This window comes from Escherichia sp. E10V5 (assembly GCF_004212315.1).
Lineage (GTDB): Bacteria > Pseudomonadota > Gammaproteobacteria > Enterobacterales > Enterobacteriaceae > Escherichia.
This window is the reverse complement of sequence record NZ_RHJM01000022.1, coordinates 1-57,671: the sequence shown is the minus strand read 5'-3', so window position 1 is coordinate 57,671 and position 57,671 is coordinate 1. Positions and strand designations below refer to the sequence as shown.

Here is a 57,671-nt window from a genome sequence, read left to right as displayed (position 1 = left end):
CGATCAAGACTTAATGAAAAGGGATAGCCAATGTCGGTGTCCACTACGGCTCCATTCATCGCATGACGCAAATAACCACCACTGCCAAATACGCTTCCCCACGGCGCGATCCAGGTCAATTGTCCACTAACCAACGCCGTTTCATTGGGCTGGCTGGTATTACGACTTAAACCTTCGAGTTGCGCATAAAAGCCGAGCAACTCCCCTTTCAACGTATAATTCGGGTCGAGCGGTATGCTTTTCTCGAGAATACTTTGTATCTGATTGGAAACATCTTTCTGTACCGATGCCCCCAGAGAATAGCGACTGGTATCATCATGCCAACTGGCGGCTAAAAAAGAACGTGCGCGATGTTTATCGTATTTTCCCGTCTGGCTGTTATAAACCCCTTCATCACGAATACCGGTTGTTGAATCGGTCCATAAAAATACTCGTGAACGCCACATTCCCCACAATTCAATATTTGGCGTTAAAGCCCAGTAACCTAACGCCCCTTCGGAAACAGTCGGCAATGTCCGTTGCGAACTACCAGCAATTAACGGAATGCGATAAGGTAAGCTACCATAACTATAATCTGTTCCGAAGCGACCTAATTTAAGCAGGCTATTTTCACTCGGTTTTATTTTTACTGCCCCCAGGGCAAAGCCAAAACTTTCATCACCATCAAGATACCACCGGGTACTCATATCAGCACGAGCACCTAATTTATAAACATAATACGCCCCACCTTCGACACCAATAATATTAGAATAATAGCCACTATTAAAATCGAGTAATCCTCCCTGTACCCATGCGTAAATGTCTCTTCCCGTGCCAGCACTGGGCTTGTCGGCCCTGCGCAATTCATTTTTCAGTCTGATGCGTAGTCCTGATTCATCGTCAGCCAGTTGCGCCGCGTAAGCAGTGGTAAGGCCAGAGGCAGCCGTCAGGGAAATAACGGCCATGGCCACTATTTTTCTCATAGTTGCACCTTTGATGTTCTGATTATTTTTATGGGATATTAATTAGTGATATCGCTGATTAATTGCTGCTGCATTTGTTTGCGATTATCAATTTCAACTACGATTTCTTTGAATTTTTTATCCGTGAGCGGATAAAACCAGATTATTATAAATGCCAGTAGCATAAACCCGCAGGGTACTAAGGCAATTGATGTGCGGATCCCCATAATAACTTCCGGTGTTTGCACCTGATTGGCAATATATCCGCTTAATCCCAAAATAAACGCGGGAATTGATCCTCCTATTGCTTGTCCACATTTGCGCGTAAATGAGAATAGCGAATAGGTAAGTCCTTCAATCCGCACACCGGTCAGGTATTCACCGTATTCTACGGTATCGGCTTCCAGCGCCCACATCACGGTCATGGTAACGCCCTGACCAATTGAGGCAATGGCTAACGCAACCAGTGCCACCGGCAGCGACCAGACGGAAACCCAGAAGAACAGCAGATAACCACAGGTTCCCAGCAGCGCGCCAATCAGGAAGGTGTTCTTTTTACCGATTCTGGCGACCATCCCCGGCACCAGCGGTGCCGATGCCACGGTACCGACCAGGTTTTGCACCAGCACCAGTACGGTGAACAAGCCGGTATCATTCAACACATAGCGCACATAGAACAACAACGAGGCGCTAACAGCGAAGGTCGAAATCAGCACACACAGCGCTCCGATGCACAACATAAACAGCGGACGATTCCGTTTCAGCGTTTGCAGACTGATCTTCAATGACGGCTGTGCCACGATGCGTACCACATTCTCGCGCGTCGATTTAAAGCAGATGAAGTAAAGCACCATTCCGGCCATCGCCAGCACAATCGTCCAGAAATGGTATACCGACACCATCTCCTCCGGGCTGGAGTTCTTAATGCTCGGTCCTATCAGAAATGCCAGGCAGACAAAGGTCAATGAAGCGGCAATCCCGCGAGCCGCGCCCAGACGGGCGCGGGATTGTGGTTGTTGGGTCATCGCGGTAGCAAGTGAACCATAAGGAATATTCACCAGGCTGTAGCAAAGCCCGAGGCCCATGTAGGTCAAATATGCATACACCACTTTGCTGCTATGGCTCCAGTCGGTCGGCACCCAGAATACCAGCACGCTGAAGATCATTAACGGCGCTGTGCCGAAGAGTAAAAATGGGCGGAATTTTCCCCAGCGGGTATTCACACTGTCCACTACTCGCCCGGCCAGGACGTCGGCAAAGGCATCGAATACCCGCACCAGTAACAGCATGGTGCCCGCCGCAGCGGCACCGACGCCTGCGACGTCGGTGTAGTAACTCAACAGGAAGAGCGCCCCCATTGCGAAGGCGAAGTTATTGGCGACGTCACCGAGGCTGTAGCCGACGATGGTGCGCCAGGAGAGTTGTTGATTCATTGTTTGCCTCCCTGCTGCGGTTTTTCACCGAAATTCATGCCAGTCCAGCGTTTTTGTAGCAGGAAAGCCGCCGATTTCGGTTTGCGGTCGCGGGTGAAGATCCCTTTCTTGTTGCCGCCAACGCGCATAATGCCCTGCGAGGTCGCAAAATCAGCGAAGTTCCATACCTGTTCACCGACGACGGCGCTGACGCGATCAAAGACGCGGTGATACATATCCAGCCATGCACACTGATACTCTTCACTCCACATGTCGGTGTACATCGAGTGCAGTCCCGCTAACGTATCCACGCCGTATTCGGTGATGATAATCGGCTGATGCAGTTTCTCTTGCCAGGCAAGCAGTTCTTTTTCCAGCACCTTCTCTGCCGTTTCCAAATCGCCGCTTTGGACATACCAACCGTAATAACGATTCAGGCACAGCACATCAAAGAGATCGCTGATGGTATCGGTGTGAGCGTCGCAGAACATTACATTGACGCAGGTGATCGGTCGCATCGGGTCGAGTTTACGCGTTGCTTCCGCCAGTGGTGCGAAATATTCCCGTGCACCTTGCGGACGGGTATCCGGTTCGTTGGCAATACTCCACATCACCACGCTGGGGTGGTTTTTGTCACGCGCAATCAGCTCTTTAATCGCCTGTAAGTGCGCCTGCTGAGTTTCCCCGTTGACGGCCTCTTCGCTGTAGAGTTCTTTTGGCTTGTTACCCGCTTCAAATCCAATGCCTAAAGAGAGGTTAAAGCCGACGGCAGCAGTTTCATCAATCACCACAATGCCATTTTCATCAGCCCAGTCGAGCATCTCTTCAGCGTAAGGGTAATGCGAGGTACGGTAAGAGTTGGCACCAATCCAGTCCATCAATGCGTGATCGTGCACCATCAGCACGTTATCGAATCCTTTACCGCGTAAATCCGCATCTTCATGACGACCAAAACCAGTGAAGTAGAACGGTTTGTGGTTGATCAGGAACTGTTCACCCTTCACTGCCACTGACCGGATGCCGACGCGCAGCGGGTAGATATCACACTCTGTCTGGCTTTTGGTTGTGACGCACAGTTCATAAAGATAGCCTTCACCCGGTTGCCAGAGGTGCGGATTCACCACTTGCAAAGTCCCGCTGGTGCCTTGTCCAGTTGCAACAACCTGTTGATCTGCATCACGCAGTTCAACGCTGACATCACCATTTGCCAACACCTGCCAGTCAATAGACGCGTGGTTACAGTCTTGCGCGACATGCGTCACCACGGTGATATCGCCCACCCAGGTGTTCGGTGTGGTGTAGAGCATTACGCTGCGATGGATCCCGGCGTAGTTAAAGAAATCATGGAAGTAAGACTGCTTTTTCTTGCCGTTTTCGTCGGTAATCACCATTCCCGGCGGGATAGTCTGCCAGTTCAGTTCGTTGTTCACACAAACGGTAATACGTACACTTTTCCCGGCAATAACATACGGCGTGACATCGGCTTCAAACGGCGTATAGCCGCCCTGATGCTCCATCACTTCCTGATTATTTACCCACACTTTGCCGTAATGAGTGACCGCATCGAAACGCAGGACGATACGCTGCCCCGTCCAGCCTTTCGGTATAAAGACTTCGCGCTGATACCAGACGTTGCCCACATAATTACGAATATCTGCATCGGCGAACTGATCGTTAAAACTGCCAGGTACAGCAATTGCCCGGCTTTCTTGTAACGCGCTTTCCCACCAACGCTGAGAGATTCCACAGTTTTCCCGATCCAGGCTGAATGCCCACAGGCCGTCGAGTTTTTTGATTTCACGAGTTGGGGTTTCTACAGGACGTAACATAAGGGACTCCTCATTAAGATAAAAATACTGGTCAACCTTTAATCTGATTAGTTAACCAATTCTGTGTTGAACACAGTTATCTGTGAGAAACCCATGGAAGAGAAATGGAAATAAAAAGAACTGACACCGCGATCAAAAAACCAAAAACTGCAATACCCACAGCGTGATATGGATCGCATTAATCTTTAAGACAGCGTTGACAGAAGACACAAAATAAGCAATCGAACGCTCGTTCGATTGCTTGTAAAACGATAAATTCCCATGACATATGGTTTCGACGAATGTTTTAGTGGGATTTTTCGACCAGGTGAGAACGTTTTTTGTTCAGCTGTGTTGAGGCATTGAACGCGGGCACTCTCTTCACCGGCCCGCGGAAAGTGAGGATCAGGATGCGGTCAAGATACCGCCAATCATCGCGCGCAGCCCCTGGGCAAATAACGCTTCTCGCGCCAGGTCTTCCGCTTCGATATCGGCCAGCACGCCATAGGTCAGATCCAGCAGTAAACGAGAGGTCATTGCCGTGTTAATGTCAGGGCTTATCTCGCCTTTTTGCTGGGCATCCCTCATGCGCTGGGCAATACATTCCGTGATGGTCAGATGTTTATTCTTAAGCATGGTGGCAACCTGTGGATTGCGCATCCCTTCTGCCATAATTTCGACCACCAGCGCTCGTTGTCCAAAGGCTTCATGGGTGAGAGAGACTATCGACTCGACCATATAGTCAACGAAATGGATCCCTTCAATCGGTTCCCTGAAGCGGGCCAACGCCCTCTCCTGGTCCTGGAGAATAATCGCCTGAATCAAGGCTTCTTTCGAAATGAAGTGGTGATAAAGCGTCCCGGGACTGATAGCGCAGGATTTACAGATGGCTTTCATTGAGGCACTGTGAAATCCATTTTCTGAAAAAATCTCTCTGGCAGCATTGAGGATCCGGGTCCGTGTCGGTTGTGCTTCAGTTTGCATGTTATCCATCGTTAAACCAATATAGTTAGCATGAATAACTAGTTTACCGCGTTGTCCGGAGAGCGCCTATCATTGCAGTTGAATTGTGCGAAGGAATACCCGTTTCGTTTACTATTTGCACGATAATTGGTCAACCAGCAGGCGGAATTTGGCTACCAGTTGTCTGGTGGAGGCTTTTCCCTACTCGACAAGCGGTGTCGGTAAACAACACTCACTCGGTTGTTTACCGACCTGTTAGCATATTAATTAAGTTCCTGTACCCCACCGCCGGAGACGGTGAGTATTTGCCCGCTTATCCAGCTGGCAGCTGGTGAACAGAGGAATAGCGCCGCGTTGGCAATATCTTGCGGTTGGCCCAGACGCCTGATTGGCGTGTGCTGCAACATTTTCTGTTCAATTTCTGGTGTAATAACGGATTTCAGGGCATCAGTTAATATTGCCCCAGGCGCTATGCCATTCACCCGAATATTTTTTTCACCCAGGTCAAACGCCATATTCCTGACCAGATGGCTGGCCGCCGCTTTAGATGACGCATAGGAGGTCATGTTTTTATTTTTATTTTCTGCTGCCATAGATGTGATGGTCAAAATAACGCCTCCGCCATTTTTTTCCATTTCAGGCGCAATGAGTTGTGACAGACGGAAAAAAGAAAACACATTCAGTTCATAAGCGCGGCGGAAATCCGCCATTGGCATATCAAACGGTTTAGGACCACCACCACCAGCATTGTTAACCAGAATATCAACTTTGCCCAGCTTACTGATGGCAAAGCCTGCCAGAGCAGATAACTCCTGTTCGGAAGTAATATCACAGCGCCAGGCAAATGCCTGCCCACCCAACTGTTGAATTTCATCTACAACATGATTAGCTGCATCGGTGTTAATATCACTGACCACTACAGATGCGCCAGCTGTCGCGAACGTAATGGCGATTTCTTTACCAATACCTGCACCCGCACCTGTAATGATGGCGCATTTTCCGTCGAGTCTCAGGTTGTCAGAATTAAACACATAAACCTCCTGTGAACTTCAGTAAAAATAAAAGGCACCGCCTGTGTGCCACATTTTTTATCATTAACCTTGAGGAAAGGACACTACCAGGTATAGCAGATAAAGAGAGGATTATTTCGCCGCAATGAGCCGGGCGGGAATAATAAGATTACGTGAATGCGTCTCTTCATGGGTGATTTTTTGCATCATGCGATCCGCAAGTGTCGTACCAAGTTCCCGCGCAGGCGTGCTGGCCCAGGTAACGGGTATATCATCAAGTGCAGTTGGCGTCGCATCGGTAAATGCCGCCAGTGAAACCTGTTGTTCAAAGTAACGATCGACGCCACTTTCACCACTTTGTCGTCCTGCTTTCAGCAAGCCAAACCATGCCCCCATTGCAATGGTTTCGTTGTAACAAACCACGGCGCTGATGGTCGGGTTATGACGCAAAAGCGCCGTAATGGCTTCCGCAGCTTGCTTCTGACTCGAGGCACACTCCAGTACCCAATCACTGTGAAACGGCAGGCTGAATTTTAATAGTGTCGCGCAATAGCCACCCACTCGTTCCGCCCGGGTTAAAGAGGAACTTTGCCCTCCCAGCCAGGCAATACGCTGGTGTCCATTGCGAATGAGATGCTCCGTCAATAACTGCGCTGCCTGCATGTTATCCGGGCGAACAGTATCAACATCATCAAGATAACTGGCTCGGGAAGCGAAAATCACCGGGATACCTTTTTCTTCTGCCATTCGCCGCAGGTCATCACTGCTACCCGCCGCACCGGCAATGACGACGCCATCGACGCCCTGGTTCAGTAGCAGTGAAAAGCGCTGGGTCAGTTGCTCGCCGTCTTTACCGCCGTGGAGCAAAAAAACCATTCGCCCCTGCGCTTCCAGTGCCTCCGTCAGCCCGGCTGTTAATTCAGCGTAAAACGGCGCAGACAAGTCACGCACAATTAAGCCAACCACACCACTCTGCCCGCCGCGTAGTGCCGACGCCTGGCGATTGCGCACAAACCCCAGTTCTTCAATGGCGGCGTTAACACGTTCTCCTGTGGCGGTAGATATTCGCCCTTTGCCACTTAGCACCAGCGAAACAGTACTGACCGACACGCCCGCAGCCAGCGCAACATCATGAATGGTGATTTTTTTGGCGGTAGCCATGCAGATGACCTACTCCCTGATTTTGTGACAGATAAAACGTTTTACCTTTTATTTATCTTATACCCGCTATTATCGTTGCGTAATGTGATTTATGCCTCACTAAAATTTGATAAAACGTTTTATCTTCTCGCGCAATTTACTGAATCCAGATTGTTCTCTACGAGGAGTCGTTTTATGACGGCGAAAGCAGCACCAAAAGTCACACTGTGGGAATTCTTCCAGCAGCTAGGCAAAACCTTTATGTTGCCTGTCGCATTACTGTCGTTCTGCGGCATTATGTTGGGGATTGGCAGTTCCCTTAGTAGTCACGATGTCATCACACTGATCCCGGCATTGGGTAACCCTGTGCTGCAGGCCATCTTTACCTGGATGAGTAAGGTTGGTTCGTTTGCGTTTAGTTTCCTGCCAGTGATGTTCTGTATCGCCATTCCGCTGGGTCTGGCGCGCGAAAACAAAGGCGTCGCGGCGTTCGCTGGTTTTGTTGGTTACGCAGTGATGAACCTGGCAGTGAACTTCTGGTTGACCAATAAAGGCATTCTGCCGACCACCGATGCTGCCGTGCTGAAAGCCAATAACATTCAAAGCATTCTTGGGATCCAGTCGATCGACACCGGGATCCTCGGTGCAGTTATCGCCGGTATTATCGTCTGGATGCTGCATGAGCGTTTCCATAATATCCGCCTCCCGGATGCGTTGGCGTTTTTCGGCGGTACGCGCTTCGTGCCAATCATCTCCTCGCTGGTGATGGGCCTTGTCGGTCTGGTGATTCCATTGGTCTGGCCGATCTTCGCCATGGGCATTAGTGGATTAGGCCATATGATTAACAGCGCGGGTGATTTCGGACCTATGCTGTTTGGTACGGGTGAGCGTCTGCTGTTACCATTTGGTCTGCATCACATTCTGGTGGCATTAATTCGCTTTACCGACGCAGGCGGCACGCAGGAAGTCTGCGGTCAAACCGTCAGCGGCGCACTAACCATCTTCCAGGCGCAATTGAGTTGCCCGACCACTCACGGTTTCTCTGAAAGCGCCACGCGTTTCCTCTCGCAGGGCAAAATGCCTGCATTCCTCGGCGGTCTGCCAGGTGCAGCGTTAGCTATGTATCACTGTGCGCGCCCGGAAAATCGCCATAAAATTAAAGGTCTGCTGATTTCTGGCCTGATCGCCTGTGTCGTTGGCGGCACTACCGAACCGCTGGAATTCCTGTTCCTGTTCGTAGCGCCAGTTCTGTACGTCATCCACGCGCTGTTAACCGGCCTCGGCTTCACCGTCATGTCCGTGCTCGGTGTCACCATCGGTAATACCGACGGCAATATCATCGACTTTGTGGTGTTCGGTATTCTGCATGGACTGTCAACCAAGTGGTACATGGTGCCAGTGGTGGCGGCAATCTGGTTTGTTGTTTACTACGTCATCTTCCGTTTCGCTATCACCCGCTTCAATTTGAAAACCCCTGGCCGCGATAGCGAAATTGCCAGCTCAATCGAAAAAGCCGTTGCCGGTACGCCAGGTAAATCAGGTTACAACGTTCCGGCAATCCTCGAAGCCTTAGGCGGTGCCGATAATATTGTCAGCCTCGATAACTGCATTACTCGTCTGCGTTTGTCAGTGAAAGATATGTCCCTTGTTAATGTGCAGGCACTGAAGGACAATCGGGCAATTGGCGTAGTACAACTTAATCAACATAACCTGCAGGTTGTTATCGGGCCGCAAGTTCAGTCAGTCAAAGATGAAATGGCCGGTCTGATGCGTACTGTTCAGGCATAAGGATAAGATATGTTCGATTTTTCGAAGGTCGTGGATCGTTATGGCACATGGTGCACACAGTGGGATTATGTCGCTGACCGTTTCGGCACTGCTGACCTGTTACCGTTCACGATTTCAGACATGGATTTTGCCACCGCTCCCTGCATTATCGAGGCGCTGAACCAGCGCCTGATGCACGGCGTATTTGGCTACAGTCGCTGGAAAAACGATGAATTTCTCGCGGCTATCGCCCACTGGTTTTCCACACAGCATTACACCGCCATTGATACGCAGTCGGTGGTATATGGCCCTTCCGTTATCTATATGGTGTCGGAGCTGATTCGTCAGTGGTCCGCTGTCGGTGAAGGTGTGGTGATCCATACCCCTGCCTACGACGCATTTTACAAAGCCATTGAAGGTAATCAGCGCACCGTGATGCCCGTTGCTTTAGAGAAGCGGGTTGATGGTTGGTTTTGCGATATGGGTAAACTGGAAGCCGTGTTGGCGAAACCGGAGTGTAAAATTATGCTCCTGTGTAGCCCTCAGAATCCTACAGGTAAAGTCTGGACTTGCGATGAACTGGAAACAATGGCTGACCTGTGCGAACGCTATGGTGTGCGCGTTATCTCCGATGAAATCCATATGGATATGGTATGGGGCGAGCAACCGCATATTCCCTGGAGCAATGTAGCTCGCGGCGACTGGGCGCTACTGACTTCTGGTTCGAAAAGTTTCAATATTCCGGCTCTGACCGGGGCTTACGGGATTATTGAAAATAACGACAGCCGTGAAGCGTATTTATCGGCCCTGAAAAGCCGTGATGGGCTTTCTTCCCCTGCGGTACTGGCGTTAACCGCCCATATCGCCGCCTATCAGCAAGGCGCGCCATGGCTTGATGCCTTACGCGTCTATCTGAAAGATAACCTGACGTATATCGCAGAGACGATGAACGCCGCGTTCCCTGAACTCAACTGGCAGATTCCCCAATCCACTTATCTCGCATGGCTTGATTTACGTCCGTTGAACATTGATGACAACGCGTTGCAAAAAGCCCTGATTGAACAAGAAAAAGTGGCAATCATGCCGGGATATACCTACGGTGAAGAAGGCCGTGGCTTTGTTCGGCTCAATGCCGGATGCCCACGTTCTAAACTGGAAAAAGGTGTCGCTGGATTAATTAACGCCATCCAAGCTGTACGCTAATTGCGATTGCGCAACGCAAATAATCGTTGCGCAATCGTAGATTTTTACCCTGCTTTGTTTTTATAATGGTGCGCACTTTTATATCCAGAAAAAGAGTGCGACCATGATTGATACCACCCTGCCATTAACTGATATCCATCGCCACCTTGATGGCAACATTCGTCCCCAGACCATCCTTGAACTTGGCCGCCAGTATAATATCTCGCTACCTGCACAATCCCTGGAAACGCTAATTCCACACGTTCAGGTCATTGCCAACGAACCCGATCTGGTGAGTTTTCTGACTAAGCTTGACTGGGGCGTTAAAGTTCTCGCCTCGCTCGACGCATGCCGTCGCGTGGCGTTTGAAAATATTGAAGATGCTGCCCGAAACGGCCTGCACTATGTCGAACTGCGTTTTTCGCCAGGTTATATGGCAATGACGCATCAGTTGCCTGTTGCGGGCGTTGTCGAAGCCGTTATTGACGGCGTACGTGACGGTTGCCACACCTTTGGTGTGCAGGCGAAACTTATCGGCATTATGAGCCGGACCTTTGGCGAAGCTGCCTGCCAGCAAGAGCTGGAGGCATTTTTAGCCCACCGTGATCAGATTACCGCACTGGATTTAGCCGGTGATGAACTTGGTTTTCCGGGGAGTTTGTTCCTCTCTCACTTCAACCACGCGCGTGATGCAGGCTGGCATATTACCGTCCATGCAGGCGAAGCTGCCGGGGCAGAAAGTATCTGGCAAGCCATTCGTGAGCTGGGAGCTGAACGCATTGGGCATGGCGTAAAAGCCATTGAAGATCGGGCGCTGATGGATTTCCTCGCCGAGCAACAAATTGGCATAGAATCCTGCCTGACCTCCAATATTCAGACCAGTACCGTGGCATCTCTGGCGGCACATCCGCTGAAAACGTTCCTTGAGCATGGTATCTGCGCCAGTATTAACACCGACGACCCGGGTGTTCAGGGCGTCGATATCATTCACGAATATACCGTTGCCGCGCCCGCTGCAGGTTTATCTCGCGAGCAAATCCGCCAGGCGCAGATTAATGGTCTGGAAATGGCTTTCCTCAGCGCAGAGGAAAAACGCGCACTGCGAGAAACAGTCGCAGCGAAGTAACAAAAATGGATGGTGCTAATTGCACCATCCCCTTTTCAAGCAAGGCACAAAGTCGAGCGATGTTTGGCGGACTCGATGCCCAGCTCAATCAACTCCATTACCTGAATGGCCTGACTTGCTGGCACCGGGTTTTCACCGTCGCCATTCAACGCATCACGAATGGCAGCATAGTAAGCCGGATAATTCCCCGGCACGGTCAACAGCGTTTCTTCAACACGTTCCTCGCCTTCAACACGGGTTAGTACACCGTCACGCATATCGTAGCCCCAGTCTTCCTGCGGCAGACGCTCACCATTTTTCAACCGCTCTTCCTGCGGATCGAGGCCGTATTTAACATAGCTGCCACGGGAGCCATGCACGATATAACGTGCTGACTCAGCTGCCGCCAACATGGTGCCGTGTAAAATGACCCGCCGCTGTGGGTAGGACAAAATGGCGTGGAAATAATCAGTCGACTGCGCCCCTGGGCGCAACTGTGCTAAATCCACCGTCATACTGACGGGTAAGCCAAAAAGCGTAATAGCTTGATCGAGCAAATGCGGTGCCAAATCGTACCAGATACCGCTGCCAGGGCCGCCCTGTTCACGCCAGCGATCGCGCACCTGCGGCCGAAAGCGGTCAAAATGAGACTCAAAGTACGCAACTTCACCCAGCGAGCCTTCCGCGAGCAAACCTTTTAGTGTCAAAAAATCGCTATCCCAGCGACGATTATGAAACACCGACAATACGCGACCCAGACTTTTTGCCAACGCATCCAGTTCTCGAGCTTGTGACAGTGTCACGGTAAAAGGCTTGTCGACGACCACATGTTTACCCGCTTCAAGCGCCGCTTTGGCTAACGGGAAATGGGTATCATTTGGTGTGGGAATGACAATCAAGTCTATGTTGGGATCATTAAAAAGATGCTTTGGTTCAGAGACAACCGTCACTGTTGGCCAGTCGGCTTTTACTTTTGTTTCGTCACTGCTGGAAATTACTGCCAGTTCTAGTCCGGGCGTGCCCGCAATCAGGGGCGCATGGAAGGTTTTGCTCGCATAACCATACCCAATCAACCCAACACGGATGTTGTCGCTCATGTCATTGCCTCTCAGAGAAGTACGATCGCTATTTGACACTATCCTTTACCCTCTCTCAACAGTTTAATAACCAGCCCGCAATAAGGGATGTTATTTAACTTAAGTCAAAGAAATGGCGAATTTTCTAATGATAAAAGCTAAATATCGCAAAAACCTCAGCAAAAATCTTGCTGGGGCAATTATTGCTAAGTAACATTTACCCCCTGAAGTTAATGGATCACTCAACATAGATGTGGGCAGTAATGAATCGTCTTATTGAATTAACAGGTTGGATCGTTCTTGTCGTTTCTGTCATTCTCCTTGGCGTGGCGAGTCACATTGACAACTACCAGCCGCCAGAACAGAGTACACCAGTACAACATAAGTAATACCTGCACTTGCAGAACAGCATGCAGCCCGTCCGGATGCATGTTTTAACTTGTCGGGTATTAAACCAGGAATTTATTATCTTGTGGTGTGTTGTCGGCGATTGGCAGGGATAGTAAAGCGCGTTACTCTTTTCATGACAGTATTTCATCCCTGAATATTTACCATCAGCACATTCTTATTATTGTTATTAAATAAGCGTTCACTTTTGGTGAAGTTTTATCATTACATATAATACCTACCACTTTGGTATTAATTATTTTATAGGCCTTTTATGACTGTTCAGGACTACTTATTAAAATTTCGCAAAATCAGTTCACTCGAAAGCCTGGAAAAACTCTACGATCATCTTAATTACACACTGACGGACGATCAGGACCTTATCAACATGTATCGCGCCGCCGATCACCGCCGCGCAGAGCTGGTGTCTGGCGGGCGTTTGTTTGACCTGGGCCAGGTGCCGAAGTCCGTCTGGCACTATGTCCAATAAAGAAAGTAGCGATTGATAATAAAAACCTTATAATAACGCCCCTAAAATTAGATTTGCCTGTTTGCTGTCGCTATTCTGGAGAACCTATGACCACCACAACGCCACAACGTATTGGAGGCTGGTTGCTTGGCCCTTTGGCCTGGCTGTTAGTCGCTCTATTGAGTACGACGCTGACGCTGTTACTGTATACCGCAGCGTTATCTTCTCCTCAAACATATAAAACGATCGGCGAACAAGCACTGACAACGCAAATCTTATGGGGCGTTTCTTTTATTACCGCCATCGCCATGTGGTATTACACTTTGTGGTTGACCATCGCTTTCTTTAAACGTCGGCGTTGTGTTCCTAAACACTATATTATCTGGCTACTGATCTCCGTATTACTGGCTGTTAAAACCTTCGCTTTTTCGCCAGTTGCAGATGGCGTAGCCGTGCGCCAGTTGTTGTTCACTTTGCTGGCAACCGCATTGATAGTCCCCTATTTCAAACGCTCGTTGCGGGTCAAAGCGACGTTTGTGAATCCGTAATAACCTTACAGTTAACCTGTTGTCGCCTGCTCTGGATTAACGGATAATAGGCGGCTTTTTTATTTCAGGCCGAAAAATGACTGACTACCTGTTACTGTTTGTCGGAACTGTACTGGTCAATAACTTTGTACTGGTTAAGTTTCTGGGCCTCTGTCCGTTTATGGGCGTTTCCAAAAAGCTGGAAACTGCAATGGGGATGGGGCTGGCAACAACATTTGTGATGACGCTGGCGTCAATCTGCGCCTGGCTTATCGACACGTGGATCTTGATTCCACTCAACCTGATTTACCTGCGCACGTTAGCGTTTATTTTAGTGATCGCTGTAGTGGTGCAGTTCACCGAGATGGTGGTGCGTAAAACCAGCCCGGTGCTTTATCGTCTGCTGGGGATTTTTCTGCCGCTTATTACCACCAACTGTGCGGTGCTTGGTGTCGCGTTGCTGAATATTAATCTCGGGCATAATTTCTTGCAGTCGGCGCTGTACGGTTTTTCAGCAGCTGTCGGCTTCTCGTTGGTGATGGTGCTTTTCGCAGCCATCCGCGAGCGCCTGGCTGTGGCTGATGTCCCGGCACCTTTTCGTGGTAATGCCATTGCGCTGATTACCGCAGGTCTTATGTCTCTGGCCTTTATGGGCTTTAGTGGTTTGGTGAAGTTGTAATGAATGCTATCTGGATTGCCGTTGCCGCCATCAGCCTGCTGGGCCTGGCGTTTGGCGCCATTCTGGGTTATGCCTCCCGCCGTTTTGCGGTGGAAGACGATCCGGTCGTTGAGAAAATTGACGAAATTTTACCGCAGAGCCAGTGTGGTCAATGCGGTTATCCTGGCTGTCGCCCGTATGCGGAGGCTATCAGTTGCAACGGTGAAAAAATCAACCGCTGCGCCCCTGGTGGCGAAGCTGTAATGCTGAAAATTGCCGAGTTGCTCAACGTCGAACCACAGCCGCTGGATGGCGAAGCGCAGGAGTTGACGCCTGCGCGTATGGTAGCGGTTATCGATGAAAATAACTGTATTGGCTGCACTAAGTGTATTCAGGCGTGTCCGGTGGACGCCATTGTCGGCGCTACCCGAGCAATGCATACCGTCATGAGCGATCTGTGCACAGGTTGTAATCTGTGTGTAGACCCATGCCCAACGCATTGCATCTCCTTACAACCGGTTGCAGAAACGCCAGACAGCTGGAAATGGGATCTGAACACCATTCCCGTGCGCATCATTCCCGTGGAACACCATGCTTAAGTTATTCTCTGCTTTCAAAAAAAATAAAATCTGGGACTTCGATGGCGGCATTCATCCACCGGAGATGAAAACTCAGTCCAACGGTACTCCCCTACGCCAGGTTCCGCTGGCGCAGCGATTTGTTATTCCACTGAAACAGCATATTGGTGCTGAAGGCGAGCTGTGCGTTAACGTTGGTGATAAGGTACTGCGCGGACAGCCACTCACCCGTGGACGCGGCAAAATGCTACCGGTTCACGCACCAACGTCTGGCACCGTTACGGCTATTGCGCCCCACTCTACGGCTCATCCTTCAGCGTTAGCTGAATTAAGCGTGATTATTGATGCCGATGGGGAAGATTGCTGGATCCCACGTGACGGTTGGACCGATTATCGCTCACGCACTCGGGAAGAATTAATCGAACGCATTCATCAATTTGGCGTCGCCGGACTGGGTGGTGCTGGCTTCCCTACTGGCGTTAAATTGCAGGGCGGCGGCGATAAAATCGAAACGTTGATCATTAATGCCGCAGAATGCGAGCCATACATTACCGCCGATGACCGTTTGATGCAGGATTGCGCCGCCCAGGTCGTAGAAGGTATTCGCATTCTTGGGCATATTCTACAGCCACGCGAAATTCTGATCGGAATTGAAGATAACAAACCGCAGGCAATTTCCATGCTGCGTGCAGTGTTGGCGGATTCTCACGATATTTCTCTGCGAGTTATTCCGACCAAATATCCCTCTGGCGGCGCCAAACAGTTAACCTACATCCTGACCGGAAAGCAGGTTCCACACGGCGGTCGTTCATCAGATATCGGCGTGTTAATGCAAAACGTCGGCACGGCTTACGCAGTGAAACGAGCCGTTATTGATGGCGAGCCGATTACCGAGCGTGTCGTGACGCTGACTGGCGAAGCAATTGCACGCCCCGGCAACGTCTGGGCACGACTGGGTACGCCGGTTCGTCATTTATTGAACGATGCAGGATTCTGCCCTTCTGCCGATCAAATGGTGATTATGGGCGGCCCGCTAATGGGCTTTACCTTGCCGTGGCTGGATGTTCCGGTCGTAAAAATCACCAACTGTTTACTGGCACCGTCTGCCAATGAACTTGGCGAACCACAGGAAGAACAAAGCTGCATCCGTTGTAGCGCCTGTGCTGATGCCTGCCCTGCAGATCTCCTGCCGCAACAATTGTACTGGTTCAGCAAAGGCCAGCAGCACGATAAAGCCACCACACATAATATTGCCGATTGTATTGAATGCGGGGCCTGTGCGTGGGTTTGCCCAAGCAATATCCCTCTTGTGCAATATTTCCGTCAGGAAAAAGCCGAGATTGCCGCCATTCGTCAGGAAGAAAAACGCGCAGCCGAAGCAAAAGCACGCTTTGAAGCTCGTCAGGCACGTCTGGAACGTGAAAAAGCCGCGCGTCTTGAACGACACAAGAACGCGGCGGTTCAACCTGCGGCCAAAGACAAAGATGCGATTGCTGCCGCACTGGCACGCGTAAAAGAAAAACAGGCCCAGGCCACACAGCCTATTGTGATTAAAGCGGGCGAACGCCCGGATAACAGCGCGATTATTGCGGCACGGGAAGCGCGTAAAGCGCAAGCCAGAGCGAAACAGGCTGAATTGCAACAGACTAACGAAGCCGCAACCGTTGCCGATCCGCGGAAAGCGGCAGTGGAAGCCGCAATTGCTCGCGCCAAAGCACGCAAGCAGGAGCAACAGCCTGCTAACGAAGAGCCGCAGGAACAGGTTGACCCGCGTAAAGCTGCCGTCGAAGCGGCTATCGCCCGTGCTAAAGCTCGCAAGCAGGAGCAACAGCCTGCTAACGAAGAACCGCAGGAACAGGTTGATCCGCGTAAAGCTGCCGTTGAAGCCGCTATTGCCCGTGCTAAAGCGCGCAAGCTGGAACAGCAGCCTGCTAACGAAGAGCCGCAGGAACAGGTTGACCCGCGTAAAGCTGCCGTCGAAGCGGCTATCGCCCGTGCTAAAGCGCGCAAGCTGGAGCAACAGCCTGCTAACGAAGAACCGCAGGAACAGGTTGATCCGCGTAAAGCAGCCGTTGAAGCCGCTATTGCCCGTGCCAAAGCGCGCAAGCTGGAACAGCAGCCTGCTAACGAAGAACCGCAGGAACAGGTTGATCCGCGTAAAGCTGCCGTTGAAGCCGCTATCGCCCGCGCCAAAGCGCGCAAGCTGGAACAGCAGCCTGCTAACGAAGAACCGCAGGAACAGGTTGATCCGCGCAAGGCTGCCGTTGAAGCTGCTATCGCCCGCGCTAAAGCGCGCAAGCTGGAACAGCAGCAGGCCAACGGAGAGCAGGAAGAACAGGTTGATCCGCGCAAGGCTGCAGTTGCCGCGGCTATCGCCCGGGTTCAGGCAAAAAAAGCCGCTCAGCAAAAGGTTGTAAACGAGGACTAAATGGTATTCAGAATAGCTAGCTCCCCTTATACCCATAACCAGCGCCAGACATCGCGCATAATGCTGCTGGTGCTGGTCGCAACCGTCCCAGGAATCGCTGCGCAACTGTGGTTTTTTGGCTGGGGTACTCTCGTTCAACTCCTGTTGGCCTCGGTCAGTGCACTCTTAGCCGAAGCCCTCGTACTCAAACTGCGCAAGCAATCTGTAACGGCAACCTTAAAAGATAACTCAGCATTGCTAACGGGCTTATTACTGGCGGTAAGTATTCCGCCTCTTGCGCCGTGGTGGATGGTGGTACTCGGCACGGTGTTTGCCGTAATCATCGCTAAACAGCTGTATGGCGGTCTGGGGCAAAATCCGTTTAACCCGGCAATGATTGGTTATGTGGTATTACTGATCTCCTTCCCGGTACAGATGACCAGCTGGTTGCCGCCGCATGAGATTGCGGTCAATATCCCTGGATTCATTGACGCTGTACAGATTATCTTCAGCGGTCATACCGCCAGTGGTGGTGATATGAACACACTTCGCTTAGGTATCGATGGCATTAGCCAGGCGACACCGCTGGATACGTTCAAAACATCTGTACGCGCCGGTCATTCTGTTGAACAGATTATGCAGTATCCAATCTACAGCGGTGTTCTCGCGGGCACTGGCTGGCAATGGGTAAACCTCGCATGGCTGGTTGGTGGCGTGTGGCTGCTATGGCAGAAAGCGATTCGTTGGCATATTCCCGTCAGTTTCTTAGTGACACTGGCCCTGTGCGCAACGCTGGGTTGGTTGTTCTCTCCGGAAACACTAGCTTCACCGCAGATTCATCTGCTGTCTGGCGCGACCATGCTCGGTGCATTCTTTATTCTGACCGATCCAGTCACCGCGTCTACCACCAATCGTGGTCGTCTGATTTTCGGTGCGCTGGCGGGATTATTAGTCTGGCTGATCCGCAGTTTCGGCGGCTATCCTGACGGCGTTGCCTTTGCTGTCCTGCTGGCGAACATCACGGTTCCTCTGATCGATTACTACACGCGTCCACGCGTATACGGCCATCGCAAAGGATAAACCATGCTGAAGACTATCCGAAAACACGGTATTACGCTGGCGCTGTTCGCCGCTGGTTCAACAGGTTTAACGGCTGCCATCAACCAGATGACCAAAGCCACGATTGCTGAACAGGCTAGCCTGCAACAAAAAGCGTTATTTGATCAGGTGTTACCAGCCGATCGCTATAACAACGAACTGGCCCAAAGTTGCTATATAGTGACTGCGTCTGAGTTAGGAAAAGGCGAGCATCGGATTTACATCGCGAAAAAGGATGATAAACCAGTAGCTGCCGTTCTGGAGGCAACCGCACCAGATGGTTATTCCGGTGCGATTCAGTTGTTGGTTGGGGCCGATTTTAACGGCACGGTACTTGGCACCCGCGTGACAGAACATCACGAAACGCCGGGGCTTGGCGACAAAATCGAACTGCGCCTTTCTGACTGGATCACCCATTTCGCGGGTAAAAATATCAGTGACGCGGATGACGCTCACTGGGCAGTGAAGAAAGATGGTGGTGATTTCGACCAGTTCACCGGAGCGACCATTACGCCTCGCGCGGTGGTGAATGCGGTAAAACGCGCCGGATTGTTTGCCCAAACGTTGCCAGCACAACTTTCTCAACTTCCTGCCTGTGGAGAATAAACCGTGAGCGAAATTAAAGACGTTATTGTTCAGGGGTTATGGAAGAACAACTCCGCACTGGTCCAGTTACTTGGCCTCTGTCCGCTGCTGGCGGTCACTTCCACTGCCACCAACGCACTGGGTTTAGGGCTTGCGACAACGCTGGTGTTGACTCTCACCAACCTGACCATCTCGACGCTGCGTCACTGGACGCCAGCCGAAATCCGAATCCCGATTTACGTGATGATCATCGCCTCGGTGGTCAGCGCCGTACAAATGCTGATTAACGCATACGCCTTTGGCCTGTATCAATCGTTAGGGATTTTTATTCCTCTGATTGTCACTAACTGTATCGTTGTTGGCCGTGCGGAAGCTTTCGCCGCAAAAAAAGGTCCGGCGCTCTCCGCACTTGATGGTTTTTCGATAGGCATGGGCGCAACCTGCGCCATGTTCGTACTGGGTTCACTACGCGAAATCATCGGCAACGGAACATTGTTTGACGGTGCCGATGCGCTGTTAGGTAGCTGGGCCAAAGTACTGCGGGTAGAGATCTTCCATACCGATTCTCCCTTCCTGTTAGCAATGTTACCGCCAGGCGCATTCATTGGTCTGGGGCTGATGCTGGCGGGAAAATATCTGATTGATGAAAGAATGAAAAAGCGCCGTGCTGAAGCAGCTGCTACACGCGAGTTGCCAAACGGTGAAACAGGGAATGTCTGATGAACAAAGCAAAACGACTGGAGATCCTCACTCGCCTGCGTGAGAACAACCCTCATCCTACAACCGAACTTAATTTCAGTTCGCCTTTTGAATTGCTGATTGCTGTACTGCTTTCCGCTCAGGCGACCGATGTCAGCGTCAATAAGGCGACGGCAAAGCTTTACCCGGTGGCCAATACACCTGCCGCAATGCTCGAACTGGGCGTTGATGGGGTTAAAACGTATATCAAAACCATTGGGCTATATAACAGCAAAGCAGAAAATATCATCAAAACCTGCCGTATTTTGCTCGAACAGCATAATGGCGAAGTTCCGGAAGATCGCGCTGCGCTGGAAGCCCTGCCCGGTGTAGGGCGTAAAACAGCAAACGTGGTATTGAATACTGCTTTCGGTTGGCCGACCATTGCTGTAGATACGCACATTTTCCGCGTCTGTAATCGCACCCAATTTGCACCGGGGAAAAATGTCGAACAGGTTGAAGAAAAACTACTCAAAGTGGTTCCGGCAGAATTCAAAGTCGATTGCCACCACTGGTTAATCCTCCACGGGCGTTACACCTGTATTGCCCGCAAGCCTCGCTGTGGCTCCTGCATTATTGAAGATCTTTGTGAATACAAAGAGAAAGTTGACATCTGACGAAAAGGGGTAACATCGTTATCCCATTCATAACTATTTCTCATCCTCTTATAAAACATCTTGTTAACGTCAATGATGCCGCCTCGCGGCATCATTGTCAGGCAATCCGTTTGTGAATAACCAAAAATGCAGGTTAATTGTTTTTTTAATAGCGAAATTTTCTATCTATTCGTGATCAAGATCACATTGATGTCATGATGTAAAAATTTTGCTCTATTTAAGTTAAATTTGACAAGGCATTGATTCAACCAGGGCATAAACCTACAAAACATTACACTGTCTATTTTTCAGATAATGGACTATCTCACTACATAAAACACCTTACAGTAGAACATATCGCCAAATATCAGTATTCCCCCTCTTCTGGTAGTGAAAAAATCTGCCGTTGCGTTTTTTGAAAAATTTAACGCTGGATAACATTTCAATGGGCCGATGATTTCTCCATGCCAGTTATATGTAACAGATTATTACAAAGGACTTGTCTGAAAGTGCAAGATAGTGAACATTACCTGCCGTTTCCCCTCCCACTATAACAATTGCGCGTATGTTTATTAGACATCACGCGAGAAAGCCCCCCCGTTAATATGGGATGTAAAAAAAGAGGTAAAAGTGTCCACTGCAAACCAAAAACCAACAGAAAGCGTTAGTTTGAACGCTTTCAAACAACCGAAGGCGTTCTATCTCATCTTCTCGATCGAGTTATGGGAACGCTTTGGTTATTACGGCCTACAAGGAATTATGGCTGTTTACCTGGTTAAACAACTGGGTATGTCCGAAGCGGATTCAATCACACTTTTCTCTTCCTTTAGCGCCCTGGTTTATGGTCTTGTCGCTATTGGTGGTTGGTTAGGCGATAAAGTACTGGGTACAAAACGCGTCATTATGCTTGGTGCTATTGTGCTGGCTATTGGCTATGCGCTGGTTGCCTGGTCTGGTCACGATGCCGGTATCGTCTATATGGGTATGGCGGCAATTGCGGTCGGTAACGGCCTGTTTAAAGCCAACCCGTCTTCACTGCTGTCAACTTGCTACGAGAAAAACGATCCACGTCTGGACGGTGCATTCACCATGTACTACATGTCCGTCAACATCGGTTCATTCTTCTCTATGATTGCAACGCCGTGGTTAGCAGCCAAGTATGGCTGGAGCGTCGCATTCGCCCTTAGCGTAGTTGGTCTGTTGATCACCATCGTTAACTTCGCCTTTTGCCAACGCTGGGTTAAGCAGTACGGTTCAAAACCTGACTTCGAGCCGATCAACTACCGCAATCTGCTGTTAACCATTATTGGTGTTGTCGCGCTGATTGCTATTGCCACCTGGCTGCTGCACAACCAGGACGTTGCGCGTATGGCGCTGGGCGTTGTTGCCTTCGGTATCGTGGTTATCTTCGGTAAAGAAGCCTTTGCAATGAAAGGTGCTGCACGTCGTAAAATGATCGTTGCTTTCATCCTGATGCTTGAAGCAATCATCTTCTTCGTGCTGTACAGCCAGATGCCGACGTCTCTGAACTTCTTTGCAATCCGTAACGTTGAGCACACCATTCTGGGCCTGGCAGTAGAACCTGAACAGTATCAGGCACTGAACCCGTTCTGGATCATCATTGGTAGCCCGATTCTCGCCGCTATCTATAACAAGATGGGCGATACCCTGCCGATGCCGACTAAGTTTGCTATCGGTATGGTGATGTGTTCTGGCGCGTTCCTGATCCTGCCACTGGGCGCGAAATTCGCCTCTGACGCCGGTATCGTGTCTGTAAGCTGGCTGGTCGCAAGCTATGGCCTGCAGAGTATCGGTGAACTGATGATCTCCGGTCTGGGTCTGGCAATGGTTGCGCAGCTCGTTCCACAGCGTCTGATGGGCTTTATTATGGGTAGCTGGTTCCTGACCACTGCCGGTGCAAACCTGATTGGTGGTTATGTTGCGGGTATGATGGCTGTACCGGATAACGTAACCGATCCGCTGATGTCGCTGGAAGTATATGGCCGCGTATTCTTACAGATTGGTGTTGCTACTGCTGTTATTGCAGTGCTGATGCTGCTGACCGCGCCGAAACTGCATCGTATGACTCAGGACGATGCTGCTGATAAAGCGGCGAAAGCTGCCGTAGCGTAAATTTCAGGGAAACTCTTTTACAAGCCGCTAACTTTTCGTTAGCGGCTTTTTTTTTGTTCAGCAACGCACTACCATACTTTAAACCACAGCCAAAAGGAGTTACCGATGAAACTGTTCTACAAACCGGGCGCCTGCTCTCTTGCTTCCCATATCATCCTGCGTGAGAGCGGAAAGGACTTTACGCTCACCAGTGTGGATTTAATGAAAAAACGTCTGGAAAACGGTGATGATTACTTTGCGATTAATCCTAAAGGGCAGGTTCCTGCTCTGCTGCTGGACGATGGCACTCTGCTCACGGAAGGCGTGGCCATTATGCAGTATCTTGCCGACAGCGTCCCCGACCGCCAGTTACTGGCTCCGGTAAACAGTATTTCTCGCTATAAAACCATCGAATGGCTGAACTATATCGCCACTGAGTTGCATAAAGGCTTTACTCCGCTGTTTCACCCGGCTACACCGGAAGAGTTCAAACCGACTGCACGCGCACAGCTGGAGAAAAAACTGCAGTACGTTAACGATGCGCTGAAAGAGGATCACTGGATTTGCGGGCAACGTTTTACTATTGCTGACGCCTATCTGTTTACTGTACTGCGCTGGGCATATGGGGTGAAATTGAATCTGGAAGGTTTAGAGCATATTGCCGCCTATATGCAGCGTATGGCTGAACGTCCGACGGTAAAAGCCGCGCTAACTGCGGAAGGGTTGCAGTAATGGTTATCGGCCCGCAGGATACTGTGGGCCGACAAGACACTTTTCAGAGCTTCGTCGCACTGAAGTAGTGTTCTGGTTTAGCAATACGATCCTGGGCTGCTACAACTTGCAGCTCATATTCCTGCATTGCTTTGGTGGTTACCATAATTTCGTATACCGCCGCGGTCACATGCTCCAGCGCCTGCTGCAACGTTGCGCCCTGTAGTAGTTTCACCAGCAGTAACCCGCTCGTCACATCACCGACGCCTACTGGCTGACGCGAGCCAAAATCTACCAGAGGACGGTCGATATGCCATGCTTCATCGGCAGTGACCAGCAGCATTTCAAAACGTTCTGTGCTGTAACCGGCACGCGCCAGATGTTTCACCAGTACGATTTCAGGCCCCTGAGCAATAAGTTCGCGCGCAGCTTTAACCGCATCTTCGACGTTATGTACCGGATGCTCGCAGAGGATTTCCAGCTCAACCAGATTTGGCGCGATGATATCGCTGGCAGGAAGACCGTGACGCACGTGGAACTCCGCCACACCTGGCGCAACGATACAGCCTTTTTCGGGGTGTCCCATTACCGGATCGCAAAAATATTTCGCCTGCGGGTTCGCCGCTTTCACCTGACGGACAATACCGAGGATATGCTCGCCCTGCTCCGCCGACCCCAGATAGCCGCTTAATACGGCATCACAAGTGTGCAACTTATCGATGGCAGCAATGCCTTGCACAATTTCGGTTAAATGGCTGGGCAGCATAACACAGCCGGTCCATTTGCCGTATTGGGTGTGATTAGAAAATTGAACGGTGTTGAGTGGCCAGACATTCGCGCCCAGGCGGCGCATTGGAAACTCTGCCGCGCTGTTACCCGCATGACCATAGACAACGTGAGACTGGATAGCGAGAATATTTTTCATCGTGTTCCCTGTATAAAAATCAGGGGGAGTGATTTCTCACCCCCCCTTTCCACTTAATGCATTATTTCCAGCAAATCAGACAGTAATTCTTTTTGCCGCGACGAAGTAAGGTATAACGACCAAACAGACGATCTTCTTCTTTAAAGAAGTATTCTGGATCGGACTGTTTTTCACCATTAATGGTGATGGCATTAGAGGCGATAGTTTTACGCGCCTGACCACGGGAAGGTTGCAGTTCAGAATCAACCAACGCCTGCATCAGATCAGCGCCTTTTTCCATCTCTACCATCGGTACGCCGTCCTGCGCCAGTTGTTCGAAGTCCGCTTCACTCAGCGCACTCAGAGAACCGCTGAACAGGCACTCGGTAATACGTTTCGCAGCTTGCAAACCTTCTTCACCGTGAACCAGACGCGTCACCTGCTCCGCAAGCACATACTGAGCGCGTGGCGCTTTACCGCTGTTTTTGTCTTCTTCTTCGAGGGCATTGATCTCTTCAATGCTCATAAAGGTAAAGAACTTCAGGAAGCGGTAAACGTCAGCATCAGCAGTATTGATCCAGAACTGGTAGAACTTGTACGGACTGGTTTTCTTCGGATCCAGCCATACTGCGCCACCTTCAGTTTTACCGAACTTAGTGCCGTCTGCTTTGGTGATCAGCGGAACGGTCAGGCCAAACACCTGGTTCTGATGCAGACGACGGGTCAGATCGATACCAGAGGTGATGTTACCCCACTGGTCAGAACCGCCGATTTGCAGCACCACACCGTACTGTTTGTTCAGGCAGGCAAAGTCATAGCCCTGCAACAGGTTGTAGGAAAACTCGGTAAACGAAATCCCCTGATCTTCACGGTTGAGACGCTGTTTAACCGCTTCTTTGTTGATCATCTGGTTAACGGAGAAGTGTTTGCCGATATCGCGCAGGAAGGTCAGCACATTCATATTGCCGAACCAGTCATAGTTGTTCGCTGCGATAGCAGAGTTTTCTCCGCAGTCGAAATCGAGGAACGGGGCAACCTGCTTGCGGATTTTGTCCACCCACTCCTGAACAGTTTCTTCAGTGTTCAGCTTACGCTCGGCAGCTTTGAAGCTCGGGTCGCCAATCAGACCCGTGGCGCCGCCTACCAGCGCAACCGGCTTGTGGCCCGCCTGCTGGAAGCGTTTCAGGCATAACAATGGAACAAGATGCCCCAAATGCAAGCTGTCAGCGGTAGGATCGAAGCCGCAATAGAGCGCGATCGGGCCTTGCGCCAGTCGCTCTGCTAACGCTTCTTCGTCCGTCACCTGGGCCACCAGCCCCCGCTCTTGCAATTGTTTAATCAAGTTACTGCTTGCCATCAAAATCTCCATGTATATAACGACTGCACCTTTGCCGGTACACGACTTTTCGCCAGATGCGAAAGAGACATAGAATAAAGTGCCGGAATCAGGAGTACCAGCGATTAAAGCAAGATTTTTGCATCTTTTCAGGGTGCGAGGCGATCGATTTTCCACGCCTCGTTTTCACGCTGGTACAAAAAGCGGTCATGCAGCCGATGCTCACCGCCCTGCCAGAACTCAATCTGTTCAAGGCTGACGCGAAAACCGCCCCAAAAGCTCGGCAACGGCACTTCGCCCTGCTGAAACTTCTGCTTCAATTCCAGGAATTTGCTTTCAAGGATCCCACGCGCAGAAATACGGCTGGACTGCTTCGATACCCACGCGCCAATCTGGCTATCACGCGGGCGGCTATGAAAATATTTCATCACTTCGAGAGTCGAAAGACGTTCCGCTTTACCGATAACCATCACCTGCCGTTCCAGGGTATGCCATGGGAAAAGCAGGCTAACGCGCGGATTATTTTCGATTTGGTGTGCTTTACGGCTGCCGAGGTTGGTGTAAAACACCATCCCTTTTTCATCGTAATGTTTTAGTAAAACAATGCGCTGATAGGGTTGACCATGTTCATCAACGGTGGCGACGACCATCGCAGTAGGATCGGCCAGTTTGGCTTCACAGGCCTGAGAAAGCCAGCGTTCAAAAAGGGTTAAAGGATCGGCGGGAAGATCGCGGCGGCGTAAACCGCCTTTTGTGTATTCGCGGCGCAGATGCGCGATTTGCTGCAATTCGTCGTTATCAGCCATGGTTTTCTTTACAAATTGTCAGTGGGTGACGCTATTGTGCGCCGCCCCTGGAAAAATCTCAACGCTGCGGATTTTGTAACTGACAGTTATTCAAGACGATGCGGTCACGTTTATAGACCGTCGCCTCATCACCTTTTGACCAGAAAACGTAGATACCGTCGGTATAACGTGCGCCAGACGCTGAAATCCCCTGTTTAAGGTGCAGCAGTTGATTATCATAAACAAAACTAACTTCCTGACGCGGATTATTCAGTTTGACCGTCAACGGTTTTTCATCACACTGGTATTCCAGCGTATCAGTTTGCATGCGCTCAACCAGTTGATTAAACGCGCCACAGCCGGTAAGAAATAGCGGCAGACAAAGTAGTAACTGTTTTTTCATAAACATATCCCGAAGACTTTCCTGGTCCGGAGGGCAAAAACGCCCTCCTCAACTTCCAAGTGTAACGGCAGACGCAGTAAGAAAAATTCAGTTAACTCTGATATCGCGTGTTTGCAGGGAAAATAGCGCCCAATACCGTTTCCTCGCTTGCGCCGGTAACGGAAGGTAGATTGCCGGGCAGCCCAGCCAGCGTTCGCCAGGCAAGCCATGCGAAGGCTAACGCTTCCATGTCATCGCCACTAATGCCAACGGCATCGGTGGAGGTCACTTCAGTACCGGGCAGTAATGCAGCCAGCCTCGCCATGAGCAGCGGATTGCGACTTCCGCCACCACATACCATCAATCGATCGCAGCCACCGCTCAACAAGACTTGTTCAGAAATGGTCACGGCGGTGAGTTCCGCCAGTGTTGCCTGGACATCTCGCGCATCCAGGCCAGGGAAATCGCGTAGATGGCGCTCCAGCCAGGCATAGTTAAAGTATTCGCGCCCGGTGCTTTTGGGTGCTGGCTGGGAAAAATAGGGATCGCTAAGCATTTTTTGCAGCAGCGGCAGAATAACCTTACCCGCCCGCGCCCACTCAGCGTCTTTATCGTAAGGTTTACCGACCTGACGCCAGATCCATGCGTCCATTAGCATGTTGCCCGGTCCGGTATCGTAGCCACCTACCGGCATCCCTGGTATGAGTAGTGACAGATTGGCAATACCACCAATATTAAGCACCATTCGCCGCTCAGTTGGATGGGCCAGCAATGCGTGATGAAAAGCAGGTACCAGCGGTGCGCCCTGGCCACCTAAGGCGATATCGCGACGGCGAAAATCCCCGACGACGGTAATTCCAGTCCGCGCAACAATTTGATTGTTATCACCTATCTGTAGCGTATGTGGCGCGACGCCCGTGGGTTCGTGCCAGACGGTCTGGCCATGACAACCGATAGCTACGATATCTTTCGGCTGTAAATTTTCTGCTTTTAATAGTGCATTAACGGCATCCGCAAACAAGCAGCCAAGTCGGGTATCCAGTTGACCAAACTGGGAGAGCGTAAGCTGTTGCCCCTGGCAAATATCCAGCACCGCCTGTTTGAGTGATGGGGGAATCGGCCAGCTCAAACTCGCCAGCTGCGCCACCCGGTGTTCATCGATCGTCGCCAACACAACATCGACACCATCCAGGCTAGTACCTGACATAACACCAATAAAGCGGCCTGATTTCATAGTTCATCCTTTTTTAACCTGATGTTTGCGTTCCACTCAAACACAAACCTTTCGCGAATTCCATGCATAAGAGCCGATTTTTATCGTTGGTAGTAAAAGATTATATTCACATCAATAACTAATATGAATGTTTTGTTTATACTTGGTTAACCCTACTCTAATTATGATTAGATCATGTTTTAGTGGAACATGTAATCATGGTTATACTAATGCGAATAACTTTGACCATTAGGGATGCTTGTGAGGCGTTTCATGGTAATCAGGAGATTTTTCAATGATTAAACGCGTACTGGTTGTATCAATGGTAGGTCTTTCTCTTGTTGGTTGTGTTAACAACGATACCCTATCTGGCGATGTTTATACTGCCTCTGAAGCGAAGCAAGTGCAGAATGTCAGCTACGGCACAATCGTGAACGTACGGCAGGTACAGATTCAGGGCGGTGATGATTCCAACGTCATCGGCGCAATTGGCGGTGCGGTTCTCGGTGGTTTTCTAGGTAATACCGTTGGTGGCGGTACTGGACGCTCTTTGGCTACCGCAGCAGGTGCCGTCGCGGGTGGTGTAGCCGGTCAGGGCGTACAGAGCGCAATGAACAAAACACAGGGTGTGGAGCTGGAAATTCGTAAAGATGATGGCAACACCATCATGGTGGTACAGAAACAGGGCAATACCCATTTTTCTCCGGGACAACGTGTCGTTCTGGCTAGCAACGGCAGCCAGGTGACGGTTTCCCCGCGCTAAACAAGTTGACGTGTGGTCAGCTACCTGGCCACACGCCCCCTTTATTTCACCCTTTGGCCTGTAACTCAGTAATATTATGCTCAAGTTTTGCAATGAGCCTAATCAGTTGTTCCAGTTCCTCTGCTGAAATCCCATCCAAAATTTCCGCCCGGGTCTTGTTAATAACAGCTTCCATTTCGCTAATCAGCGGCTCCGCCTTTTCCGTCAGTTTAATACGTTTGGCCCGCCGATCGCTGGGACAAGTTTGACGCGAAATTAACCCTTTTTCTTCCAGTTGGTCCAACGTACGAACCAGTGATGGCTGCTCAATGCCGATCGCTTTTGCCAGTTGAATTTGCGACTGGTCTGGAGGTAACTGATGTATATTATGCAACGTCACCCAATGGGTTTGCGTTAACTCCAGGGGTTTCAGGCGATGGTCTATCAGAGCACGCCATATGCGCACCAACCGTGCCAGATCAGAACCTAGTGGCGATTCCAATTTCATCTCCTTATAATTAGCTTGCTAAGATATTATACGGCTTTTAGAATAGTGTGCAGCAATTGTATTGCTAAAACAAATGGATTGCTGCATTTGCTTACCGTCAGACATGCTTTTCAGAAATAGCGAGTAATTTTCTCTCACATAAACAATATTTATTAATCTAAAGCAATAAACTCAGCCTCAAAGGAATCTATTTTGTGAAGTTTATGCATAGTGCAACAGGATTGCCCCTACAAGATCTGGTGTTCGGTGCATCCGTCTACTTTCCTCCGTTTTTCAAAGCCTTCGCGCTTGGATTCGTCGTCTGGCTTGTCCTGCACCGCCTGCTTCGCGACTGGATCTACGCGGGCGACATCTGGCATCCCTTGTTAATGGATTTGTCGCTGTTTGCGATCTGCGTATGCTCCGCCCTGGCAATATTGATTGCGTGGTAACTATGTCAATTAAAACCATTAAGTATTTCTCAACAATAATTGTAGCAGTAGTTGCCGTTCTCGCCGGATGGTGGCTCTGGAACTATTACATGCAATCACCATGGACGCGGGATGGCAAAATACGCGCGGAACAGGTCGCTATCACCCCACAAGTGTCCGGACGTATTGTTGCGATGAATATAAAAGACAACCAGTTGGTTAACGCTGGCGATATTCTGTTCACTATCGATAAAACACCCTTCCAGATTGCCGAACTGAATGCCCAGGCCCAACTGGCGAAAGCGCAATCTGATCTTGCCAGAGCCAATAATGAGGCCAACCGCCGCCGTCATCTCTCGCAAAATTTTATCTCTGCCGAAGAACTGGATACGGCAAACCTCAATGTTAAAGCGATGCAGGCCAGTGTCGATGCCGCACAAGCAACGCTGAAACAAGCACAATGGCAATTGGCACAAACGGAAATTCGCGCCCCGGTCAGCGGATGGGTCACCAACCTCACTACCCGCATCGGCGACTACGCTGACACAGGAAAACCGCTGTTTGCCCTCGTGGACAGTCACTCGTTTTACGTCATTGGTTATTTTGAAGAAACCAAATTGCGGCATATCCGCGACGGTGCGCCAGCACACATTACGCTCTATAGCGACAACAAAACGTTACAGGGTCACGTCTCCAGTATCGGTCGGGCAATTTATGATCAGAGTGTGGAAAACGATTCCAGCCTGATTCCAGACGTTAAACCTAACGTTCCCTGGGTTCGCCTCGCCCAGCGCGTCCCGGTTCGCTTTGCCCTTGATAATGTTCCCAGCGATGTCACGCTGGTATCCGGCACGACCTGTAGTATCGCAGTAGGTCAGTAATGAACGCCTGGTCATGGTCTCTGCGCAATCTGCCCTGGTTTAAGGCCACGCTGGCACAATGGCGCTATGCGTTGCGCAATACCCTTGCCATGTGTCTGGCGCTGACTGTTGCTTATTATTTAAATCTGGACGAGCCCTATTGGGCGATGACGTCAGCCGCGGTAGTGAGCTTTCCGACAGTTGGCGGTGTCATCAGCAAAAGCCTGGGGCGCATCGCTGGCAGTTTGCTGGGGGCTATCGCGGCGCTAATCCTTGCCGGGCATACTCTTAACGAACCGTGGTTCTTCCTGTTGAGCATGTCGGCATGGCTTGGTTTTTGTACCTGGGCCTGCGCGCATTTCACGAATAACGTGGCCTATGCGTTTCAACTGGCGGGTTACACAGCTGCGATTATCGCCTTCCCGATGGTCAATATCACTGAAGCAAGCCAGTTGTGGGACATCGCCCAGGCGCGCGTTTGCGAAGTGATCGTCGGTATTCTCTGCGGTGGGATGATGATGATGATTCTGCCGAGCACTTCCGATGCCACTGCCCTTTTAACCGCATTGAAAAACATGCACGCCCGTTTACTGGAACATGCCAGTTTACTCTGGCAGCCTGAAACAACCGATGCCATTCGTACCGCACATGAAGGGGTGATTGGGCAAATACTGACCATGAATTTGCTGCGTATCCAGGCTTTCTGGAGCCACTATCGCTTCCGCCAGCAAAACGCGCGCCTCAATGCGTTACTCCACCAGCAGTTACGCATGACCAGCGTCATTTCGAGCTTGCGGCGTATGTTGCTCAACTGGCCATCACCCCCTGGTGCTATACGGGAAATTCTTGAACAGTTGCTAACGGCCCTCGCCAGCGGGCAAACGGATTTTTACACCGTCGCACGCATTATTGCCCCGTTACGCCCGACGAACTCAGCTGACTACCGACACGTCGCCTTCTGGCAGCGACTACGTTATTTTTGCCGCCTTTATCTGCAAAGTAGTCAGGAATTACATCGTCTGCAAAGCGGCGTAGATGATCAAACCAGACTCCCTCGCGCGTCCGGGCTGGCACGTCATACCGATAATGCAGAAGCCATGTGGAGCGGGCTGCGGACATTTTGTACGTTGATGTTGATTGGTGCGTGGAGTATTGCCTCGCAATGGGATGCCGGAGCCAATGCCTTAACCCTGGCTGCGATTAGCTGCGTCCTTTATTCCGTCGTTGCAGCGCCGTTTAAGTCATTGACGCTACTGATGCGCACACTGGTATTGCTGTCGTTCTTTAGCTTTGTGGTTAAATTTGGCCTGATGGTCCAAATTAGCGAGCTGTGGCAATTTTTGCTGTTTCTTTTCCCCCTGCTGGCAACGATGCAGCTACTCAAAATACAATTGCCAAAACAAGCTGCATTATGGGGGCAACTGATTGTTTTTATGGGCTCGTTTATCGCCGTCACCAACCCGCCGGTGTATGATTTTGCCGATTTTCTCAATGATAATCTGGCGAAAATCGTTGGCGTGGCGTTGGCGTGGTTAGCGTTTGCCATTCTGCGACCTGGGTCGGATGCCCGCAAAAGCCGTCGCCATATTCGCGCCCTGCGCCGGGATTTTGTCGATCAACTCAGCCGTCGTCCGATACACAGCGAGAACGAATTTGAATCTCTCACTTATCATCACGTCAGTCAGTTGAGCAACAGCCAGGATGCGCTGGCGCGCCGCTGGTTATTACGTTGGGGGGTGGTGCTACTGAACTGTTCGCATGTTGTCTGGCAATTACGCGAGTGGGAGTCACGTTCTGATCCGTTATCACAAGTGCGGGATAACTGTATTTCGCTGTTGCGGGGAGTGATGAGTGAGCGTGGCGTTCAGCAAAAATCGCTGGCAGCCACGCTTGAAGAATTACAGCGGATTTGTGACAGCCTTGCCCGGCATCATCAGCCTGCCGCCCGTGAGCTGGCAGCGATTGTCTGGCGACTATACTGCTCGCTTTCGCAACTTGAGCAAGCACCGCCGCAAGGTACACTGGCCTCTTAACTACTTAATAACACCACAGGCATAGCGTTCACCGCCACCGCCCAGCGGTTTAGGTTGATCGGACATATTATCGCCGCCAACGTGGATCATCAGCGCCTTGTCTTTGATTTCATCGAGTGATTTCAGACGAGGCGCAATAACGGCATCGGTCGCCTTGCCGTCATTATTGACCACCAGCGCAGGCAGATCGCCTAAATGTCCCGCACCTTCCGGCCCTTCATGCTTGTTGGTTTTTTGTGGATCAAGATGCCCGCCTGCGGATTCTGCCGCAGCGGCTTTGCCATCTTTCGTTGCTGGTTGACAGCTTCCGTTGGCATGAATATGAAAGCCATGCTCACCGGGGGGTAATGCTTTCAGATCGGGTGAAAACTCCAGACCTTTATCGGTTTCAGTAATAGTTACGCTACCTATTGACTGCCCAACCCCTTGCGACGTAACGAGGTTCATCTCGACTTTTTCACTGGCGGCTTGTGCGCCGGTCGCAACAACCAGCGCCAGGATAGCCAGACTAAAACGCTTCATAGGACCTCCGTTTATTGTGCATACCCGTTAAGTGTAAACCAGTGACACATATTTGAACGGCGGCTAATCCTAAAAGTGCTTACGGTACGTCGTAACCTAATGCAGCTTTACGGATACGGAACCACTGCTGACGCGTCATTTTCAGGGCTTCTGCCTCTACAGCAGCCCGTACGCGCTCAATTTTACCAGAGCCAATGATCGGCAACGGTTGCGACGGCAGACGTAATATCCAGGCATAAACAACCTGCTCAATCGTGGCGGCGTTTAATTCCTGGGCTATCACAGCAAGTTCATCCCGCAGCGGCTGGAAATAATCATCATTGAACAGACGTCCACCACCAAGGCACGACCACGCCATTGGACGAATACGCAGTTGTTGTAGCTGATCGAGCGTACCATCCAGCAGCAACGGCTGATGCACCGGGGATATTTCCACCTGATTGGTCGCAAGAGTAAACGGCAGGCGTGATTGCAACAGGGCAAATTGCGCAGGCGTGAAGTTGGATACGCCAAAATGGCGCACTTTGCCGCTCTGATGCAGATGTTTAAACGCATCCGCCACTTCATCGGCATCCATCAACGGGTCGGGACGGTGGATTAACAGCAAATCCAGATGATCGGTCGCGAGATTAATCAGCGACTGTTCGGCGCTTTTAATAATATGGTCGCGGTCAGTGATGTAATGACCAATGACATTTTCTTCACGAGCAGTCGTCGCGATGCCACATTTACTGACGATTTCCATCCGTTCACGCAGATGCGGCGCCAGCTTCAGCGCCTCGCCAAACGCCGCTTCGCACTGATAGCCGCCATATATATCAGCATGGTCCACGGTGGTAATGCCGAGATCCAGATGCTCCTCAATAAAGCTAACCAACTGACGGGCAGACATATTCCAGTCCATTAGTCGCCAGTAGCCCATCACAAAACGGGAAAACTCCGGGCCTTGCGGCGCAATAGTAATACGCTGAACCATAATCGCTTCCTCTTATCAGATATGAGAGGAGTATACGCAAGATTATGCTCAAAAGAGTGATGGTTGCTCCGGTTCATCTGATGACGTTGGTTTATTCGCGCGTAATTTGCGCATCAGCCGCTGCCGACAAAGGCGCAGCACCTCTTGTTTTTCGCCATCGCTCATATTATTCCAGTTAAAACGCTCGTCCCGGCTTCGAAAACAGCCGCGACAAAATCCGCGTTCGTCAGACTGGCAAATTCCCCGGCACGGGCTCTGGACGGGAAAGAACTCTAATTGCTCCGCCACGCTAGTCTCCTGTCATTTCACTTCTGTTCATTGAAGACGTTAATGATTCACATCGCAACCTTTGTCCCGAAACGGATCTCAGATAAAAAGCGATTGCATTAGACCGACTGGTCTATTAGATTAACTCGCCATGAGCAAACATACTGAACACAATACCCGCGAACATATTCTGGCAACCGGTGAGGCACTCTGCTTACAGCGCGGTTTTGTTGGGATGGGACTTAGCGAACTGTTAAAAACGGCGGAAGTTCCGAAAGGTTCCTTCTACCACTATTTTCGGTCCAAAGAAGCCTTTGGCGTTGCGATGCTTGAACGCTATTTTGCGAATCATCTTCAGCGTCTGGAACAACATTTTAGTGCTGCTGAGGGCAGTTGCCGCGACCATTTACTGGCTTATTACCAGCAAACTATTAACCAGTTTTCTTTGCAGGGTAAAATCAGTGATTGTTTGACTGTAAAGTTATCGGCTGAAGTGTGTGATTTATCGGAAGATATGCGTATCGCAATGGACAAAGGCACACGCCAGGTTGTCACACTGCTGGCGGACACACTGGAGAGCGGTCGCCGTCAGGGCTGTATGTCGTTTGAAGGTGACGCACAAACACTGGCGGAAGTTTTGCATTCTCTTTGGTTGGGTGCAAGGCTCCAGGCCAAGATTTCCCGAAGTTCATCACCGCTGGAAAGCGCGATGGCTCACGCAAAAATTATGATCACAACGCCCGGACAATAGGGCGTTATTTTTTACTCAAATGCTAGACGACCGGTCTACTCAGGAGTCACCATGTCGTATGACAAGCTGTATACCCCGCTTAAAGTGGGCGCAATCACGGTAGCAAACCGTATCTTTATGGCCCCACTGACGCGTTTGCGCAATATAGAACCGGGTGACATCCCTACTCCGTTGATGGCGGAATACTATCGCCAGCGCGCCAGTGCGGGTTTGATCATCAGTGAAGCAACGCAAATTTCCGCCCAGGCAAAAGGCTATGCGGGTGCGCCGGGGCTCTACAGTGCCGAACAAATTGCCGCATGGCAAAAAATCACCTCGGGTGTTCATGCACAAGGCGGTCATATGGCCGTGCAATTCTGGCATACCGGGCGTGTATCACACAGCAGTTTGCAGCCTGGTGGTCAGGCTCCGGTAGCTCCATCAGCCATTAGTGCAGGGACCCGGACATCACTGCGTGATGAAAATGGTCGAGCGATTCGTGTCGAAACCTCCATGCCTCGTGCGCTGACACTGGAAGAAATCCCTGGCATCGTTAACGATTTTCGTCAGGCCATCGCCAATGCCCGCGAAGCAGGTTTTGATCTGGTCGAACTGCATGGCGCACATGGTTATCTGCTACATCAGTTCCTCTCCCCCTCCTCTAACCATCGTACCGATCAGTATGGCGGCAGCGTGGAAAATCGCGCGCGATTGGTGCTGGAAGTGGTCGATGCCGGGATCAAAGAATGGGGAGCCGATCGCATTGGTATCCGTCTCTCACCGATCGGTACTTTTGCCAATCTCGACAATGGTCCAGATGAAGAAGCCGATGCGCTGTATCTGATTGAACAACTGGGTAAACGTGGTATTGCTTATCTGCATTTGTCCGAACCGGACTGGGCTGGCGGTGAACCGTATACCGATGCCTTCCGCGAAAAAGTGCGTTCCCGTTTCCACGGTCCGATTGTCGGTGCCGGGGCTTATTCAGCAGAAAAAGCAGAGATGCTCATCGAAAAAGGGTTAATTGACGCTGTGGCATTTGGTCGTAACTGGATTGCGAACCCGGATCTGGTCGCCCGCTTGCAGCGCAAAGCCGAGCTTAACCCACAACGTGCTGAAAGTTTCTATGGTGGCGGTGCGGAAGGCTATACCGATTACCCGACGCTGTAATCCAACATTGCGAGCGGCGTAAAGCCGCCGCTATACTAAAACAACATTTTGAATCTGTTAGCCATTTTGAGGATATAAAGATGCGTCTTCTTCATACCATGCTGCGCGTTGGCGATCTGCAACGCTCCATCGATTTTTATACCAAAGTGCTGGGCATGAAACTGCTGCGCACCAGCGAAAACCCGGAATACAAATACTCACTGGCGTTTGTTGGCTACGGCCCGGAAACCGAAGAAGCGGTAATTGAACTGACCTACAACTGGGGCGTGGATAAATACGAACTCGGCACTGCTTATGGTCATATCGCGCTTAGCGTTGATAACGCCGCTGAAGCGTGCGAAAAAATCCGTCAAAACGGGGGTAACGTGACCCGTGAAGCGGGTCCGGTAAAAGGCGGTACTACGGTTATCGCGTTTGTGGAAGATCCGGACGGTTACAAAATTGAATTAATCGAAGAGAAAGACGCCGGTCGCGGTCTGGGCAACTAATCTCCTGCCGGGCGCGAACTCATCGCGCCCGCATCTTTACTGCATCGACAAGTAATATTTGTCATAATGCGCGCTGCAATTTATCCGTATTAAGAGAATCAGATGTCCGATAACGCTCAACTTACCGGTCTGTGCGACCGTTTTCGTGGTTTTTATCCTGTTGTGATCGATGTTGAAACAGCCGGATTTAACGCCAAAACCGATGCGCTGCTTGAGATTGCCGCCATCACCCTGAAAATGGATGAACAAGGCTGGCTGATGCCGGACACCACATTACATTTCCACGTCGAACCATTTGTCGGCGCAAATTTGCAGCCAGAGGCCCTCGCCTTCAACGGCATTGACCCGAACGATCCCGATCGCGGCGCGGTCAGCGAATACGAGGCGCTGCACGAAATTTTTAAAGTTGTACGTAAAGGCATTAAAGCGAGCGGCTGTAACCGGGCCATTATGGTGGCGCACAACGCCAATTTTGATCACAGCTTTATGATGGCCGCCGCAGAACGCGCCTCACTGAAACGTAACCCATTCCACCCTTTCGCCACTTTTGACACCGCGGCACTGGCCGGGCTGGCACTCGGACAAACCGTATTATCAAAAGCCTGCCAGACCGCGGGTATGGACTTCGACAGCACCCAGGCGCACTCCGCGCTGTACGACACCGAACGCACTGCTGTGCTGTTTTGTGAAATCGTCAATCGCTGGAAACGTCTGGGAGGCTGGCCGCTGCCTGCCGCCGAAGAGGTGTAATCGAGTCGATGCCTGATGACATGCAATGATTCAGGCATCTATAGTGAGGCTATTCCACGCATCATGCATGATATTCACGGGGAATAGCGTTAATGGCAGATAATCCAAACTCTTCATCGCCCCTGCCGGACGTGTTTTCACCGGCGACCCGCGACTGGTTTCTTCGCGCCTTTAAACAGCCGACCGCTGTCCAGTCGCAAACCTGGCATGTGGCGGCACGAGGTGAACATGCGCTGGTGATTGCACCGACTGGCTCAGGGAAAACGCTGGCAGCATTTCTCTACGCACTGGATCAGCTCATCCGCGAAGGTGGCGAGCATGCCAGCGAGGCGCATAAACGCAAAACCTCACGCATCCTCTACATTTCACCAATTAAAGCCTTAGGCACCGACGTTCAGCGCAATTTGCAGATCCCGTTACAAGGCATTGCAGAGGAACGGCGGCGGCGCGGCGAAACGGAAGTCAATCTTCGCGTGGGGATCCGGACTGGCGATACGCCCGCGCAGGAACGCAGCAAACTGACCCGCAATCCGCCGGATATTCTGATAACCACCCCCGAATCACTCTATCTGATGCTGACCTCCCGCGCGCGCGAAACGCTACGCGGCGTCGAGACGGTAATTATTGATGAAGTCCACGCGGTAGCGGGCAGCAAACGCGGTGCGCATCTGGCGTTAAGCCTGGAACGGCTCGATGCGCTGCTACACACCTCAGCACAGAGAATTGGACTTTCCGCGACTGTACGCTCAGCCAGCGATGTGGCCGCATTTCTTGGTGGCGATCGTCCGGTTACTGTAGTCAACCCGCCCGCAATGCGCCATCCGCAGATACGGATTGTCGTACCGGTCGCCAATATGGATGGTATCTCGTCGGTCGCCAGCAGCACCGGGGAAGACAGCCATGCGGGCAGAGAAGGCTCAATCTGGCCGTATATTGAAAGCGGCATTCTTGATGAAGTGTTGCGCCATCGCTCAACCATCGTCTTCACCAATTCTCGCGGCCTGGCGGAAAAACTGACGGCACGGCTGAATGAGCTTTACGCCGCACGATTACAGCGCTCCCCGGCCATCGCCATAGACGCCGCTCATTTCGAGTCTACCTCCGGCGCAACCTCTAACCGCGTACAAAGTAGCGACGTTTTCATTGCCCGCTCGCACCACGGTTCCGTCTCTAAAGAACAACGGGCGATAACCGAACAAGCACTGAAATCAGGCGAATTGCGCTGTGTGGTCGCGACTTCCAGTCTCGAACTGGGGATTGACATGGGCGCGGTAGATCTGGTGATTCAGGTGGCGACGCCGCTTTCTGTCGCCAGCGGACTACAGCGCATTGGTCGCGCCGGACATCAGGTTGGCGGTGTATCTAAAGGGCTGTTTTTCCCCCGTACCCGGCGTGATTTAGTCGATTCCGCCGTCATTGTCGAGTGTATGTTTGCAGGCAGGCTGGAAAACCTGACGCCACCGCATAATCCACTCGACGTCCTTGCGCAGCAAACCGTTGCCGCCGCGGCGATGGATGCATTACAGGTAGACGAATGGTACTCCCGCGTACGCCGTGCTGCACCGTGGAAAGATCTGCCAAGACGAGTTTTTGACGCCACGCTGGATATGCTTTCAGGGCGCTATCCTTCTGGTGATTTTTCCGCTTTCCGCCCAAAGCTGGTCTGGAACAGGGAGACGGGGATATTGACCGCCCGACCTGGCGCTCAGCTGTTGGCTGTTACCAGCGGTGGCACCATTCCGGATCGTGGCATGTACAGTGTGTTATTACCCGAAGGTGAAGAACAGACAGGCTCGCGGCGGGTGGGCGAACTGGATGAAGAGATGGTGTATGAATCGCGAGTGAATGACATCATCACTCTCGGCGCTACCTCATGGCGGATCCAACAAATCACCCGCGATCAGGTCATTGTGACACCTGCACCAGGTCGCTCTGCCCGACTTCCCTTCTGGCGTGGCGAAGGTAATGGACGCCCCGCTGAATTGGGGGAAATGATCGGCGATTTTCTCCATTTGCTGGCGGATGGCGCGTTCTTTTCCGGAAATATCCCGCCGTGGCTGGCAGAAGAAAATACACTCGCCAATATTCAGGGGCTGATTGACGAACAGCGTAACGCTACGGGCGTTGTCCCTGGAAGCCGCCACCTGGTTCTCGAACGCTGCCGTGATGAAATTGGCGACTGGCGCATTATTTTACACTCTCCCTATGGAAGACGAGTGCATGAACCGTGGGCGCTGGCGATTGCCGGACGACTGCATGCGCTATGGGGCGCTGATGCCTCGGTAGTCGCCAGCGATGACGGTATTGTCGCCCGCATTCCAGATACCGACGGCAAATTGCCTGACGCCGCGATATTTTTGTTTGAACCGGAAAAGTTGCTGCAAATTGTCCGCGAGGCGGTGGGCAACTCAGCACTTTTCGCCGCCCGTTTTCGCGAATGCGCCGCGCGGGCATTATTAATGCCTGGCCGAACACCGGGGCATCGCACCCCACTCTGGCAACAACGGCTGCGCGCCAGTCAGTTGCTGGAAATCGCCCAGGGTTATCCGGATTTTCCAGTCATTCTCGAAACTCTGCGTGAATGCCTGCAGGATGTGTATGACCTTCCCGCGCTGGAACGTTTGATGCGTCGCCTGAACGGTGGCGAAATTCAAATATCCGATGTAACGACCGCTACGCCCTCGCCTTTCGCCGCCAGTTTATTGTTCGGTTATGTGGCGGAATTTATGTATCAGAGCGACGCCCCGCTGGCAGAACGGCGAGCTTCAGTGCTGTCTCTGGACAGCGAATTGTTGCGCAATCTACTCGGTCAGGTTGATCCTGGTGAGTTACTCGACCCGCAGGTCATTCGTCAGGTGGAAGAAGAGTTACAGCGACTGGCCCCTGGCAGAAAAGCGAAAGGTGAAGAAGGTCTTTTCGACCTGTTGCGCGAACTGGGGCCAATGACCGTTGAGGATCTGGCGCAACGGCATACAGGCCGCCGTGAAGAGATTGAGACATATGTAGAAAATCTTCTGGCGGAAAAAAGAATCTTCCCGGTGATCATGGCAGCTCAGGAGCATCTGGCCTGTATGGACGATGCGGCCAAATTACGCGATGCTCTCGGAGTGCAACTGCCGGACTCGCTGCCTGATATTTACTTGCACCGTGTCAATTACCCGCTTCGCGATCTCTTTCTGCGCTATCTCCGGGCTCATGCTCTGGTCACGGCTGAACACCTGGCTCATGAGTTTAGCCTCGGTATTGCCATTGTCGAAGAGCAACTTCATCAATTGCGCGAACAGGGGCTGGTGATGAATTTGCAACAAGACATCTGGGTGAGCGATGAAGTTTTTCGTCGTTTGCGTTTACGTTCCCTGCAGGCTGCCAGAGAAGCTACGCGTCCGGTACCCGCCATTGCCTATGCACGATTGCTGCTGGAACATCAGGGCGTGCTCCCCGCCACCGATGGTAGCCCGGCGCTCTTTGCCTCAACATCGCCAGGCGTTTATGAAGGCGTGGATGGCGTCATGCGAGTTATCGAACAGCTTGCTGGTGTCGGTTTACCCGCCTCACTGTGGGAAAGCCAGATCCTGCCCGCCCGCGTACGCGATTACTCGCCAGAAATGCTCGATGAACTGCTGGCAACCGGTACGGTTATCTGGTCGGGGCAAAAAAAGCTCGGTGAGGATGACGGTCTGGTGGCACTGCATTTACGGGAATTTGCCGCCGAATCGTTCATTCCCGCAGAACAGGATCAGGCGAAACGTTCAGCGCTTCAGCTGGCAATTATCGCGGTTCTGACTGACGGGGGCGCCTGGTTTGCGCAACAAATCAGCCAACGAACAGGCGAGATAATCGGCGAGCCCGTAGAGCCTTCAGCCCTGCAAGAGGCGCTTTGGGAACTGGCCTGGCAAGGCGTCATCACCTGTGATATTTGGGCACCGTTGCGCGCCCTCACCCGAAGCAGTCCGACCACTCGCCGCAGTAGCCGGGCTCGTCGTGGACGTCCGGTTTATGCACCGTCAGCTATGCCGTCGGTATCTTACAACACACCAAAGCTGGCTGGACGCTGGTCGTTATTGCAGGTAGAGCCACTAAACGATACCGAAAGGATGCTGGCGCTGGCGGAAAATATGCTCGACCGCTACGGAATCATCAGCCGTCAGGCGGTGATTGCTGAAAATATTCCTGGCGGATTTCCGTCGATGCAAACGCTTTGCCGCAGTATGGAAGATTCCGGGCGAATTATGCGGGGTCGATTTGTTGAAGGTTTGGGTGGTGCACAATTTGCTGATCGCCAGACCATTGACCGTCTGCGCGACCTGGCGCCCCATGCCACGCAGACGCGACAATATATGCCCGTGGCCCTTAGTGCCAACGATCCGGCCAATTTGTGGGGGAATCTACTATCCTGGCCTGCACATCCGGCGACGCTGGTTCCGACTCGTCGGGCAGGCGCGCTGGTGGTCATTTCTGGCGGCAAATTATTGATTTATCTGGTGCAAGGTGGCAAAAAAATGCTGGTCTGGCAGGAAAAAGATGAATTATTACCACCGGAGGTTTTCCTGGCGCTAACCACCGCGTTGCGGCGAGAACCACGGCTACGGTTTACGTTGACAGAAGTGAATGACCAACCGGTCCGGCAAACGCCGATGTTTACGCTGCTGCGTGAGGCGGGATTTTCAAGTTCGCCACAAGGGCTGGATTGGGGATAAAAAGCACTGACGGATGCCTGTTAGCATCCGTCAGTATTGCGAAACGGATTATTCAGCATCCGGCTCTTCAGACTTGTATTTAGCAGCAGTTTCTTTGATCAGCTGCTGCAGTTCGCCACGCTGATACATTTCAATCACGATATCACAACCGCCTACCAGCTCGCCGTCAACCCACAGTTGCGGGAAAGTCGGCCAGTTCGCATATTTCGGCAGTTCCGCACGAATGTCCGGGTTCTGCAGGATATCAACGTAGGCAAAACGTTCGCCACAAGCGGCAAGCGCCTGGACTGCCTGGGCAGAGAAACCGCAGCTCGGCAGTTTCGGTGAACCTTTCATGTACAGCAGGATCGGGTTTTCAGCAATCTGGCGTTGGATTTTTTCGATAGTGGTGCTCATTGTCTTGCTTCCTCAAACTTCTTTACGGCAGTAATCTGACATTGTAGCGGGTCAGTGCGGCATCGGAAAATAACATTTTCATCATGCTTTTGCTATTTTATCCCTTTGCTCTATTTGTTGCATTTCAAATATTCGTTTCTACTCTGCCACGCTGCAAGCTGGCGTATTTGTGACCATTTTTAGCTTTCACTGCTGCTTTTTTTTGCGCTCGCCGACGAAACGTATTTTTTAACAATAAAAGCTATTAACTTTCCCTTCTTCTATGCATTAGAATCATCAAGTTTTGTAAATCAGACGCAGGCATGATAGACCTGCCTTAACAGAGGGACGCTCAGTGGCGCGGATAAACCGTATTTCGATCACGCTCTGTGCTTTACTTTTTACCACCCTGCCTTTAATGCCTATGGCCTATGCTTCCAAGCAAGCCAGGGAGAGTTCTGCTACCACTCATATCACCAAAAAAGCAGATAAAAAGAAAAGCACGGCAACCACCAAAAAGACCAATAATAAAGCCAGTCAGAAAACCGCCAAAAAAGTCGCCAGTAAAAGTACGACCAAAAGCAAAACCGCTTCTTCCGTTAAAAAATCCTCCATTACCGCTTCTAAAAACGCTAAAACTCGCAGCAAAAATGTTGTCACTAAAACGGCGTCTGCCAGCTTTACGGAAAAGTGCACCAAACGTAAGGGCAATAAGTCACATTGCGTGAAAGTCAAAAATGCCGCCCCTGGCACTATTGCCGATGCGCACAAAGCCAAAGTTCAGAAAGCCACTAAAGTGGCGATGAATAAACTGATGCAGCAAATTGGCAAGCCATATCGTTGGGGCGGGAGTTCACCGCGTACCGGTTTTGATTGCAGTGGACTGGTTTATTACGCTTATAAAGACCTGGTTAAGATCCGTATTCCGCGCACGGCCAACGAAATGTATCACCTGCGCGATGCGGCACCTATCGATCGCAGTGAACTGAAAAACGGCGACCTGGTCTTCTTCCGCACGCAAGGGCGTGGGACTGCCGATCACGTAGGCGTGTACGTTGGCAATGGTAAATTTATTCAGTCACCACGCAGTGGCCAGGAAATTCAAATCACGTCGTTAAGTGAAGATTACTGGCAACGTCACTATGTTGGCGCTCGTCGGGTAATGACCCCAAAAACACTTCGCTAAAACTTTACCCTGTTGTTACGGCAACAGGGTAAGTTCATCTTTTGTATCACCTTTTAATTTGCTACCCTATCCGTACTCACAATAAGGCTATTGTGCGTATACCAATGAATAATAAAGGAGAGTAGCAATGTCATTCGAATTACCTGCACTACCATATGCTAAAGACGCTCTGGTTCCGCACATTTCTGCGGAAACCATTGAGTATCACTACGGCAAACATCATCAGACTTATGTCACTAACCTGAACAACCTGATTAAAGGCACCGAGTTTGAAGGTAAATCACTGGAAGAGATTATTCGCAGCTCTGAAGGTGGCGTATTCAACAACGCAGCTCAGGTCTGGAACCACACTTTCTACTGGAACTGCCTGGCACCAAACGCCGGTGGCGAACCGACTGGCAAAGTCGCTGAAGCTATCGCCGCATCTTTCGGTAGCTTTGCCGATTTCAAAGCACAGTTTACTGACGCTGCGATCAAAAACTTTGGTTCTGGCTGGACCTGGCTGGTGAAAAACAGCGATGGCAAACTGGCTATCGTTTCTACCTCTAATGCTGGTACTCCGCTGACCACCGATGCGACCCCGCTGCTGACCGTTGATGTCTGGGAACACGCTTATTACATCGACTATCGCAATGCGCGTCCTGGCTATCTGGAGCACTTCTGGGCGCTGGTGAACTGGGAATTCGTAGCGAAAAATCTCGCTGCATAATAACTGATGGCAAATGCAACATTGCCTGATGCGCTACGCTTATCGGGTCTATCCGGATGAGGCGTTAACACCGCATCCGGCAAGATAAATCGCACTTTGCCTGCAAACTGTAACGCAGAAGGTATCCCCTTCTGCGTTTCGTTTATTAACTGTTGGCAACGCAAACTGCTTCAGGTCGTTTTCTGGCTGACATAAACACCAGCAACAATGCCAGTCCTGCGACAATTGCCCCCATCACCGGCACAAAACTGAACCCCAGACCACCCGAAATCACTGCGCCACCTGCCGCGGCACCCAGAGCATTGCCCAGGTTAAAGGCACCGATATTCACTGAGGAAGACAGCCCTGGCGCTTCGCTGGCAACTCGCATCACACGCATCTGTAACGGCGGTACCACCGCAAAGGTTGCTGCGCCCCACACCACCATGCTGATAGCCGCACCAAACTCATTACGCGCCAGGAACGGGATCGCCAGCATAATCACCATCAGCAGCAACAAAAAGCCTTTCAGCGTGCCGTTGACCGAACGATCTGCTAGTTTACCGCCTAAATAGTTACCGATAGAAAACCCAACGCCAATCAGCACCAGCATGGCTGTTACGAACACCGGCGTTGCGTGGGTGATACTTTGTAGTACTGGTGAAATATAGGTGTAGAGGGTAAACATTGCGCCAGCCCCTAGTACCGTCGTCAGCAAGGCTGATAACACCTGCGGACGCATCAATACCGCCAGCTCTTTTTTCACTTCCGGTCGCGCACCTGCGCCGCCTTTCGGTAACGAGAAGAACAGGCTAACCATTGAAATCACGCCCAGCCCCGCCGTTGCCAGAAACGACATCCGCCAGCCAATAGTTTCGCCAAGCCAGGTCGCCGCAGGAACACCGCCAATATTTGCCAGAGTTAAGCCCATAAACATAGTGGCGACGGCGCTGGCCTGTTTGTGTTTAGGCACAACGCTTGCGGCCACGACTGAACCCAAACCAAAGAATGCCCCGTGATTCAGACTGGTCAAAATGCGTGAAAGCATCAGCGTCATATAATCCGGCGCGATGGCGGAAAGCACGTTGCCAAGAGTGAAAATGGCCATCAGGAAAATAAGCGCACTGCGCCTGGCGCGATGAGACAGCAGTAATGTCATCAGCGGCGCGCCAACCATCACGCCAACCGCATAGGCGCTGATTAACATGCCCGCAGCAGGAATCGAGACATCCACACCACGCGCAATGACGGGTAACAGGCCCATTGGCGAGAACTCCGTTGTCCCGATACCAAACGCGCCAACTGCCAGCGCCAACAACGGATAGTTAATTTTCATGCCTAATCTCCACCTCTTCGCGTCATTACACGATATTCATCAAAGTGGCGAAAGCATGACAGCAATCACAAAAAATTGAAAATAACAAAAAGAGAAAACACTTTTGCCATTTTGCTAACAAAAGGAAAGAGAGAGCGAGGGAGGATGCGCTCCCTCGAAGGGAAATCAGTGCAGCGCGGCAGTCAAACCTACGGCCACGATCAAACCGAGGACAATAATGGTTGTTACCAGTGAAAATTTAAGATCAGTACTCATCAAGTTTTCTCCTTTTTTATTACCCTACAAAAAGTGATATTACGCATTTTTACACACTGTGAAGAAAAAATCTCCCGCCATTTATAATGATAAGTGTTTTTACCACTTCCCCTTTTCATCAAGATCGGCCAAAATTCCACGCTTACACTATTTGCGTACTGGCCATTGACCCCTTCCTGACGCTCTGTGTCGTTTTTCCGGCGTACCGCAACACTTTTGTTGCGCGTAAGGTGTGTAAAGGCAAACGTTTACCTTGCGATTTTGCAGGAGCTGAAGTTAGGGTCTGGAGTGAAATGGAATGGCAACAATAAAAGATGTAGCGAAGCGAGCAAACGTTTCCACTACAACTGTGTCACACGTTATAAACAAAACTCGTTTCGTCGCTGAAGAAACGCGCAACGCCGTGTGGGCAGCGATTAAAGAATTACACTACTCCCCTAGCGCGGTAGCGCGTAGCCTGAAGGTTAACCATACCAAGTCTATCGGCTTGCTGGCGACCAGCAGCGAAGCAGCCTATTTCGCGGAGATCATCGAAGCGGTTGAAAAAAATTGCTTCCAGAAAGGTTACACGCTGATCCTCGGCAACGCGTGGAACAATCTGGAGAAACAGAGAGCCTATCTGTCGATGATGGCGCAAAAACGCGTCGATGGCCTGCTGGTCATGTGTTCTGAGTATCCAGAACCGTTGCTAGCGATGCTGGAAGAGTATCGCCATATCCCGATGGTGGTAATGGACTGGGGCGAAGCAAAAGCCGACTTTACCGATGCGGTCATCGATAACGCGTTTGAAGGCGGCTACATGGCCGGACGCTATCTGATTGAACGCGGTCATCGCGAAATCGGCGTTATCCCTGGTCCTCTGGAACGTAATACCGGCGCGGGTCGTCTGGCAGGGTTTATGAAGGCGATGGAAGAAGCGATGATCAAGGTGCCGGAAAACTGGATTGTGCAGGGTGACTTTGAACCTGAATCGGGTTATCGCGCCATGCAACAAATCCTGTCGCAGCCACACCGCCCTACTGCGGTCTTCTGTGGCGGCGATATCATGGCAATGGGTGCACTTTGCGCTGCTGATGAAATGGGTCTGCGCGTACCGCAGGATGTTTCGCTGATCGGTTATGATAATGTGCGCAACGCCCGCTACTTTACCCCGGCGCTGACCACTATCCATCAGCCAAAAGATTCGCTGGGCGAAACGGCGTTCAACATGCTGTTGGACCGTATCGTCAACAAACGCGAAGAACCGCAGTCTATCGAAGTTCATCCGCGGCTTATTGAACGCCGCTCCGTGGCTGACGGTCCGTTCCGCGACTATCGTCGTTAATCATCCGTTGCGGGAGTCTCTTCCGGCTCCCGCAGCCACTCCTTATTCAGCGTCTCACTATCACCGAGATACTCCAGCAACCATGTTAACGCTGGCGACATATCATTCTGCTGCCAGGTCAGACAACATGCCGAATCAGGGAATGGATTTTCCAGTTCTAACGCCACCCATTTTCCCTCATTAAGCCATGGTTTGGCGAAATGCGTCGGCACCATGCCAATGCATAAACCGGCCGAGATACAGGTTGCCGATGATTCCCAGTCAGGTACGACAAGCCTTTTTTGGTTATCCAGCAGCCAGGTAATTCGTTTGGGTAACGTCCGCGACGTGTCTTCGCGCACCAGCGACGGCCAGTTGCGCAACGTGTCATCGCTGAGCGGCCCATTCATCGACGCAAGCGGATGGTGGCGGGCAACAACACAACTCCAGCTCAACATCCCCATATCACGGAAGGCGTAACGGCCCCCAACCGGAATCGCTCGTGTCGCGCCAATCGCCAGTTCCACGCGCCCATCGGAAAGCGCATCCCAGACGCCGTTGAACACTTCCTGAAAAACCAGAAGTTCGACGTCATCAAAATGGCGATAGAAATCAACAATCATCTGCCGCGTGCGTTCTGGCCTGACAATATTATCTACCGCGATAGCTAATTGACCGCGCCAGCCGTTCGCTATCTGCTGACATTGTTGGCGAGTGATCTGCATTTTTTTGACAACAGAGCGCCCTTCTTTGAGAAACCACGCCCCGGCAGCGGTCAGTTCCACGTCACGATGACGCCGTTCAAAAAGCGGCACCGCCAGCCACTCTTCCAGCTGACGCACGGTATAGCTGACCGCAGAAGGAACGCGATGCAACTCCTGGGCTGCAGCGCTGAAGCTGCCATTTCGCGCCACTGCATCAACCACTTCGAGAGAATACTCAGACCACATAGTTTGCCTGCAAAATTTTTGAAACCAGTCATCAAATATTACCGTTTCACAACAGGAATTTCACTCCCTACACTTTGCGACGGTGTTTAATTGAGGAATTTAGAGAATATACATGCAACCTGGGAAAAGATTTTTAGTCTGGCTGGCGGGTTTGAGCGTACTCGGTTTTCTGGCAACCGATATGTATCTGCCCGCTTTCGCCGCCATTCAGGCCGACCTGCAAACGCCTGCGTCTGCTGTCAGTGCCAGCCTTAGTCTGTTCCTTGCCGGTTTTGCCGCTGCCCAGCTCCTGTGGGGGCCGCTCTCCGATCGTTATGGTCGTAAACCTGTGTTATTGATCGGCCTGACAATTTTTGCGCTGGGTAGTCTGGGGATGTTATGGGTGGAAAACGCTGCCACACTGCTGGTATTGCGTTTTGTGCAAGCTGTTGGTGTCTGTGCCGCGGCCGTTATCTGGCAGGCATTGGTGACGGATTACTATCCTTCACAAAAAGTTAACCGTATTTTTGCGACCATTATGCCTTTAGTGGGGCTTTCTCCGGCGCTTGCTCCGCTGTTAGGTAGCTGGCTGCTGGTCCATTTTTCCTGGCAGGCGATTTTCGCCACTCTGTTTGCCATTGCCGTAGTGCTGATTCTGCCCATTTTCTGGCTTAAACCCACCACGAAAGCACGCAATGATAGTCAGGATGGACTGACCTTTACCGATCTGCTGCGTTCAAAAACCTATCGCGGGAATGTGCTGATTTATGCGGCCTGTTCAGCCAGTTTCTTTGCCTGGCTAACCGGTTCACCGTTTATCCTCAGCGAAATGGGCTACAGTCCGGCAGTAATCGGATTAAGTTATGTTCCGCAAACCATCGCGTTTCTTATTGGTGGTTACGGCTGTCGCGCCGCATTGCAGAAATGGCAGGGTAAGCAGTTGTTACCGTGGCTACTGGCGCTGTTTGCCGTCAGCGTGGTAGCAACCTGGGCTGCGGGCTTCATTAGCCATGTGTCGCTGGCCGAAATTCTGATCCCATTCTGTGTGATGGCCATTGCCAACGGGGCAATCTACCCGATTGTGGTCGCCCAGGCGCTACGCCCCTTCCCGCATGCGACTGGCCGCGCTGCTGCATTGCAGAATACCCTGCAATTGGGTCTTTGCTTCCTCGCAAGCCTGGGTGTTTCCTGGCTCATCAGCGTCAGCACGCCACTGTTCACCACCACCAGCGTGATGTTATCAACCGTGGTGCTGGTTGCTATCGGCTATAAGATGCAACATCAACCTGAATCTCACTGCCAGAATCATGGCGAGACGGAAGTCGCACATAGTGAATCACATTGATCTATAGCGATATCGTTATACTTAGGCTGCTAACAAAATTTTGTTGTATGATTGAGATTAGCAGCCTATACTGAGTTCCAGTTGTTAATATTACGATAAATATTATGTTTTTACGGGGACAGGAGCGTTCCCGGGTCACTATGGATGGTCATTTCGGCAAGGGTTCCTCCTTTCCTCTGTTCTACGTCGGATTATAGACTCGCGGTTTTCCTGCGAGATTTCTCACAAAGCCCAAAAAGCGTCTACGCTGTTTTAAGGTTCTGATCACCGACCAGTGATGGAGAAACTATGAGTTCATCGTGTATAGAAGAAGTCAGCGTACCGGATGACAACTGGTACCGTATCGCCAACGAATTACTTAGCCGTGCAGGCATCGCCATTAATGGCTCTGCCCCGGCAGATATTCGAGTTAAAAACCCCGATTTTTTTAAACGCGTTCTACAGGAAGGATCGTTGGGGTTAGGCGAAAGTTATATGGATGGCTGGTGGGAATGTGACCGACTGGATATGTTTTTTAGCAAAGTCTTACGCGCTGGGCTTGAAAACCAACTCCCCCATCATTTCAAAGACACACTGCGCATTGCTGGCGCACGGCTCTTCAATCTGCAAAGTAAAAAGCGTGCCTGGATAGTAGGTAAAGAGCATTACGACCTTGGTAATGACCTGTTCAGCCGTATGCTGGATCCCTTCATGCAGTATTCCTGCGCTTACTGGAAAGATGCCTATAATCTGGAATCTGCCCAACAAGCGAAGCTCAAAATGATTTGTGAAAAGTTGCAGTTAAAACCGGGCATGCGGGTTCTGGATATCGGCTGCGGTTGGGGCGGGCTGGCGCATTACATGGCGTCTAATTATGACGTAAGTGTGGTTGGTGTCACGATTTCTGCCGAACAACAGAAAATGGCCCAGGAACGCTGCGCAGGTCTGGATGTCACCATTTTGCTACAGGATTACCGTGACCTGAACGACCAGTTTGACCGTATTGTTTCGGTTGGTATGTTCGAGCACGTCGGACCGAAAAATTACGATACCTATTTTGAGGTGGTGGATCGTAATCTGAAGCCAGAAGGGATTTTCCTGCTACATACTATCGGCTCGAAAAAAACCGATCTGAATGTTGACCCGTGGATTAACAAATATATTTTCCCGAATGGTTGCCTGCCTTCTGTACGCCAGATTGCGCAATCCAGTGAACCACACTTTGTGATGGAAGACTGGCATAACTTTGGCGCTGACTATGACACTACGTTGATGGCCTGGTATGAACGATTCCTCGCCGCCTGGCCGGAAATTGCCGATAACTACAGTGAACGCTTTAAACGGATGTTTACGTATTATCTGAATGCTTGCGCTGGTGCCTTCCGCGCCCGTGATATCCAGCTCTGGCAAGTGGTGTTCTCACGTGGGGTCGAAAGCGGCCTTCGCGTGGCGCGTTAAGTATTATTTCATCGCCCCCATTTTGGGGGCGATGTCATTTCAAACGCAGCTTTATTTCTTTTCCCGTGCCGCCAACACACGTTCAACAGTATCTACCACGGCCTGAGTTTGCGGATCGATTTCGATATTGACGCGTGCACCGAGTTTTTTCTTACCGAGAGTGGTACGTTCCAGCGTTTCCGGAATTAAATGCACACAAAAGCGGGTCGCTGTCACTTCACCAACCGTCAGACTGATGCCATCAATACCAATAAACCCTTTATACAGGATATATTTCATTAACTGCTCATCCTGTACTTTGAACCAGATCTGGTGGTTATTTTCTGATGTTATTATTTTCGATACTTCTGCGGTGGTCATAATATGACCTGACATTAAATGTCCGCCGATTTCATCGCTGAATTTAGCAGCTCGTTCTACGTTTACCCAATCCCCAACGTTTAAATCGCCAAGGTTTGTTATTCGTAACGTTTCTTTCATCAGATCAAAACTGATACGGTTGCCGTTAATTTCCGTTACAGTCAGGCAGCAACCGTTATGCGCGACAGAAGCGCCTGTCTCCAGACCATCCAACATGTAATCAGGTAATTCCACTACATGGGTTCGAAAATTTGCTTTCTCGTCAATCGACACCAACTTCGCGGTGCCCTGCACTATCCCCGTAAACATACTTACAACTCCTGAAATCAGTTAGGACATTCTGTTCAGCACAATAGCAGGTGGGAAACGTCCTTACCAGTAAAGGGGGTTGAGTGGTTATTTTTTCACTGGAGAATTAATAAATCCTCGCTACAATAGACTGAATTTCCCCTGCTTCTTCTTTTTGCTGCCCATTCAGGCGGTTTTTTAGTCTCTCATATAACAACAATATAAAAGGTGTTCACGTGCAGAAATACATTAGTGAAGCGCGTCTGTTATTAGCATTAGCAATCCCGGTGATTCTCGCGCAAATCGCCCAAACAGCGATGGGTTTTGTCGATACCGTCATGGCGGGCGGCTATAGCGCCACCGACATGGCGGCAGTCGCCATTGGTACTTCTATCTGGCTCCCGGCGATTCTTTTCGGTCACGGACTGCTGCTGGCAATGACGCCAGTCATCGCGCAATTGAATGGTTCCGGTCGCCGTGAACGTATTGCGCATCAGGTGCGACAAGGTTTCTGGCTGGCCGGTTTCGTCTCCGTGCTTATTATGCTGGTGCTGTGGAATGCGGGTTATATCATCCGCTCCATGCAAAATATCGATCCGGCCCTCGCCGATAAAGCAGTGGGTTATCTGCGTGCACTATTGTGGGGGGCTCCGGGCTATCTGTTCTTCCAGGTCGCTCGTAACCAGTGTGAAGGTTTGGCAAAAACCAAGCCGGGCATGGTAATGGGATTTATTGGCCTGCTGGTGAACATTCCGGTTAACTATATCTTCATTTACGGTCACTTCGGTATGCCTGAACTCGGTGGCGTCGGCTGTGGTGTGGCGACTGCGGCGGTGTACTGGGTAATGTTCCTTGCTATGGTTTCCTATATTAAGCATGCCCGTTCTATGCGCGATATCCGCAACGAAAAAGGCACCGCTAAACCAGATCCGGCGGTAATGAAAAGACTTGTGCAACTGGGTTTACCTATCGCGCTGGCCCTGTTCTTTGAAGTAACACTGTTTGCGGTGGTTGCGCTGTTGGTATCTCCGCTCGGTATTGTCGATGTGGCAGGCCACCAGATTGCCCTGAACTTTAGTTCGCTGATGTTCGTTCTTCCGATGTCGCTGGCAGCGGCTGTGACTATCCGTGTGGGTTATCGTCTGGGTCAGGGTTCCACGCTGGATGCGCAAACTGCTGCACGAACCGGGCTTATGGTTGGCGTCTGTATGGCAACGATGACGGCAATTTTTACAATCTCGCTGCGGGAGCAGATCGCTCTTCTGTATAACGATAATCCAGAAGTTGTGACACTGGCTGCACACCTGATGTTGCTGGCGGCGGTGTATCAGATTTCTGACTCGATACAGGTAATCGGTAGCGGGATTTTGCGTGGTTATAAAGATACGCGATCTATTTTTTACATTACCTTTATCGCGTATTGGGTGTTGGGCTTACCAAGTGGCTATATTCTGGCATTGACCAATCTGGTAGTTGAGCCGATGGGGCCGGCAGGTTTCTGGATAGGCTTTATTATCGGTCTGACTTCTGCTGCCATTATGATGATGCTACGTATGCGTTTCTTGCAACGTCTACCATCGGCTATCATTTTGCAACGTGCATCTCGATAAAAAAATGAGGCGCAATCCGCAAAGATTGCGCCTTAATTTTAGGCTGGCTGGAGCGTTGCGCCAATGCCATCTTCGTCCGGCTGCAATTTTAGTGCGCTGCAAATAGGCTGCCGACTGGCATCCGTTATCTCAACGTGAATATCACCGCTGACTTCCCCTTTCACACTGATGAATTCTGGAGAAATTTCTTTCGCACTGGTTTGCAGGCAAATCGTTCCTTCTCCTCGCAGACGTTTCACCTTCAACTGCACAGACGTTGCGGTTGACGTTATCAGCCACACTTTTCCACCATCGAGATTCAGGTTGCCAACATAGAAAGTGACATTGTCACCTTTAACCGTGCTGCCATCGAGGATCAACATGCCTTCCTGCTGGACCGTAATCGTTGATTGTTTCAGATCAGCGCCATAGCCAACAATCATAGAAGCGCCGTCCTGTAATGCAACGCTCCCCGTAAGTTCAACCGGAGCACAGTCTTCTTCTACGACGAATTTTTCATCCGCACTGGTGGGAGACATCACAATCACTGTCCCACTTTGTATCACTGCGTTTTCCAGCGTACCGGCATGCACTTCAGCCCGCCCACCGGTTTTAACTGTCAGGTTTTTAGTCTTACCAGAACTGTAGAGTTGCAGACCATCTGTCCCCAGGCGATAAACGGCACCATTCTCAACGATAGTATGAATGTCTTCGCCACCGAGATTATTCATGGTGCCACCCGCAATCAGCGTATCACTGGCTTTACCTGCCAGCATAAAAACGCCACCGTGGTTTATCTCACCATTGATGGCTTCTCCACCAGGGTAAACCAACAGTTCACCACCTTGATCTACAACAACTGCTGATGCTGTTCCGTTGACCAACAAACCACCATCCTGATCCAGAATGATTTTTTCCGCGCGATGGCCCTCCAGTACCCGCAGATTACCGCCATTCTCCAGCAATAAACCGCAGGCATAGCCCTGATCAACGCTAAATTCACCCTCGGGATGGCGGCCATTAACAGTCGCGAGCGTTGAGAGGCTAATCGCTCCACCATCTGACTGAACAATGTCAGTGGCTATTGCGCCGTCACCGACTGATAACGTGCCATTGTTGCTGTACTGTGTACATTTGGCGATTCCACCAGTTTCAACTTTCAGCCAGCCAGCGTCTGTGACCACGGTATTTTCTGCTCTTCCGCCTGCCTCAACAATCAACTCGCCATCAGTAAGTTGAGTCGCGCCGATAACGTCTCCAGCATGAACAATTTGCACTTTCCCGTCGCTAATCAAGTTTTTTGCATCAGATCCCATGACTTATTCCTATGCTGCATCTGTGTGCCTTTATCGCTACCTAAGTGTAAAGGCTACGAAGGATTTATCCACGATAGAATTGATATGGTGGCAAAGTCTCTGTTTTACATTGTGAGTCGAGGGATAATCGGCTGTATCAAATCTAAATATGATCTCTGGCCAAAAATCGCCCTTGCAAATCAACAAAATATCGCCAATTTGCTTAAAAGCTCTGCAAACGATAGAAATAGCGCAGAAAATTACGATTTGCCTCTTGCCACCTTCACGCTCTGCCGCTAATATTCGTCCCCGTTGTCACCTACAACGTTGCGTTCATAGCTCAGTTGGTTAGAGCACCACCTTGACATGGTGGGGGTCGTTGGTTCGAGTCCAATTGAACGCACCATCCTGCGTCCGTAGCTCAGTTGGTTAGAGCACCACCTTGACATGGTGGGGGTCGGTGGTTCGAGTCCACTCGGACGCACCAGATTTTCTTAATCTGGTCTTCTCTTCCCTTTTGTTTCTCCTGCTTCTTCTCTGTATCCAATACGTTAAAAGATTTACACTATCCTCGTATGCGTTATCAGAAGGAGAATAGCTATGGCAACTTTATTACAACTTCATTTTGCTTTTAATGGCCCCTTTGGCGACGAAATGGCTGAGCAACTTAAACCGCTTGCCGAGTCGATTAATCAGGAACCCGGTTTTCTGTGGAAGGTGTGGACAGAAAGTGAAAAGAACCATGAAGCCGGTGGGATCTACCTTTTTACCGATGAAAAAAGCGCCCTGGCTTATCTGGACAAACATACTGCCCGCCTGAAAAATCTTGGTGTCGCAGAAGTTATTGCCAAAGTTTTCGATGTCAATGAGTCACTGAGTCAAATCAATCAGGCAAAACTGGCCTGACACAGATTAATGAAGGGCGATACGCGCCCTTTTCGTCCCCGTCTGAAATTTCTCCTTTTCTAAATATTTCCACCACACTTACCTGATAACACCAAATTCAAAAAAATGCATACAGGTAAGTAACAATGAAAAAAATTGCCATTGTGGGTACCGGACCAACAGGGATCTACACTTTCCTCTCGCTTTTGCAGCAACAAACGCCACTCTCCATTTCTCTCTTCGAGCAAGCCGACGAGGCGGGTGTCGGTATGCCGTACAATGATGAAGAAAACTCGAAAATGATGCTGGCAAATATTGCCAGCATTGAAATACCGCCGATTTATTGTACTTATCTGGAATGGTTGCAAGAGCAAGATGCCAGCCATTTGCAACGTTATGGCGTTAAAAAGGAAAGCTTGCACGATCGCCAGTTTTTGCCGAGGATTTTGTTAGGAGAATATTTCCGTGATCGCTTTTTACGGTTGGTAGAACAAGCTCGGCAGCAGCAATTTGAAATCAACGTTTATAAATCTTGCCAGGTGACTGATCTGCAAGTCACAGACTCTGGCGTGCTTATCTTCACAGTTCGGGATTTGCCAGTTGAGACGTTTGATTTAGCCGTAATAGCCACCGGTCACGTCTGGCCTGACGAAGAACAGGCAAGCCGAACATATTTCCCCAGCCCGTGGTCAGGGTTAATGGAAGCGAAAATTGAAGCCTGTCGCGTGGGCATTATGGGAACATCCTTGAGCGGGCTGGATGCCGCAATGGCGGTTGCTATCCAGCATGGTTCCTTTATTGAAAAAGATAATCAACGCATTCTGTTTCAGCGCGATAGCGACAGTGAAAAACTCAGTATTACATTGATGTCACGCACAGGTATTTTGCCAGAAGCCGATTTCTATTGCCCAATTCCCTACGAACCTCTACGCATTGTCACTGAACATTCCCTGAACGCGGAAATTGAAAAAGGTACACAGGGTCTTCTGGACCGGGTATTTAAACTTATATTGAAAGAGATTACTGCGGCTGATCCTGACTGGAGCCAACATATTGCGATAGAGGACCTGAATGTCGATACCTTCGCGCTGGCCTGGTTTGCTGACCGTAAACAGCATGACCCATTTGCCTGGGCAGAAAAAAACTTAGCAGAAGTCGAGCGAAATAAACGTGAAAAACATACCGTTCCCTGGCGTTATGTCATTCTTCGCCTGCATGAAGCCGTACAGGAAATTGTTCCGCATCTGAATGAGCACGACCATAAACGGTTCAGTAAAGGCCTTGCCAGAGTATTTATCGACAATTATGCAGCTATTCCTTCTGAATCTATAAAGCGCTTACTGGCTTTGCGCGAGGCGGGAATTATCCATATTCTCGCTCTCGGTGAGGAATACGATATGGAAATCGACAAAACGCACACAATGCTGAAAACAGCGGACAACAGCTACTCGTTTGACGTTTTTATTGATGCTCGTGGGCAGCGCCCGCTCAAAGTGAAAGACATTCCTTTCCCTGGACTACGTGCACAGCTACAGAAAACAGGCGATGAAATCCCTGATATCGGTGAAGATTATACGCTACAGCAACCGGAAGAAGTTCGTGGTCGCGTGGCGTTCGGCGCGTTGCCCTGGCTAATGCACGATCGGCCTTTCGTTCAGGGGCTTACGGCTTGTGCTGAAATTGGCGAGGCTATGGCGCAGGCCGTCGTTAAGCCAGCATCCCGCGCACGCCGACGTCTGTCGTTTGATTAAGGTAAAAGAGTCAGCATTCCACAAATTGATGCTGCTCATTCAGACGATAGCGAACTCCAGCGCGAATATTACTTTCACCTTCAACGGCTACGGCAAAGCGCACTCTTTCGCCGTCATGATACGCCAGCGCGGCGCTGCCTCCTGGCCCGAGAATAATTGAATCCACCACGCCCGCACTCACTACCGTTGAATTTTCACCGCTGGCGATGATATGAACGTTATCGCCGCTGTTGGCAATCCTGGCGTTTGCGCCAAAGCTGGCGATTTGCACCAGATCGCCATTACTGGCGACATGACACCGTTCACCCAATGTACAAACACGTACTCGCATTCCGGTATTCGCAATACGACTGCTGTCTCCGGCGCTGCTTATCCGCGAGGAATTACCGGTTACAGCAACACGAGCACGTTCACCTGAGCTACCGATATGGCTGTTAAAGCCGACACTGCCAATCCGCACGCTATAACCCATGCTGGCAATTTGCGCAGCATACCCCACGGTAGCGATTCTGGCGTTATCCTCACAACAGCCGACGCGTGCGTGATCGTCGGCCCGGGCGAACTGACTGCAAAAGGGTATCTCTACGGGCAATGCCGTTCACTTAA

At 50.8% G+C, this 57,671-nt stretch carries 54 protein-coding genes, 2 tRNA genes and 1 pseudogene (1 of these 57 running past the window's edge); 34 read left to right on the top strand and 23 right to left on the bottom strand.

Translation table 11 applies throughout. The features are described 5' to 3' along the window. From uidC to malI, 6 genes are all read right to left on the bottom strand, one after another. Positions 1–962 carry the 5' portion of a glucuronide uptake porin UidC gene (uidC, locus tag D9738_RS15965; RefSeq protein WP_130260598.1) on the bottom strand. Its footprint begins 304 nt before the window's first position, so only the first 962 of its 1,266 coding nucleotides appear in the window; its start codon is at positions 960–962; its stop codon lies off the left edge, out of view. Positions 963–1,000: 38 nt separating this feature from the next. Next, positions 1,001–2,374: a glucuronide transporter gene (gene uidB / locus D9738_RS15960; RefSeq protein ID WP_130260597.1), complete on the bottom strand. Its 1,374-nt coding sequence runs from the start codon at positions 2,372–2,374 to the stop codon at positions 1,001–1,003. Beyond that, a complete protein-coding gene (gene uidA, locus D9738_RS15955; RefSeq protein ID WP_130260596.1) occupies positions 2,371–4,182 on the bottom strand; it encodes a beta-glucuronidase in 1,812 nt (603 codons plus the stop codon). The genes uidB and uidA overlap by 4 nt, the downstream gene beginning before the upstream one ends. Before the next feature lie 384 nt (positions 4,183–4,566). Further along, positions 4,567–5,154, bottom strand: coding sequence for a DNA-binding transcriptional regulator UidR (gene uidR / locus D9738_RS15950; RefSeq protein ID WP_130209345.1), 588 nt, complete (start codon positions 5,152–5,154; stop codon positions 4,567–4,569). A 233-nt stretch (positions 5,155–5,387) separates the two neighbouring features. Further along, the gene (gene hdhA, locus D9738_RS15945; protein ID WP_130260595.1) at positions 5,388–6,155 is read right to left on the bottom strand and encodes a 7-alpha-hydroxysteroid dehydrogenase; all 768 of its coding nucleotides are present in this window, start codon (positions 6,153–6,155) and stop codon (positions 5,388–5,390) included. Positions 6,156–6,266: 111 nt separating this feature from the next. After that, the gene (malI, locus tag D9738_RS15940) at positions 6,267–7,295 is read right to left on the bottom strand and encodes a mal regulon transcriptional regulator MalI (RefSeq protein ID WP_130219033.1); all 1,029 of its coding nucleotides are present in this window, start codon (positions 7,293–7,295) and stop codon (positions 6,267–6,269) included. A 174-nt stretch (positions 7,296–7,469) separates the two neighbouring features. Here malI and malX point away from each other — a divergent pair, with 174 nt between their 5' ends. The 3 genes from malX (at position 7,470) to add (ending at position 11,349) form a co-directional block, all read left to right on the top strand. Further along, the gene (malX, locus tag D9738_RS15935) at positions 7,470–9,062 is read left to right on the top strand and encodes a PTS maltose transporter subunit IICB (RefSeq protein ID WP_130258952.1); all 1,593 of its coding nucleotides are present in this window, start codon (positions 7,470–7,472) and stop codon (positions 9,060–9,062) included. Positions 9,063–9,071: 9 nt separating this feature from the next. Then, positions 9,072–10,244, top strand: coding sequence for a bifunctional maltose regulon transcriptional repressor/cystathionine beta-lyase MalY (malY, locus tag D9738_RS15930; protein WP_130260594.1), 1,173 nt, complete (start codon positions 9,072–9,074; stop codon positions 10,242–10,244). A 103-nt stretch (positions 10,245–10,347) separates the two neighbouring features. Further along, a complete protein-coding gene (add, locus tag D9738_RS15925) occupies positions 10,348–11,349 on the top strand; it encodes an adenosine deaminase (protein ID WP_130260593.1) in 1,002 nt (333 codons plus the stop codon). Between the two features lie 35 nt (positions 11,350–11,384). On the opposite strand, the gene D9738_RS15920 is transcribed toward add, so the two are convergent. Then, positions 11,385–12,425, bottom strand: a complete 1,041-nt coding sequence (locus D9738_RS15920) for an oxidoreductase (RefSeq protein ID WP_064530016.1) — start codon at positions 12,423–12,425, stop codon at positions 11,385–11,387. 242 nt (positions 12,426–12,667) lie between these two features. On the opposite strand from D9738_RS15920, the gene blr reads away from it, so the two are divergent. The 12 genes from blr (at position 12,668) to gstA (ending at position 23,291) form a co-directional block, all read left to right on the top strand. Continuing rightward, the gene (gene blr / locus D9738_RS15915; protein ID WP_032147885.1) at positions 12,668–12,793 is read left to right on the top strand and encodes a division septum protein Blr; all 126 of its coding nucleotides are present in this window, start codon (positions 12,668–12,670) and stop codon (positions 12,791–12,793) included. 272 nt (positions 12,794–13,065) lie between these two features. Next, complete coding sequence (gene ydgT / locus D9738_RS15910; RefSeq protein ID WP_064530017.1) at positions 13,066–13,281, top strand: transcription modulator YdgT; 216 nt, start codon at positions 13,066–13,068, stop codon at positions 13,279–13,281. An 86-nt stretch (positions 13,282–13,367) separates the two neighbouring features. After that, positions 13,368–13,808, top strand: coding sequence for a DUF2569 domain-containing protein (locus D9738_RS15905; RefSeq protein ID WP_130209359.1), 441 nt, complete (start codon positions 13,368–13,370; stop codon positions 13,806–13,808). 76 nt (positions 13,809–13,884) lie between these two features. Further along, a complete protein-coding gene (rsxA, locus tag D9738_RS15900) occupies positions 13,885–14,466 on the top strand; it encodes an electron transport complex subunit RsxA (RefSeq protein ID WP_000133193.1) in 582 nt (193 codons plus the stop codon). Further along, positions 14,466–15,044: an electron transport complex subunit RsxB gene (gene rsxB / locus D9738_RS15895; protein WP_130209361.1), complete on the top strand. Its 579-nt coding sequence runs from the start codon at positions 14,466–14,468 to the stop codon at positions 15,042–15,044. The genes rsxA and rsxB overlap by 1 nt, the downstream gene beginning before the upstream one ends. Then, positions 15,037–17,451 (top strand): electron transport complex subunit RsxC, encoded by a 2,415-nt coding sequence (gene rsxC / locus D9738_RS15890; protein ID WP_130260592.1) that lies wholly within the window; start codon positions 15,037–15,039, stop codon positions 17,449–17,451. The genes rsxB and rsxC overlap by 8 nt, the downstream gene beginning before the upstream one ends. After that, the gene (rsxD, locus tag D9738_RS15885; RefSeq protein ID WP_130260591.1) at positions 17,452–18,510 is read left to right on the top strand and encodes an electron transport complex subunit RsxD; all 1,059 of its coding nucleotides are present in this window, start codon (positions 17,452–17,454) and stop codon (positions 18,508–18,510) included. 3 nt (positions 18,511–18,513) lie between these two features. Continuing rightward, on the top strand, positions 18,514–19,134 hold the full coding sequence (gene rsxG / locus D9738_RS15880) for an electron transport complex subunit RsxG (RefSeq protein ID WP_130260590.1): 621 nt from the start codon (positions 18,514–18,516) through the stop codon (positions 19,132–19,134). Between the two features lie 3 nt (positions 19,135–19,137). Further along, positions 19,138–19,833, top strand: a complete 696-nt coding sequence (gene rsxE / locus D9738_RS15875; RefSeq protein WP_064530022.1) for an electron transport complex subunit RsxE — start codon at positions 19,138–19,140, stop codon at positions 19,831–19,833. After that, positions 19,833–20,468 carry an endonuclease III gene (gene nth / locus D9738_RS15870; protein WP_001030332.1) on the top strand — a complete coding sequence of 212 codons (636 nt, stop codon included), beginning with the start codon at positions 19,833–19,835 and terminating at the stop codon, positions 20,466–20,468. The genes rsxE and nth overlap by 1 nt, the downstream gene beginning before the upstream one ends. A 609-nt stretch (positions 20,469–21,077) precedes the next feature. Further along, positions 21,078–22,580 (top strand): dipeptide/tripeptide permease DtpA, encoded by a 1,503-nt coding sequence (gene dtpA / locus D9738_RS15865; RefSeq protein WP_064530078.1) that lies wholly within the window; start codon positions 21,078–21,080, stop codon positions 22,578–22,580. Between the two features lie 105 nt (positions 22,581–22,685). Beyond that, positions 22,686–23,291, top strand: coding sequence for a glutathione transferase GstA (gene gstA, locus D9738_RS15860; RefSeq protein ID WP_130208170.1), 606 nt, complete (start codon positions 22,686–22,688; stop codon positions 23,289–23,291). A 43-nt stretch (positions 23,292–23,334) separates the two neighbouring features. Here the strand turns inward: gstA and pdxY are convergent, their stop codons facing one another. The 5 genes from pdxY to anmK form a co-directional block, all read right to left on the bottom strand. Then, positions 23,335–24,195 (bottom strand): pyridoxal kinase PdxY, encoded by an 861-nt coding sequence (pdxY, locus tag D9738_RS15855; RefSeq protein ID WP_130260589.1) that lies wholly within the window; start codon positions 24,193–24,195, stop codon positions 23,335–23,337. A 61-nt stretch (positions 24,196–24,256) separates the two neighbouring features. Further along, on the bottom strand, positions 24,257–25,531 hold the full coding sequence (tyrS, locus tag D9738_RS15850; RefSeq protein WP_053264059.1) for a tyrosine--tRNA ligase: 1,275 nt from the start codon (positions 25,529–25,531) through the stop codon (positions 24,257–24,259). A 128-nt stretch (positions 25,532–25,659) separates the two neighbouring features. Beyond that, entirely contained in the window at positions 25,660–26,316 is a 657-nt protein-coding gene (gene pdxH, locus D9738_RS15845; protein WP_064530026.1) for a pyridoxamine 5'-phosphate oxidase, read from the bottom strand. A 58-nt stretch (positions 26,317–26,374) separates the two neighbouring features. Continuing rightward, the gene (mliC, locus tag D9738_RS15840) at positions 26,375–26,704 is read right to left on the bottom strand and encodes a C-type lysozyme inhibitor (RefSeq protein WP_130260588.1); all 330 of its coding nucleotides are present in this window, start codon (positions 26,702–26,704) and stop codon (positions 26,375–26,377) included. Between the two features lie 85 nt (positions 26,705–26,789). Beyond that, complete coding sequence (gene anmK, locus D9738_RS15835) at positions 26,790–27,911, bottom strand: anhydro-N-acetylmuramic acid kinase (RefSeq protein ID WP_130260587.1); 1,122 nt, start codon at positions 27,909–27,911, stop codon at positions 26,790–26,792. A 274-nt stretch (positions 27,912–28,185) separates the two neighbouring features. On the opposite strand from anmK, the gene slyB reads away from it, so the two are divergent. Beyond that, positions 28,186–28,653 (top strand): outer membrane lipoprotein SlyB, encoded by a 468-nt coding sequence (slyB, locus tag D9738_RS15830; RefSeq protein ID WP_064530029.1) that lies wholly within the window; start codon positions 28,186–28,188, stop codon positions 28,651–28,653. A gap of 46 nt (positions 28,654–28,699) precedes the next feature. Here slyB and slyA read toward each other — a convergent pair whose 3' ends face one another. Further along, entirely contained in the window at positions 28,700–29,134 is a 435-nt protein-coding gene (gene slyA / locus D9738_RS15825; protein ID WP_064530079.1) for a transcriptional regulator SlyA, read from the bottom strand. Between the two features lie 200 nt (positions 29,135–29,334). Between slyA and D9738_RS15820 the strand changes: the two genes are divergently transcribed. The 3 genes from D9738_RS15820 to D9738_RS15810 are packed head-to-tail and all read left to right on the top strand — an operon-like array spanning position 29,335 to position 32,443. Continuing rightward, positions 29,335–29,571, top strand: a complete 237-nt coding sequence (locus D9738_RS15820) for a DUF1656 domain-containing protein (RefSeq protein ID WP_130208178.1) — start codon at positions 29,335–29,337, stop codon at positions 29,569–29,571. A 2-nt stretch (positions 29,572–29,573) separates the two neighbouring features. Next, positions 29,574–30,431, top strand: a complete 858-nt coding sequence (locus D9738_RS15815; RefSeq protein ID WP_130260586.1) for an HlyD family secretion protein — start codon at positions 29,574–29,576, stop codon at positions 30,429–30,431. Further along, positions 30,431–32,443: an FUSC family protein gene (locus D9738_RS15810; RefSeq protein ID WP_130260585.1), complete on the top strand. Its 2,013-nt coding sequence runs from the start codon at positions 30,431–30,433 to the stop codon at positions 32,441–32,443. Before D9738_RS15815 ends, D9738_RS15810 begins: the two co-directional genes overlap by 1 nt. Here D9738_RS15810 and sodC read toward each other — a convergent pair whose 3' ends face one another. The 3 genes from sodC to D9738_RS15795 all read right to left on the bottom strand — a co-directional run bounded on the left by sodC (position 32,444) and on the right by D9738_RS15795 (position 34,229). Then, positions 32,444–32,965 carry a superoxide dismutase [Cu-Zn] SodC gene (gene sodC / locus D9738_RS15805; protein WP_130260584.1) on the bottom strand — a complete coding sequence of 174 codons (522 nt, stop codon included), beginning with the start codon at positions 32,963–32,965 and terminating at the stop codon, positions 32,444–32,446. It abuts the gene before it with no gap. Positions 32,966–33,044: 79 nt separating this feature from the next. Next, positions 33,045–33,941: an aldo/keto reductase family oxidoreductase gene (locus tag D9738_RS15800; RefSeq protein ID WP_130208186.1), complete on the bottom strand. Its 897-nt coding sequence runs from the start codon at positions 33,939–33,941 to the stop codon at positions 33,045–33,047. Between the two features lie 48 nt (positions 33,942–33,989). Continuing rightward, a complete protein-coding gene (locus D9738_RS15795; RefSeq protein WP_024258169.1) occupies positions 33,990–34,229 on the bottom strand; it encodes a DUF1289 domain-containing protein in 240 nt (79 codons plus the stop codon). Positions 34,230–34,359: 130 nt separating this feature from the next. On the opposite strand from D9738_RS15795, the gene D9738_RS15790 reads away from it, so the two are divergent. The 5 genes from D9738_RS15790 to D9738_RS15770 all read left to right on the top strand — a co-directional run bounded on the left by D9738_RS15790 (position 34,360) and on the right by D9738_RS15770 (position 42,043). Next, positions 34,360–34,959: a TetR/AcrR family transcriptional regulator gene (locus tag D9738_RS15790; protein WP_130208188.1), complete on the top strand. Its 600-nt coding sequence runs from the start codon at positions 34,360–34,362 to the stop codon at positions 34,957–34,959. A gap of 51 nt (positions 34,960–35,010) precedes the next feature. Further along, entirely contained in the window at positions 35,011–36,108 is a 1,098-nt protein-coding gene (locus D9738_RS15785; RefSeq protein ID WP_130260583.1) for an alkene reductase, read from the top strand. 80 nt (positions 36,109–36,188) lie between these two features. Then, complete coding sequence (gene gloA, locus D9738_RS15780) at positions 36,189–36,596, top strand: lactoylglutathione lyase (protein ID WP_001237796.1); 408 nt, start codon at positions 36,189–36,191, stop codon at positions 36,594–36,596. Positions 36,597–36,698: 102 nt separating this feature from the next. Then, the gene (gene rnt / locus D9738_RS15775; RefSeq protein WP_001282281.1) at positions 36,699–37,346 is read left to right on the top strand and encodes a ribonuclease T; all 648 of its coding nucleotides are present in this window, start codon (positions 36,699–36,701) and stop codon (positions 37,344–37,346) included. Between the two features lie 92 nt (positions 37,347–37,438). Beyond that, on the top strand, positions 37,439–42,043 hold the full coding sequence (locus D9738_RS15770; protein ID WP_130260582.1) for an ATP-dependent helicase: 4,605 nt from the start codon (positions 37,439–37,441) through the stop codon (positions 42,041–42,043). 48 nt (positions 42,044–42,091) lie between these two features. Here D9738_RS15770 and grxD read toward each other — a convergent pair whose 3' ends face one another. Beyond that, positions 42,092–42,439 (bottom strand): monothiol glutaredoxin 4, encoded by a 348-nt coding sequence (gene grxD / locus D9738_RS15765; RefSeq protein ID WP_000108172.1) that lies wholly within the window; start codon positions 42,437–42,439, stop codon positions 42,092–42,094. A 334-nt stretch (positions 42,440–42,773) separates the two neighbouring features. Between grxD and mepH the strand changes: the two genes are divergently transcribed. Both mepH and sodB read left to right on the top strand, forming a co-directional pair. Further along, on the top strand, positions 42,774–43,604 hold the full coding sequence (gene mepH, locus D9738_RS15760; protein WP_130208194.1) for a peptidoglycan DD-endopeptidase MepH: 831 nt from the start codon (positions 42,774–42,776) through the stop codon (positions 43,602–43,604). Positions 43,605–43,731: 127 nt separating this feature from the next. Continuing rightward, positions 43,732–44,313: a superoxide dismutase [Fe] gene (sodB, locus tag D9738_RS15755; RefSeq protein WP_130208196.1), complete on the top strand. Its 582-nt coding sequence runs from the start codon at positions 43,732–43,734 to the stop codon at positions 44,311–44,313. Positions 44,314–44,458: 145 nt separating this feature from the next. On the opposite strand, the gene D9738_RS15750 is transcribed toward sodB, so the two are convergent. Beyond that, positions 44,459–45,628, bottom strand: coding sequence for an MFS transporter (locus D9738_RS15750; RefSeq protein ID WP_130260581.1), 1,170 nt, complete (start codon positions 45,626–45,628; stop codon positions 44,459–44,461). A gap of 165 nt (positions 45,629–45,793) precedes the next feature. Further along, positions 45,794–45,883: a cytochrome bd-I accessory subunit CydH gene (cydH, locus tag D9738_RS15745; protein WP_000102278.1), complete on the bottom strand. Its 90-nt coding sequence runs from the start codon at positions 45,881–45,883 to the stop codon at positions 45,794–45,796. 298 nt (positions 45,884–46,181) lie between these two features. Between cydH and purR the strand changes: the two genes are divergently transcribed. Continuing rightward, positions 46,182–47,207, top strand: coding sequence for an HTH-type transcriptional repressor PurR (gene purR / locus D9738_RS15740; protein WP_000190978.1), 1,026 nt, complete (start codon positions 46,182–46,184; stop codon positions 47,205–47,207). Here purR and punR read toward each other — a convergent pair. Beyond that, positions 47,204–48,136: a DNA-binding transcriptional activator PunR gene (gene punR / locus D9738_RS15735; RefSeq protein ID WP_130218967.1), complete on the bottom strand. Its 933-nt coding sequence runs from the start codon at positions 48,134–48,136 to the stop codon at positions 47,204–47,206. The two genes, purR and punR, sit on opposite strands and share 4 nt — an antisense overlap. Before the next feature lie 112 nt (positions 48,137–48,248). On the opposite strand from punR, the gene punC reads away from it, so the two are divergent. After that, positions 48,249–49,460, top strand: coding sequence for a purine nucleoside transporter PunC (gene punC, locus D9738_RS15730; protein WP_130208202.1), 1,212 nt, complete (start codon positions 48,249–48,251; stop codon positions 49,458–49,460). 288 nt (positions 49,461–49,748) lie between these two features. After that, positions 49,749–50,897 carry a cyclopropane fatty acyl phospholipid synthase gene (cfa, locus tag D9738_RS15725; protein WP_130208204.1) on the top strand — a complete coding sequence of 383 codons (1,149 nt, stop codon included), beginning with the start codon at positions 49,749–49,751 and terminating at the stop codon, positions 50,895–50,897. 51 nt (positions 50,898–50,948) lie between these two features. Here the strand turns inward: cfa and D9738_RS15720 are convergent, their stop codons facing one another. Further along, positions 50,949–51,566: a riboflavin synthase gene (locus D9738_RS15720; RefSeq protein WP_064530047.1), complete on the bottom strand. Its 618-nt coding sequence runs from the start codon at positions 51,564–51,566 to the stop codon at positions 50,949–50,951. Positions 51,567–51,781: 215 nt separating this feature from the next. Between D9738_RS15720 and mdtK the strand changes: the two genes are divergently transcribed. Next, positions 51,782–53,155: a multidrug efflux MATE transporter MdtK gene (gene mdtK / locus D9738_RS15715; protein WP_130208206.1), complete on the top strand. Its 1,374-nt coding sequence runs from the start codon at positions 51,782–51,784 to the stop codon at positions 53,153–53,155. 38 nt (positions 53,156–53,193) lie between these two features. Here mdtK and D9738_RS15710 read toward each other — a convergent pair whose 3' ends face one another. Continuing rightward, complete coding sequence (locus tag D9738_RS15710; RefSeq protein ID WP_130260580.1) at positions 53,194–54,450, bottom strand: AIDA repeat-containing protein; 1,257 nt, start codon at positions 54,448–54,450, stop codon at positions 53,194–53,196. A gap of 308 nt (positions 54,451–54,758) precedes the next feature. On the opposite strand from D9738_RS15710, the gene D9738_RS15705 reads away from it, so the two are divergent. From D9738_RS15705 to D9738_RS15690, 4 genes are all read left to right on the top strand, one after another. Continuing rightward, a tRNA-Val gene (locus tag D9738_RS15705) sits at positions 54,759–54,835 on the top strand. A 4-nt stretch (positions 54,836–54,839) separates the two neighbouring features. Beyond that, positions 54,840–54,916: transfer RNA gene (locus D9738_RS15700), tRNA-Val, on the top strand. 113 nt (positions 54,917–55,029) lie between these two features. Continuing rightward, positions 55,030–55,335 carry a monooxygenase gene (locus D9738_RS15695; protein WP_130208210.1) on the top strand — a complete coding sequence of 102 codons (306 nt, stop codon included), beginning with the start codon at positions 55,030–55,032 and terminating at the stop codon, positions 55,333–55,335. Positions 55,336–55,460: 125 nt separating this feature from the next. Beyond that, complete coding sequence (locus tag D9738_RS15690) at positions 55,461–57,065, top strand: FAD-NAD(P)-binding protein (protein WP_130260579.1); 1,605 nt, start codon at positions 55,461–55,463, stop codon at positions 57,063–57,065. Between the two features lie 10 nt (positions 57,066–57,075). On the opposite strand, the pseudogene ydhT reads toward D9738_RS15690, so the two are convergent. Continuing rightward, positions 57,076–57,642, bottom strand: a pseudogene (gene ydhT / locus D9738_RS15685) (protein YdhT); the annotation flags it as partial. Positions 57,643–57,671 lie beyond the last annotated feature (29 nt).

Bases quoted from the DNA above. Each gene is read 5' to 3' on its own strand.
- nth (WP_001030332.1), top strand. From the start codon at position 19,833: ATGAACAAAGCAAAACGACTGGAGATCCTCACTCGCCTGCGTGAGAAC.
- D9738_RS15920 (WP_064530016.1), bottom strand. From the start codon at position 12,425: ATGAGCGACAACATCCGTGTTGGGTTGATTGGGTATGGTTATGCGAGC.
- D9738_RS15710 (WP_130260580.1), bottom strand. From the start codon at position 54,450: ATGGGATCTGATGCAAAAAACTTGATTAGCGACGGGAAAGTGCAAATT.
- cfa (WP_130208204.1), top strand. From the start codon at position 49,749: ATGAGTTCATCGTGTATAGAAGAAGTCAGCGTACCGGATGACAACTGG.
- D9738_RS15750 (WP_130260581.1), bottom strand. From the start codon at position 45,628: ATGAAAATTAACTATCCGTTGTTGGCGCTGGCAGTTGGCGCGTTTGGT.
- rnt (WP_001282281.1), top strand. From the start codon at position 36,699: ATGTCCGATAACGCTCAACTTACCGGTCTGTGCGACCGTTTTCGTGGT.
- malX (WP_130258952.1), top strand. From the start codon at position 7,470: ATGACGGCGAAAGCAGCACCAAAAGTCACACTGTGGGAATTCTTCCAG.
- D9738_RS15810 (WP_130260585.1), top strand. From the start codon at position 30,431: ATGAACGCCTGGTCATGGTCTCTGCGCAATCTGCCCTGGTTTAAGGCC.
- D9738_RS15790 (WP_130208188.1), top strand. From the start codon at position 34,360: ATGAGCAAACATACTGAACACAATACCCGCGAACATATTCTGGCAACC.
- rsxG (WP_130260590.1), top strand. From the start codon at position 18,514: ATGCTGAAGACTATCCGAAAACACGGTATTACGCTGGCGCTGTTCGCC.
- D9738_RS15905 (WP_130209359.1), top strand. From the start codon at position 13,368: ATGACCACCACAACGCCACAACGTATTGGAGGCTGGTTGCTTGGCCCT.
- anmK (WP_130260587.1), bottom strand. From the start codon at position 27,911: ATGAAATCAGGCCGCTTTATTGGTGTTATGTCAGGTACTAGCCTGGAT.
- D9738_RS15695 (WP_130208210.1), top strand. From the start codon at position 55,030: ATGGCAACTTTATTACAACTTCATTTTGCTTTTAATGGCCCCTTTGGC.
- rsxA (WP_000133193.1), top strand. From the start codon at position 13,885: ATGACTGACTACCTGTTACTGTTTGTCGGAACTGTACTGGTCAATAAC.
- add (WP_130260593.1), top strand. From the start codon at position 10,348: ATGATTGATACCACCCTGCCATTAACTGATATCCATCGCCACCTTGAT.
- slyB (WP_064530029.1), top strand. From the start codon at position 28,186: ATGATTAAACGCGTACTGGTTGTATCAATGGTAGGTCTTTCTCTTGTT.
- tyrS (WP_053264059.1), bottom strand. From the start codon at position 25,531: ATGGCAAGCAGTAACTTGATTAAACAATTGCAAGAGCGGGGGCTGGTG.
- purR (WP_000190978.1), top strand. From the start codon at position 46,182: ATGGCAACAATAAAAGATGTAGCGAAGCGAGCAAACGTTTCCACTACA.
- pdxY (WP_130260589.1), bottom strand. From the start codon at position 24,195: ATGAAAAATATTCTCGCTATCCAGTCTCACGTTGTCTATGGTCATGCG.
- punC (WP_130208202.1), top strand. From the start codon at position 48,249: ATGCAACCTGGGAAAAGATTTTTAGTCTGGCTGGCGGGTTTGAGCGTA.
- mliC (WP_130260588.1), bottom strand. From the start codon at position 26,704: ATGTTTATGAAAAAACAGTTACTACTTTGTCTGCCGCTATTTCTTACC.
- D9738_RS15690 (WP_130260579.1), top strand. From the start codon at position 55,461: ATGAAAAAAATTGCCATTGTGGGTACCGGACCAACAGGGATCTACACT.
- gloA (WP_001237796.1), top strand. From the start codon at position 36,189: ATGCGTCTTCTTCATACCATGCTGCGCGTTGGCGATCTGCAACGCTCC.
- D9738_RS15720 (WP_064530047.1), bottom strand. From the start codon at position 51,566: ATGTTTACGGGGATAGTGCAGGGCACCGCGAAGTTGGTGTCGATTGAC.
- D9738_RS15815 (WP_130260586.1), top strand. From the start codon at position 29,574: ATGTCAATTAAAACCATTAAGTATTTCTCAACAATAATTGTAGCAGTA.
- punR (WP_130218967.1), bottom strand. From the start codon at position 48,136: ATGTGGTCTGAGTATTCTCTCGAAGTGGTTGATGCAGTGGCGCGAAAT.
- uidA (WP_130260596.1), bottom strand. From the start codon at position 4,182: ATGTTACGTCCTGTAGAAACCCCAACTCGTGAAATCAAAAAACTCGAC.
- uidR (WP_130209345.1), bottom strand. From the start codon at position 5,154: ATGGATAACATGCAAACTGAAGCACAACCGACACGGACCCGGATCCTC.
- rsxB (WP_130209361.1), top strand. From the start codon at position 14,466: ATGAATGCTATCTGGATTGCCGTTGCCGCCATCAGCCTGCTGGGCCTG.
- rsxC (WP_130260592.1), top strand. From the start codon at position 15,037: ATGCTTAAGTTATTCTCTGCTTTCAAAAAAAATAAAATCTGGGACTTC.
- blr (WP_032147885.1), top strand. From the start codon at position 12,668: ATGAATCGTCTTATTGAATTAACAGGTTGGATCGTTCTTGTCGTTTCT.
- uidB (WP_130260597.1), bottom strand. From the start codon at position 2,374: ATGAATCAACAACTCTCCTGGCGCACCATCGTCGGCTACAGCCTCGGT.
- ydgT (WP_064530017.1), top strand. From the start codon at position 13,066: ATGACTGTTCAGGACTACTTATTAAAATTTCGCAAAATCAGTTCACTC.
- rsxD (WP_130260591.1), top strand. From the start codon at position 17,452: ATGGTATTCAGAATAGCTAGCTCCCCTTATACCCATAACCAGCGCCAG.
- sodC (WP_130260584.1), bottom strand. From the start codon at position 32,965: ATGAAGCGTTTTAGTCTGGCTATCCTGGCGCTGGTTGTTGCGACCGGC.
- sodB (WP_130208196.1), top strand. From the start codon at position 43,732: ATGTCATTCGAATTACCTGCACTACCATATGCTAAAGACGCTCTGGTT.
- D9738_RS15770 (WP_130260582.1), top strand. From the start codon at position 37,439: ATGGCAGATAATCCAAACTCTTCATCGCCCCTGCCGGACGTGTTTTCA.
- D9738_RS15800 (WP_130208186.1), bottom strand. From the start codon at position 33,941: ATGGTTCAGCGTATTACTATTGCGCCGCAAGGCCCGGAGTTTTCCCGT.
- cydH (WP_000102278.1), bottom strand. From the start codon at position 45,883: ATGAGTACTGATCTTAAATTTTCACTGGTAACAACCATTATTGTCCTC.
- grxD (WP_000108172.1), bottom strand. From the start codon at position 42,439: ATGAGCACCACTATCGAAAAAATCCAACGCCAGATTGCTGAAAACCCG.
- pdxH (WP_064530026.1), bottom strand. From the start codon at position 26,316: ATGGCTGATAACGACGAATTGCAGCAAATCGCGCATCTGCGCCGCGAA.
- malI (WP_130219033.1), bottom strand. From the start codon at position 7,295: ATGGCTACCGCCAAAAAAATCACCATTCATGATGTTGCGCTGGCTGCG.
- gstA (WP_130208170.1), top strand. From the start codon at position 22,686: ATGAAACTGTTCTACAAACCGGGCGCCTGCTCTCTTGCTTCCCATATC.
- malY (WP_130260594.1), top strand. From the start codon at position 9,072: ATGTTCGATTTTTCGAAGGTCGTGGATCGTTATGGCACATGGTGCACA.
- D9738_RS15785 (WP_130260583.1), top strand. From the start codon at position 35,011: ATGTCGTATGACAAGCTGTATACCCCGCTTAAAGTGGGCGCAATCACG.